Here is a 40,596-nt window from a genome sequence, read left to right on the forward strand (position 1 = left end):
CGGCCAGAACGGACGTTGGCTGCTTGATATTTTGCGACCGGTATCAACTCGTCAGTGGACGTAGGCAAGTTGGTCTTGCCGAACGATTGCAGATCATCTAGGAAAGCCGGAGATTCAATTCTTGTGAAGCCGACAGCCCGGAAATGTAACACCACCTTTTTTAATCTCCATACTTCGTGCGAAATTTGCTCGGCAAAATCGCAGGTCTTCGCGTCGCTAGAGTAACAACCAGCCGGACTTGATGGGACGAAACAAAAAAAGTGGGAGACAAGCGCAGGTTTTTGCGGATTTCGTTATTCACTTCAAGACCAGCAGATATTCACGACCGTTGCCTGAGCATGCACCTTCGGCGGTGTATCCATGTGTCAGCCAGCGGCAGTCGACCGTGCTGCCATCGTCTGCCTTGAGCGTCGATTGGACCTGTTTGACATGTTTCAGGTGCGGGTAGGTCGTTGCGGCTATTTGTTCCTTGCTTGGATCGCCCGTCCGCCATTCGCCACGATAGGTCTTGCCATCGAGGCTGACCTCGACGCGATGAGGTTCGATGAAACCGCGCGTTACGGTGCCGCTGACCTTCGCATTGGACCGGGGCGATTGCAGGGTGCCGGTGGACGAGCAAGCGCTCAACCCGAGTGCGATGCCGGCAGCGATCAGGATATTTTTCTTCATGGGATATTTCCTTTTTTTTCACAGTCGTTGGACAAAGAAGGGGCTGGAAGGTGCGTACCGGCTGCCGCGGCTCTGGCCTCGAGTAGTTTTACGATCTGGTGGTGCCCCTTCCCCCAGTGCATCGCGGCCAAAGCCACCGTTGAAGCTGTTCAACAGTAGGCCAGTTATAGATTCATTTCCAGTTGCACCAGTACCGTGCCGGTTTTTTCAAAGGCTATTTAAGAACAAATCGGGCAGTCGTTGTTTTGCCGTTGATGGTGACTTGAGCTACGGCCTTGGCACCCACTTCTGTTTTAAAAGTGCCATTGGCAACAAAGCTCTCACCTTTTGGCCGGAGTTCAACCTCTTGCTTCTGGTTGCCTGTCAGCAGAGTAATTTTTGCCGAGGCCTTGGAAACATCCATTGGCTTGTCGTGGTCACGCAGATGCAGACTCAGCGTATTGCTTGTAGCGACGAGTTCCAGATCCATGTGATTAGCCTCAACCACAATGCCGCCGTGAACTGGTTTGTGATCGCCGCCATGCTCGTGACCATCTGCTGCATAGGCAAGACTGGAGACGGACAAAGACAGCACAGCAAGAAAATGAATCGATTTCATCGTGTTTCCTTTCAGTAAAAAATCAAAGTGCTTCGGTATCACGGTCAGCGGTCAGGCTTTCCGCATCGTTTCGTCCGAACAGCCAGAACATGGCAGGCGTCAGGAAGGTGTCGAGCAAGGTTGAGCTGATCAGTCCGGAGAAAATCACCACTGCGACCGGATGCAAAATTTCCGTGCCCGGCCGCTCTGCCTCGAAAAGTAGCGGAGCCAGCGCGAAAGCAGTGACCAAAGCCGTCATCAATACCGGCGACAGCCGTTCCAGTGAGCCACGCACAATCATGGCGTGGTCGAAATTCTCTCCCTCCAGTCGCATCAGGTTGATGTAGTGGCTGACCTTGAGAATGCCGTTACGCACCGAAATACCGGCCAAGGTAATGAAGCCGACCAGGGCAGCGACCGATAACGGCTGCCCGGAGATCCACAGGCCGATTACCGCGCCGACCAGCGCCAGCGGGATGTTGCCCATGATCAGCACCGACAGCGTCACCGACTTGTAGCGGCTGAACAGCACCACAAACATCAGGACTAGCGAAATCACCGAGAGCAAGCCGATCAGTCGGGAGGCTTCCTCCTGCGCCTGGAACTGGCCACCCAAGGTAACGAAATAACCTTCAGGCAGCTTGCTTGCACCGACCGCTTGACGAATGTCGGCAACAACTTCCGATAGGGCCCGACCCTGGGCATTGGCCGACAACACGATTCGCCGCTTGCCGTCGTCACGGCTGATCTGGTTCGGCCCGTCGCTGTCTTCGATCGTGGCGATTCTGGACAGTGGAATCCGACCGATCGGCGTCTCAAGCATGATCTGTTCGAGTCCTTCAACCGAGCGCGCCGTTTCCGGCAGCCGCACGACCAGCGCAAAACGCCGACCGCCTTCGACGATCTGCGTCACCTTCTCGCCTTCGACGAGACTTTGCAGCGTCGTGAGGATTTGCGGGGTCGGCACGCCGTACTGCGCCGCTGCTGCGTAATCGACGCGAACCTTGATTTGCGGCGCCAATACCTGTTTCTCGATTTCCAGATCAGCCAGGCCGGGGATGCCGGCCAACCGGCTGCGTAGTACGTCGGCCTGGCCACGCAGGGTATCCAGGTCGTCGCCAAAAATCTTGATGGCGATCTGCGAACGAACACCGGAAAGCATGTGGTCGATGCGGTGCGAAATTGGCTGTCCGATGGCAATTGCCGCCGGCAGATTGATCAGGCGGGCACGGATGTCGGCCGAGATTTCGTCCATCGAACGGCTCAGTTCGCCGGCCGGTTTTAAACCGACATCGAGTTCGCTGACATGTACGCCTTCGGCGTGCTCGTCGAGTTCAGCCCGGCCACTGCGGCGCCCGACATGCACCACCTCCGGTACCTGCCTGACCAGCACCTCGGCCTGCTGTGCCAGCGCGGAGGATTCGGCCAGGGTGACGCCCGGGTTCAGACGAATGCCGATGAGCAGCGTTCCCTCATTGAACGGCGGCAGAAATGTTGTCGGAAAGAAGGGCACCGCAGCGGCGGCTACCAGCACGGCGACGGCACCGGCGGCCAGCGCGGCTTTGGGCCGATTCAACACCGCCTGCAAACCGCGCCGATAGCTCGCCTTCAGCCAGGCCAGGAGTTTCGTGTCGCCATGGTCGAGCGATTTCATGTGCGGTAGCAGGTAGAAGGAAAGTACCGGCGTGACCGTCACCGAAACGACCAGCGAGGCCAGCGTCGACACGATGAAGGCGATCCCGAGCGGTACGAACAGCCGTCCCTCCATGCCCGGCAAGGCAAACAGCGGCAGGAAGACGAGCACGATGATGATCGTTGCGTAGAGAATGGCTGACCGCACTTCCATCGTCGCCCGGGCGACCAGTTCGATGGGGTGGAGCCGATGGTCATGGTGCTTTGCCCGGTCTTCTTTCAGACGGCGCAAGACATTCTCGACGCCGACCACGGCATCGTCGACCAACCCGCCGATGGCGATGGCCAGGCCGCCCAAGGTCATGGTGTTGATCGACAGTCCGTAATACTTGAAGACCAGTGCCGTCATGAAAATCGACACCGGGATGGCGGTCAGCGCAATTACCGTCGGGCGCAGGGTACCCAGGAAGAAGAACAGAATGACCGCGACAAACACCGAGGCCCCAATCAGTTTTCCCTGCAGCGTGCCGATCGAGGCCTCGATGAAGCTGGCCTGGCGGAAGGTTACCTTGGGCTCATCCATGCCGGCTGGCAGGGATTTCTTCAGATCGGCGAGCGCCGCTTCGATGGACCGTGTCAGATGGATGGTGTCGGCCGTTGGCTGTTTTTGGATGCCAAGAATCACCGCCGGCTTGCCTTCAAAGCCAGCATCGCCACGTTTGATGGCTGGCGCAAAGGTTACGTCGGCAATTTGCCGCAATAAAACGGGTTGACCGTGGCGAGCCGTCAGCGCTAGGTTCTTGAGATCGTCCAGGCGTGAAGTTCGACCCAGATTGCGGATCAGGTATTCGCGACCGTTTAGCTCAAGAAAACCGCCCGAGGTGTTCGAAGAAAACCCCTTGAGTGCCCCGGTCAACTGATCATGAGTAATATCCAGTTCGGCCATGCGGGCGGTATTCGGTTGCACCTGGAACTGGCGTACTTCGCCGCCGATAGGAATGACCTGGGCTACACCGGGCACCGCCATGAGGCGGGGCCGCAGCACCCAGTCGGCAAATTCCCGGACCTGCATCGGCGAAATCCTGGCCGTGTCGATGGGAATGGCGACCTGCATGATTTCGCCCATGATCGAACTGATCGGCCCCATGCGCGGAATGACGCCATTTGGCAGGCCTTCCTCCATCGAACTCAGGCGCTCGGACACCATCTGACGTGCCCGGAAAATCTCCGTCGTCCAGTCGAAGGTGACATAGATGAAGGAGAGCCCCGAACTGGAGGTTGACCGTACGCTTTCGACGCCCGGCAGACCGTTCATCGTCGTTTCCAGCGGGAAGGTGATCAGTTGCTCGACCTCCTCGGCGGCCATGCCGCCGGCCTCGGTCATGATCGTCACGGTTGGTTTGTTGAGATCCGGGAAAACATCCACCGGCGTTCGGGTCAGGGTAAACGCCCCGTAGCCCATCAATACCAGGCTGGCGATGATCACTAGCAGCCGGTTGCTCAGGCTGTTGACGAGTAGCCACTTGAACATGTCTGCGCTCCCCTCAGCGGATCTGGTTGATCAGCGAGGCGCCACGCACGGTAACCCGATCACCCGATTGCAGACCGGCGGTCACAGCTACGTTGGCACCATCCAGCGGTTCGACGGTCACCACTCGTGGTTCGTAGCGTTCCGGTGCAGTCTTTACCCAGACGATGCTCTGGTTTGCCGGGTTCTTCATCAAAGCGGCGGTCGGGATGGAAATTCCCTGAACCGTACTGCGGCTTTGCACGAAAACCTTGAGCGGCTGGCCAACCGCCAATTCAGCGAGCGCGGCGCCTTCGCCGGTGAAAGTTAGCGGCAAAGCCTGATCACGCAGACTGCGGGCCAACCCGAGCAGGCGCAAGGGCAATTTCTGCTGGCCGACAGTAATAAACGCACCGGCAATATCGCTGGTCACCGTCAGGTCATAGGCCAAGGCTTCAACCATCAGGCGTTCCGGATTGACGATCTCGAACAGGGTTTCACGAGCCTCAACGACCTGTCCGGACACCACATTGGCTGAAGCGACAACACCAGCCACCGGGGCTCGCAACTGTTCGTTGGCGACGGCGGCTTCGGCTTCCTCAATCATTTTTCGCGGCACCGTATCCGAGAGTTCACGCAGGCGACGCAGACGACTTTCAGCCAGCGAGCGACTGTTTCCGCCAACCTCGGGGGTCACGTAGGCCAGCACCTCACCCTTGCCAACCTTCTGCCCGGGCAGCGGAAGCCCGCGAGGGCCAGGGGTCACGCGACCGGCAACGATAGCTTGCACTTTGCCACCGGCATTGGGGTCCATGACCACCTTGCCATTCAGTTCCATGGCCTTGGGTAGTTCGCCGCTTTCGACCGCCAGCGTACGCACGCCAATCTGGCGCTGGGCCGGCTTGGGCAGAAAAACGCTGCCATCGGGCTGGCGTTTCGGGCCGTTACCGGCCGCAGCAGGCGGCGCATCGCCGTGATCATGGCCTTCACCGGACCAAACCGGCGTTGTACTGACACTAAAAGCGAGACAGAGCGCAGAAAACAGGATGCGCGTTTTCATGCGGCACCTCCAGGATGCGGGTTACGGGAGGCGCGTATGCGGCGCACAAGCAGGCTAAGCAAGGCAAGTCCGGCGAGGGCTGCCCCTGCCCACAGGGCATATTCTTTCCAGCCGTGGAGATGGCCAGCCACAGCGGGGTCTTCATCATGAACATCGAGTTCACCGGTCAGAAGATCGCTGTCATTGCCAGCCACCAGTGTGAAAGTCAGGGGCTTGCTGCCAATCTGACGCAGCTTGGCCAAGGCCGCCGGATCAGACAGGGAATAGTCGCCATGATCCGCGTGGAACGGGGCAGCGATACTATGCCCATCGACATCGACGGTGAGCGAGGCATTGAGCACCGGCTCGGTGGTGCTTGCGCGGTCGATCAGGATCGACAGTTCGTCATGATGCAGGCGGCCGACCAGTTCAAAAGATTCTGAAACGGCTGTCACCACCGGCAAGGATTTTCCGGCTTGGGCAGCGGGGGACTCGCCGTGGTCGTGACCTTCTCCAGCCCAAACCGCAGCGCTGCTGGCGATCAGGATTGCCGCACACAGGGTGCTTAGGGTGTGTTTGATTTCCATCGGGGTATTCCTCATTTTTGTTCGGGCAGCAGGCCCATTACCTGACGCAGGGTGGAAATCGACGCAGCGAGGTCGATCCGGGCGCGCGTGCTTTGGCGCTCGGCTTCGACGGCTTCAAGCTCGATGCGCAGCCGGGTCGGCAGATCGGTTTCGCCCAGCCGGAAGGATTTCTCGAAGAAAGCGCGCGATTCACGGGCCAGTCGCGCCCGCTTGTCGGTCGCCGCCTGCCGGGCTTGCGCCGCCTCGACGAGCAGCCGGGCGGCGTCGAGATCGCTAACCAGGCGCTGGCGTTCGAGATGCAGCAGTCCCTCGGTTTCGATGGCTTCGGCGCGGGCGGCCCCGACCTTGGCCCGATTGCGGCTTTCCGAACCGAAGGGGAAACGCACGCCAACGGTGATGGTCTGTTGCCAAGCTTCACCGAAGGCATCACGCTGACGGGTGGTAGCCAGCAGCAGTTCCGGGTTGTTGCGTTTCTGGATTTTGGTCAGATCGGCGACGCGACGCGCCACTTCAGCCCGGTCGAACAACTCGCGAACCACAGGATGAGTGGCATCCAGCGTGGAAAAATCGGCAGGTACGGCGGGTGTTGGTTCGGCGGCATCGCCACTTCCGGCGACCGGCATGGCGCCGGTCAGGGCACGTAGATGCTGGCTTGTCGTCGCCAGCGTGCTGGCGGCGTCGGCCAGGGCGACTTCGGCGGAGGCGGCAGCACCGTCGGCCTGGTGTTGATCAGACCGGGCGAGATCGCCGGCCTTGACCCGTTTGGTGACATCCGAGGCGAGGCGTCGAGCGTTTTCCAGACGTTCGATTGCCAGTATCTGTTCGACACGGGCGCGCTGCCAGTCCCACCAGGCATCCCGCACGCTTGCGGCGGTGCGCAGTTGGGCGGCCGAGGCGCGACTGCCGACAGCCACCAACTCAGCTTCAGCCAGCGCGCCGCTTTGGCTGCGCTCGCCAGGGAGCCACAGGGGCAAGGTGACGCCGAGCGCGTATTCGCGATCACCCTGATTCTTCAATGGTTGATCGGTTTTGGCGGCGAGTTCCAGGCTCGGAGGCTCGGCCGTCCAGCTTTCGGCAACTTGCCGACGCGCCTCGGCAGCGTCGCGCCGCTGATCCAGGGATTGTGCTTCCGGTTGACGTTGCCAGGCGGCATCGAACGCCTGTTTCAGGGATAGTGCTGCGCCACCTGAATTGATGGGGTTTGCTTGCGCCCAGAGACTGCCGCTCGGGAGCATGACGAGCCCACACAGGCTGGCAAAAAGTGCCCGCGAGGCTAAAAATACGATTGTTGTTCGGGACATCCGATTCTCCAGTGATTAAACGACACACAAGGAATCGGCGAGGCGCAACTCGGGTTGAGTTGCTGTGCGCAGGACAGCTCAGGCTGCCACGGGCACGGAGAATAGACTTAGGGAGTGCTACCCGCCTCGCCGATCAGGCGAGGGAGTGCCAGTTGGGGCGTTCGGGCTGGATGAATGGTGGAGAGGTCGGCATCCCCGGTTGCCAGGGGATGGCAAACGAAATACCCGTAGTCAATGGCAAGCCGACGGCACCAAAAATGGCGACAACACAGCCGGCATGACAAGTACCGCAATCACTGTCGATGCCGCCGGTTAGCTTGGTGTCGGGAACACCATCGTGGTCGGCATCGGCCTGATGCTTGTGTTGGTGATGGCCGAAGTGCTGCGACGCAGCGTCCGCTTCGTGCTGACAATAGCCGGCCACCGCCGCCCAGGTGAACTGGAAAGGCAGGAAAACGAGCAAGAGAATGGCAAGCCAGCGGCGCATGCGGCGGATATTAACAGAGTCGTGAGTAATGGAATAAGCGGTAATGCACAAAGACAAATGCGAGCGTAATAAGGTTCAAACAATTGTCGTCGACCGCAACACGCGCAAACCGTTAGCCACGACGAGCAGGCTGGCCCCCATATCGGCGAATACAGCCATCCACATGGTGGCGTTGCCGAACACGGCAAAGCCGAGGACAACAGCCTTGATCCCTAGGGCCAGCGTGATGTTCTGCCTTGGCGTTAAACACGGGTTACCCACCGCGCCGCTCGCCTCCCGCCTCCCGCTTGATAAATCAGCGGGCGGCGGCGCCGTGGATAACCCTGCCGCCTCACCGATTTCGCGACAGCGTGACCGCCGTTTCACAAAAGCGTGACCGCGATTTCGCCGGGAGCGTGACCGTTTGAGGTATCATTAACCTTTACCCATGCAGCATCTCCGCATCGGTCACGCTTTGGCGAAATCACCGGTCACGTTCCGCGAAATGCGCAGCAAATCCTTGTGGCGGCTACGACAGGCTGCTTCAACCGCCTTTTGTACAAACGACTGAAGAGATTCTTTGTCTTCGCGTAGCGAATCAATTTTTTTCACAAGGCGATGTGGCAGACGCAATGTCATCACATGGCTTGTCGAACGGTCTTCGTTATCAGCTTCGTCGGGAATGCCGAAAATCTCATCATAATCATCGACGAGGTCACGAATCTCTAGCCACCGCTTAACTTGCTGCGTGTCGAGCGGAAGCAAAACATGTCCTCGAATAACGTCGTTTGTGCCCGAAAGTTCAGCGCCGTAAGGCGTGTGTCCACTCATGCCTTCGGCGACGAGAAAAAAGGCACCGCCACGGGTTTGATACAAAGATTCCCACATATGCAAATATTCATCCCGAGTTTTATCGTATGCGTAAAGCGAAAGAAGCGAAGCTGTATCTGTGTTGTACGTTTTGCCAGCAATTATCTTTTTGATGGGATCTGGCGCTGCACCGATCTTCGGCACAATTTGAGCGTCCCGCAGCCATTGTGCAGTTATTTGATTTGCATTCATTTGCGAAGTCCATTAAAAAGAATATAGACTAGATTCTAGTGTATTATACACGCGGTGTCAAGTGATTAAGTTAACAGCATCATGTTTTTCTTTGGTCGCTCTTGTGAAAGGTGCCGCGCAAGCTAAGCGCACTGCTTTTATGGCTTTTAGCTGGGGACTTGTAGCCGTCGATGCGCGGCTATACGAACATCGGCCAAGGCCGAGGTCTTATTCTCGGCCACAGCGGTCATCCAGGGCTTGCTAGGTGAGCGACTGCAATCCTTCACATTGCAGCCATTCGGTCGTCGCGAGTCCAAAATCAGTGGCCGTAAGCCGGTACGACTGCTTGTCAAAAATGGCTACTTAAGCTTTAAGCGAACCTGTTCCTCCGTCTTGCCCGGCAAAGTAAATTTGACGATGGCCTTGCTTTCCGTGGAAGTCTTGAATTTGCCTCTGGCCATCAAGGTATTTGTGCCACTAGCTGACAGGCTCGCTGTGGTTTTTTCTGTGCCGGTCAACAGTGTTAGTTCTCCTGTGCTCCCCTTGCTCTCGATGGTATTGCCCGAGTGATCGCTCAAATAGACCATAGCCATATCGGCAGACACGACAAGTTCAATACGATTGCCTGATTTTGCTTCGGCCATCACCCCACCTTGTTGTGGCTTGAGATCGCCATCGGCCAAAACCAGGTTGGAACACAGTGCAATCGAGGCGGCAAACAATAATCTTTTCATGATGTTTCCTTTTCAAGTAAATACCCAGGCTTCCGCCTGGGTGGGGGTAAAAATCAGAAGGTTTCTGTACTACGATCTTGCAGTAAGTCATGGAGTGGCTTCTCGCCGTATAGCCAGAACATCAGCGGCGTCAGCAAAGTATCAAGCAGTGTTGAGCTCACCAGTCCGCCAAAGATCACCACTGCCACCGGATGAAGAATTTCCTTGCCTGGTGCCTCAGCGGCAAACAGCAAGGGAACCAGGGCCAGTGCCGCAGTTAAAGCTGTCATGAGGACTGGCGTCAATCGTTCCAGCGAACCGCGAACGATCATGCGCTTGCCAAAAATTTCGCCCTCGAACTTGCACAAATTGATGTAATGGCTGACTTTCAGGATGCCGTTGCGAGTGGCAATGCCAGTGAGTGTGATGAAGCCAACCAGCGAGGCGACTGAGAGCGAGATTCCAGCTAGCCACATGGCGATCACGCTGCCAATCAACGCCATCGGAATGTTGCCCATGATCATTGCCGCCAGCCTTGCCGACTTGTAGCGGCTGTAGAGCACCATGAAAATCAGTGCGAGCGAGATCAGCGAAAGACCGCCGATCAGTCGCGTTGCCTGCTCTTGTGCCTCAAATTGCCCTTCAATACTGATGAAGTATCCCTCGGGTAAATGGACTGCTCCAACTGTTTCCCGAATCTTTCCAACAATCTTTGACATATCCGAACCGTCAGTATTGGCTGAAATCACAATCCGCCGTCGCCCGTTCTCCCGACCGATTTGATTTGGCCCATCAGATTCTTCAATACTAGCGATCTGTGACAGGGGAATATGGCCGTGCGGTGTCGGTATCAGGATATTGCCTAGACCTTGTGTGTCACGGGCACTGTCGGGCAGACGAATGACCAGCTTGAAGCGCTTGTTGCCATCAACGATCTGCGCCACCGTATCGCCCTCGGTCAGGGTTTCCAGCATTTTGAGAAGTGAGCCAGGCGAAACGCCATATTGCGCGGCCTTGCTATAATCGAGCCGTACCTTGATCTGTGGAATCATTACCAGCTTTTCGATCTGAAGGTCAGTCAACCCCGGTATGTTGGCAAGTTGTACCTGAAGGCTTGATGCTTGGCCACGCAAGGTATCCAGATCATCGCCGTAGATTTTCAGTGCGATCTGCGCGCGTACGCCGGACAGAAGATGATCAAGGCGATGAGAGATAGGCTGCCCCACGGTCGTGGTTGCCGGCAGTGAAGCGAGACTGGCACGAATATCGGCCATGACTGCCTCGCGACTACGTTCTGAAGGCTTCAGATCCACGTCAATTTCACTCGAATGCACGCCTTCAGCATGTTCGTCGAGTTCGGCGCGACCGGTACGGCGCCCCACGCTTTTGACTTCAGGGACCAAACTGATCAGCGACTCGGCCAAAGCACCCACTCGGTTTGATTCGATGAGCGAAGTGCCTGGATTGAGCATCATGCTTATCGTCAGCGTGCCCTCGTTGAAGGCGGGCAAAAACGCCTTGGGGAAAAACGGCACCGTTACCAGGCATAGCACCAGCGCCAGCACGGCCATCCCAAGCGCCAGCCTAGCTCGCCCGAACGAGGCTTCAAGGAGGCGTTTATCCCATCGTTTGAGCCAAAGCACGAGTCTCGAGTCACCGTGATCAATCTGCTTCATATTGGGCAAGAGGAAGTAGCACAATACCGGAGTGACGGTTAGCGCTACCAGCAAGCTCGACAGAATCGACGTGATGTAGGCGATCCCGAGCGGCGCAAACAGGCGGCCTTCAATCCCCGGCAGTGCAAACAGCGGCACAAAAACCAATACCACGACCAACGTGGCCACGACAACGCCAGAGCGCACCTCGTTGCAGGCTGAAGAGATAGTCTTGATCGTATCCAGCAGGCTTTTGGGTTTGTGCTGTTTCAGACGTCGCAACACATTTTCGACATCGACCAGTGCGTCATCGACTAGTTCGCCGATGGCAATGGCCAAGCCACCCAGCGTCATCACGTTGATCGACAAGCCCATGCCTTGGAATACCAAGGCCGTGACGGCCAGCGAAAGAGGGATGGCTGTCAGCGAGATCACAGTGGTACGAACATTCATCAGGAACAGAAACAGGATGATCGCCACCATGATGGCGCCATCGCGCAAGGCGGCTTTGACGTTGCCAATCGACGCCTCAATGAAATCGGCTTGCCGGAATAAGACTTCTGGTTTTGTAATTCCCAGCGGTAATGACTTTGAGAGACTCGTCAGTGCTTCTTCAATTTTGCCCGTCAGTATCACTGAATCAGCGCCGGGCTGTTTCTGAACGCTGACAATCACGGCCGGTTTGCTTGCAAAACCCGCATCACCGCGATTGAAGGACGCTGCAAATTTTACCTCAGCTAATTGCTTAAGTAGGATCGGTTGGCCCTTGGCATCACGAACTGCTATGTTTTGCAGGTCTTCCAGCCGGGTCGTTCGCCCAAGGTTGCGGATCAGGTATTCCCGGGCATTCTGTTCCAGGAACCCACCGCTGGTGTTGCTGGAGAATGATCGTAACGCGGTCTCAAGTTCATCGAATCCGACACCAAGCCGGGCCATCAGCGCAGTGTCGGGTTCAACACGAAATTGACGCACTTCTCCCCCGATCGGAATGACTTGAGCCACCCCAGGAATCGATAGCAACCGGGGTCGCAATACGAAATCGGAGTATTCACGCACCGCCATCGGACTCACTTTGGCGGGGTCCGCTGGCAAGGCAATCAACATGATTTCGCCCATGACCGATGAAACCGGCCCCATATTGGGGCTAACACCAACCGGTAGCTGCTCCTTGACCTCGTTCAAGCGTTCAGCAACCAATTGCCGGTTACGGTAGATATCCGACCCCCAGGCAAATTCGGCGTAGATGATCGACAAGCCGATACCCGATACCGAGCGTACCCGCGTCACTCCCGGCATCCCGTTGAGGGCCGTTTCCAGCGGAAAGGAGACCAGTTGCTCGACTTCTTCCGGTGCCATGCCGCCCGCTTCGGTCATGATGGTGACGGTTGGTTTATTAAGATCGGGGAATACATCCACCGGCATATTTTTGGCCGTGATCGCCCCATAAACCATGAGAATCACGGCAAAAACCAAAACAAACAGTCGATTATTCAGACTGCTGTTGACGATCCAGCTAAACATGATCGTCTCCCTAGCGGATCTGATTGATCAGCGTGGCGCTGCTGGTCACAATGCGCTGACCAGGGGTCAACCCTTGGGCCACCATGTTTGCACCGTCAATCGCCGTGACTTGCACTGCTACTGGGCGAAAGATTTCCGCGCGCTCATGTACCCAGACAATGTTTTCATTGGCACTGTTTTTAACGACGGCCGACGCAGGCAGCGGCGTTCCCTTTACGGTCTCCCTTTTCTTTGCGATGACCTTGACCGGCTGTCCGAGCACCAAAGGAATCTCTCCACCAGTTAGCCGGAAAAGCAATGGGATTGCGCCATCGCGCAAGGACGCAGCACCACCCAGATAATCGAGTTCGGTTGTAGACCCCGCCAGCGTGGCCCCCGTCAACGTATGGATCGAGCGAGGATCAAAGGCCAAGGCTTCAATCATCATGTGATGGGGGTCGATAATCTCAAAAAGAACATCCCTGGCTTCAATGACCTGGCCGTTGATCACGCTACTTGATGCAATGACACCGCTCACTGGCGCCCGCAAGGCTTCCGGGCTATTGCCGGTGGCCAGGGCATGACTACGCCCGCGCAGCACCGCAAGTTCGGTCTCGCCGGCATCAATATCCTTTTGGGGGACGGTACCGGAAAGCTCCTTCAAACGAGCCAACTGCTTTTCTGCCAACACCAGTTTGGCTTTGATATCGCCTTGTTCCGCTCGCGAATTCGTTCGTTCCATACTGCCAATGGCAGGCTGCACGTAGGCCAGCACATCGCCTTTCTGCACCCATGATCCGACGACAGGCAAGCCTTTCGGGGTAACTTCGATGCGCCCGGCCTGCATTGATTGCACTCGTCCGCCTGTGCCGGGATCCATCACGACGTGACCATTGAGTTCCTCAGTGCGCTGAACGGATTTTTCTTCCGCGAGGATAGTCCGGATTTCCAAGCGGTGCTGTGTCTCTTTCGGAACAAATACACGACCATCAGGTAGGCGCTGGGGCTTATCTGTTGAAGGGGCAATGGCGGCTTGAGTGGCACCATGATCTTCATCGCCGTGCGCCCAGGCCTGACCCAAAGACAACACCATCAGGCCAGTGATTAGAATTTTCCTGTACATACCTTGTTTCCCTTATTGAGAGGACTTAAATCGCTTCAGAAGAACGGCTGTCCCGACGATCAAGACGGCTAACGAGGCACTGATCCACCACCAGCCCGAGCGCGATGGCAGATTGCCAAGAACGGTAGCTTGAGAAGATTCCTCGACGATAAGGGTAGTTTCGATCAAGTCAGCGAGGTCACCGGCGGTTACCGTGAAGACCAGAGGGAAGTTTCCGGGCGTGGCGAACTGGGGCGCAGCAACCCGGTAAGTACCATGGCCCGCAGCACTGGCTACAGCTTTCCAGTCGCCGCTTTCGACTTCTACCTTGGCGTCGTTGACGGGCTGGTTATTGGCAAAGTGATCAACATAAATTGTCAGTAGCCCGTTTTGCGGGATGGCCACCAATTCGAACAGATCGGTGTGCGCCTCTGCGCGAGGTGCCGCATAGGTGACGCCAACCTGTTTTGTGCTTTCACCATGGTCTTCACCTCCATGGGCGAAGCTCAGAATGGGCAGCAGGAGTATTGAAAGGATCAGAAACTTTCGGGTCATGGTAAAACTCCCACAGCCTGGTTGTAACGGGAAATGGCGCGTGCTGCTTCAAGTTTCGCCCGGGCGAAAGCTAGCCTGGCACCGGTCAGATCAGCCTCAGCCTTGAGCCTCGCCGGCAAGTCAAATTGGCCTGCGCGAAATGCCTTGTCAACCCAGGCAAAACTTTGTTCCACCAGTTGCAACCGCTCCTCAAAAATAAGAATGGAGCCCTGGCTCTGCTCAAGCTCGAGCTGACTCGATGTAATCGTGGCATCCAGCTTGCGGCGGGTTTGCTCGGTCAAAAGCTGTGCTTCGATCAAGTCCGCATTGGCAGCGGTGATGCGTGGCTGGTTACGAGATTCCGAGCCAAAGGGGATTTTCAGGGCGACTTTGGCAAGATTCTGATAGGGCTCATTAAAATTAGCGCGCTCCCGTGTGAGAGTCAGCCCAATTTCTGGCGTGTTACGTGTATCGCCGCTGACTTGGCGTAATTTATCTTGTGCCGCCGTTGCGGTCGCCGCGTGGCTGGCTATTGCAGGGTGTCGGCTTTCTATGTCTATCTCGCGGGACACCAGAATTTCGGGCAGCTCGGGCAGCGGAGCACCTTTCGACAAGGCTCGGAATTGCGCAAGGGTGCGGGCCACTGCGGTTTGAGCCCGTACTACATCGGCTTTGGCGATTGCCACGCTGGAGCGGACCTGGTTCAGGTCAAGCGGCGTGAGAACGCCGGCCTTGAGTCGCCGAAGCACATCGGCCTCAAGCTGAGAGTCTTCTTTGAGCTTGCGTTCCGCCGCGTTTTGCTCGATTTCGGCCAAACGAGCTTCCCACCACGCTTCGCGCAGCTCCCCGGCCAGTTGCCAACGGGCATAGGAAAAACGTTGTGTACTCGCTTCGCGCTCGCTTCGGGCAACCGACTGAGCACGATCGCGTTGCCCCCAGAGCCAGATCGGCTGGCTGATTTCAGCCTCCCATTCGCGTAGGCCATTGTTGGTGTCGATTTGATCGCCGCGGTACGAAATAGTGAGTGTGGGAGGTTCAGGCACCCAAGCCTGGCTGGCTGAAAGTTGCGCGTCGTATTGCTCAGATCGGGCGGTTTGTGCTTGGTTTGACCATGCATGCTCCAAGACATCCTTGAACGTTGCAGCAGACAGTGGGGCAGAAAAGCCCAGTACCATGACCACCATGACAAACACTCGCCATTTATAACTTTGATCCGGCATGTACGCCTCCATGAATTCTGGCTGGAACTCCTGGCTCCTAAGGTCTGTATCATGACGTTGCGAAACTAACAGGACACTGACACGCAGATTACATTTCCGTAATCTTCCAAAGGGTGGCATTCGACAGGCGCAAAATAGAGGAAATTCAAAAGCTTGCCGAAGGAGAGCATCAATGAAAATTCTGGTCGTTGAGGATGAACCGAAGACAGGTAATTACCTGAAACAGGGTCTGCTGGAAGCCGGCTTCGTCGTCGATCTGGCACGGAATGGCGAGGATGGCCTGCACGACGCATTGACCATCGATTTTAACCTTGTAATTCTGGATGTGATGCTCCCGGGTATCGATGGCTTTGAGGTTTTGCACGGTATCCGTGCCGCCGGCAAAGAGATTCCCGTACTCTTTCTGACGGCGCGCGATCAAGTGGACGATCGGGTCCGCGGTCTTGAACTCGGCGCGGATGACTACCTTGTCAAACCGTTCGCCTTTGCCGAACTTCTGGCGCGAGTACGAACCTTGCTGCGCCGGGGTGGCAAGAGCAAAGAGTCCGAAGTCCTGAGAGCCGCCGATCTCGAACTTGACCTGATACGCCGCCGCGCGACCCGTTCCGGAAAACGTATTGATCTGACGGCCAAGGAGTTTTCATTGCTTGAGCTATTGCTACGTCGACAGGGCGAGGTACTTCCACGCTCTTTGATCGCCTCGCAGGTATGGGACATGAATTTCGATAGCGACACCAACGTGATCGAAGTAGCTGTGAAGCGCTTGCGCGCCAAGGTGGATGACAACTTTGAACCAAAACTTATTCGTACCGTCCGTGGCATGGGTTATGTTCTGGAGATTCCTGAATGCGTTTGACAGTTCGCAAATCGATCACCCTCAGGCTCACCCTACTTTTTGCGTCCGCCTCGAGCATCGTGCTGCTGTTGCTGGGTTTTCTGATAGCCGTATCGGTTGATCAGCACTTCGAAGCTCAGGATATGGAAGTGCTTTCAGGAAAACTGAAACTTACCCAACACGCACTTGAGAAAATTCGCTCCAAAGCTGAACTGGATCAACTACCACAGCTACTTGAAGATGCCCTGGTCGGACATCAAGGACTGGAACTTGTTGTTGTAGCACCCGATGAAACAATTCTTTATGCTACAAACGGAGCCGAGTTTCCAAAAACGCTACTGGATAGCCATGTCAATGCGGATAGCACAAGGCCAATAGTCTGGAGGACAAGCAGTAACCAGCCTCTCCGTGGAATTTCCGCGCTGTCTCCCACGGCGATCAAAGGGTCACCGTCCGCAATCGTAGCCGTGGCCACTAACATATCCCATCACGAGCACTTCATGAGTTCGTTCCGGGTGACTCTTTGGTCGTTCGTTATTCTGGCGGCTTTCGTAACCGGGGTTCTTGGCTGGATTGCAGCAAGACGAGGGCTTTCACCCTTGCAAGCGGTTAAACATAAAGCGGCGGATATTACGGCGCATCGTCTTGACTCCCGGCTTCCGGTGGATTCGGTACCCGTTGAGTTGCTTGGGCTGGTCGAAACCCTGAACGAAATGCTGACCCGGCTTGAGAATTCCTTTAAACAACTCTCGGATTTCTCATCCGACATCGCGCACGAATTGCGTACTCCCGTCAGCAATTTGCTGACGCAAACGCAGGTCACGCTTTCGAAGGACAGGAGTTCAGATGAGTATCGTGACGTCCTGGCATCCAACATTGAGGAATTCGAGCGGCTGTCGCGCATGATCTCGGACATGCTATTTCTTGCAAAATCCGAAAATAATCTGATCATCCCGCACCGAGAGCAACTCAACCTGCTCGACGAGGTGAATGGTTTGTTCCAGTTTTACGAGATACTGGCCGAGGATAAATCGATCTTCATGGCGAGTTCCGGAAGCGGTCGTGTCTCTGGCGACCGGTTGATGTTGCGCCGAGCCATCAGCAACCTGCTCTCGAATGCGTTGCGCCATACTCCTGCTGGTGGACGTATCGCCGTTCATGTCGATAACACGAGCGATTCGTTTGTAAAGTTGTCGGTGGTAAATACAGGGGCAGCCATTCCTGCCGAGCACGTGCCACGCCTGTTCGACCGATTCTACCGTGTCGATTGTTCCCGGCAACGTTTCAGCGAGGGGGTGGGGCTTGGCTTGGCGATAACCCGGTCCATCATGCGAGCGCACGGTGGGGATGCCTTCGTACGTTCGGATCAAACGAGCACTGTGTTCGAATTGATCGTTCCATGCCAGCCCATAGGAATGGTGCCGATTGACAACTAACAGGACATCTGTAGCGCCAGAGCCATTACACATTACATCGCGGAAAAGAAAGCTAGTTCATTCTTGCCAGAAAGGTTCATAAATTACAGAAATGTAATTTTTCAGTCAGCCTCATGTTGGTTTCCCCTGATTAAACTCCTCGCATCTGATAAACAAATGGAAAATATTATGAAATATCATCTCCGCTCACTCTTCCTTATCGCGTTTATGGGTTCCGCTTCAGTCTTGGCACAAACGCTCCCCAAAGTCGACATCTACAAAAGTCCGACTTGCGGCTGCTGTGGGAAGTGGATCGAGCACATGCAAAAGAGCGGTTTCATAGTCGAAATTCACGAAGTGAATAACATTCCCGCCTCCCGCAAAAAACTCGGCATGCCCGATCAATTCGGCTCCTGCCATACCTCAAGGATTGGCGATTATGTCGTTGAGGGGCATGTTCCGGCAACTGATATCCAGCGATTGCTCAAGGAAAAGCCCAAGGCATTGGGTCTGGCCGTTCCATCGATGCCACCCGGATCGCCCGGTATGGATATCCCGAATTCCCCACCGTACGATACCTTGCTGGTTCAATCTGATGGCACGACCCGCGTTTTTGCGAAACATTAATTTTCACCGGAGTACACCATGAAAACTTTAACTGCAAGCGCTTGTATTGTCCTTATCGCGACCATTTCTGCACCGGGCATTGCCGCTAGCAAACACGACGGTCATGGCGCCATGGCCCCTGGCATGAAGATGCAGGGCCAAGCACCGACCGAGGTAAAAATGGTTGAAGGTCTGGTCAAAAAAGTAGACAAGTCTGCCGGCAAAGTCACCCTTGCGCACGGTCCGCTGCCGAACCTGGGAATGGATTTTTCCATGACTATGGTATTTCGTGTCAAGGACACGGCCTGGCTGGAGCAGATGAAGACAGGAGACAAAATCCGTTTTTTGGCAGACAACGTCAATGGCGCAATAACGGTCGTCAAGTTTGAGCCCACAAAATAACGTCTACTTGGTGTGGCCGTTCATCAGCGACGCATTCTTATCGTTGTGTCGCTCGGGCAGATCCTTGATCTTCTGGCAAATCGTCGAGGCAGCCTGAATTGGCACTTGTACTTCACAGGGAGGTTAAATGCGAGGAAATTTTCGCACGAAGGTATTCATATTGATGTTGGCGCTGGGGATTGCAACCCCAATCCTGTCGCAGGAAGTTGCCATTGGCAGAACCGTCGACAGCCTGCTCGACTATGCCAGAAGCACTAATCCGGACTATGCATCGATGCGCTACGAAGCCGATGCGGCCATCGAGCGGGTCGTGCCCGCCGGCGCACTACCTGACCCAAGATTCAGAATGGAACTCCAGGACATCACCAAGTTTGGTGAGCAAAATGCCACCTTGAACCCGAGCCGGGTCGGCAGCACCAAATACACGGTGCTACAGGAAATACCGTGGTATGGAAAACGTGATCTGAAACGCGAGATTGCCGAACTGGAGGCCGAAGGGGCGCAAGGACGTGTGCGTGGAACCTGGACCGAAATTACCGCCAAGCTCAAGATAGCACATGCCCAACTGTATATTTTGCATCGCAACGAACAACTGACGCGCGAGATTCTCGACCTTATGGTGAGACTGGAAAAGATTGCCCAGATTCGATACGCCGGCGGGCTGGCGATGCAGCAGGACGCGATCCGTGCCCAGGTCGAGCAAACCGGCATGCGTAACGACCTGATCATGCTGGAGAATGAAGGCAACATGCTGCGGGCGCGCATCAATGCGCTGTTGGCCCGGCCATCCAGCGCACGTCTTGCCAATCCCGAGGTGTTACGCCCGATCCCAGCGCCAGCGAAGCTCGACTATGCGACGCTGGAAGACCGCGTACGTGGTCGCAATCCGCAACTTTTTACTGAAGAGGCGCGCATCAAGGCCGCTGAAAAGTCCCGCGAATTGACCTACAAGAACCGTTACCCGGATTTTGCGCTGGCCATTTCCCCGATCCAGTACCAGAACGCCGTCAAGGAGTGGGAAGTGATGGTCGAATTCAACATCCCGCTCCAGCAAACCTCGCGCCGCGCCATGGAACGTGAATCCGAATCGATGCTTTCGGCCGCCCGGTCGCGCAAGGAAGCTACATCGAACCAGATACTTGGCGAGCTTGCCGAAAATCTTTCCGGTATCGAAGCAGCGCGGCGTACCGAGAGTCTGACGACGAACAGTCTACTGCCCCAAGCCGAATTGACCTTCAACTCCGCCCTGGCCTCCTACGAGAATGGGAAAGTGGATTTCGCCACCCTGCTCGAAGCACAACAACAAATTCGCAAAGCACGCCAAATCCAGATCAAGGCACAGGCAGAAGCGCAGATTCGTCTTGCAGAAATCGAAAAACTATTAGGAGAAGATTTATGAAACTGGGGGCGGGATTGACGCTTGGCGTTATCGTTACTCTGATCGCTGGCGGTGGTGGGTACTGGCTGGGTAACAAGGGAACAACATTGCCTGGCGCAGGGAGTACGGCGGTTACAGCGGATACCCTCAAGACGACAGGCGAGAGCGTTAAAAAGGAGCGAAAACTTCTTTTTTACCGCAATCCGATGGGCCTGCCCGACACCTCGCCGACACCTAAAAAAGACCCGATGGGCATGGACTACATCGCCGTTTTCGAGGGTGAGGATGATGATGGAAACAGCGGAGAACCGGCATCGGCCAATCAGATCAGGATCAGTACGGAAAAAATTCAGAAACTCGGTGTGCGCAGTGAAGCCGCCGAGCTTCGCAACCTCGATAAAACGGTTCGCGCGGCAGGTCGAATCGAACCGGACGAGCGAAAAACCTACGCCATCTCGCCCAAATTCGAAGGTTACGTCGAACGTCTGCAGGTGAATGTCACCGGCCAGGCTGTTGGCAAGGGGCAAGCGCTGTTCGAAGTGTATAGCCCGGAGTTGGTCTCAGCGCAGCGCGAATACGCCATCGCCGCGCAGGGCGTCGATTCGCTCAAGGATGCGGGGGGTCAAGCCCAGGCCAGCATGAAGCAGCTCGCTGAATCGAGTCTGCTGCGATTAAAAAACTGGGACATTTCGGAAGCGCAGGTCAAGGCGCTGGCACAATCCGGCGAAGCGAAACGCACGCTAACCTTCCGCTCGCCGGTAACCGGCATCGTCACTGAGAAAAAAGCGCTGCAAGGCATGCGCTTCATGCCCGGCGAAGTCCTCTATCAGGTCGCCGACCTTTCATCGGTTTGGGTTGTCGCCGACGTCTTCGAGCAAGACATCGGTCTGGTCAAGCTGGGCGCCCAAGCCAAAGTCCGGATCAATGCCTACCCGGACAAGCTCTTCGAAGGCAAAGTCAGCTATGTTTACCCCACCCTCAACGCGGCAACCCGTACCGTACCGGTGCGCGTTGAACTCGCCAACCCCGGTCTACTCTTGAAGCCCGCCATGTTTGCTCAAGTGGAATTGCCGGTGTCAGCCAAGGGTAACGTGGTCACCGTACCGATTTCCGCCATCATTGACAGCGGAACCCGTCAAATTGTCCTGATCCAACAGGGTGAAGGTCGTTTCGAACCGCGCGAAGTGAAACTCGGCGCGCGTAGCGATAGCAACGTTGAAATTATCGAAGGGGTGAAAGAAGGCGAACGGGTAGTGGTCGCCGCCAACTTCCTGATCGACGCCGAGAGTAATCTCAAGGCGGCTGTTGGCGGTTTCGGCCACTCCGCTCATGGTGCGGCGCCCAAGGCGGGGACGGAGTCAGAGAAAGCCACACCAGCGGCCAAGGGGTCGAGTCATCACGCCGAAGGAACGGTGGACAGCGTTGACACAAAAGCGGGCACAGTCAATCTCAACCACGGCCCGGTCGACAGCCTCAAATGGCCGGCCATGACCATGGAGTTCAAGGCCGCCAACGTGACCCTGCTACAAGCGTTTAAACCGGGTGCCAAGGTGGTTGTCGAGTTCGTCGAGCGCCAGCCGGGCGAATGGGTAATCACCAGCGTCAAGCCGATGGCGATGGGCGCGGCTGCGCCAGCCCCTGTGGCCAATCCGCACGCCGGCCACTGAAGAATAAAGGGAAATTGACCATGCTGGCCAAAATCATCGACTGGTCGGGCAAAAACCGTTTCATGGTTCTGCTTGCCACCCTGTTCATCATTATCTGGGGGGTCTTCGCCGTCCTCAGAACACCGATTGACGCGCTGCCCGACCTCTCGGATGTTCAGGTCATCGTCTATACCGAGTATCCCGGCCAGGCGCCGCAGGTGGTCGAGGATCAAGTGACTTATCCCTTGACCACGGCCATGCTTTCGGTACCCAAATCGAAGGTGGTGCGCGGCTTCTCATTCTTCGGCGCGTCCTTCGTGTACATCATCTTCGAGGACGGTACCGACATTTACTGGGCGCGCTCGCGCGTGCTCGAATACCTGAATTTTGCCTCCAGCCGCATGCCAAAGGGCGTCACGCCCTCGCTCGGACCGGACGCCACCGGCGTCGGCTGGGTCTACCAGTACGCGCTGCTCGCCAAGGACAAGACGCTGGCTGAACTGCGCACCATCCAGGACTGGTACGTCCGCTATCAGCTGACCAAAGCGCACGGCGTCGCCGAAGTCGCATCGGTCGGTGGCTTCGTGCAGACCTACCAGGTCACCGTTGACCCGGTGAAGCTGCGTTCCTACGGAATTCCACTGATGAAGGTGGCGCAGGTGATCCGCGACTCGAACCGCGATGTCGGCGGGCGCGTCGTCGAGATGGCCGAAACCGAGTACATGGTGCGCGGAAAGGGCTACCTGCGCGGCGGAAGCGATCTCGAAATGCTGGTCGTCAAAAGCGAACGGGGGACGCCGGTGCTGATCCGCGACATCGCGCGCGTCGAGCTGGTGCCCGACGAGCGGCGCGGCTTGACCGAGTTAAACGGCGAAGGCGAGGTGGTGTCGGGAATCGCCATGGCGCGCTACGGCGCCAACGCGCTGGAAGTCATCCATAATCTGAAGGCCAAAATCGACGAAATCGGACCCGGCTTGCCCGAGGGCGTCACGGTGCATACGGTGTACGACCGTTCCGAGCTGATTCACCGCGCTATCGATACACTGAAGCGCACCTTGCTGGAAGAAGCGGTCATTGTCGCGCTGGTTTGTATCGCTTTCCTGATGCACGTGCGCAGCGCTCTGGTCGCCATCCTGATGCTACCGGTCGGTGTGCTCATCGCTTTCATCGCCATGCGCTCGCTGGGCATGAACTCCAATCTGATGAGCCTGGGCGGCATCGCCATCGCCATCGGTGCCATGGTCGACGCCGCCATCGTGATGATCGAGAACGCCCACAAACACCTGGAGCGTCTGCCCGAGGAGCACACCAAAGCCGAGCGTGCCGACGCCATGCTCGCCGCCTGCAAGGAAGTCGGCCCGGCGCTGTTCTTCTCGCTGCTCATCATCACTGTTTCCTTCCTCCCGGTGTTCGCCCTGGAAGGCCAGGAGGGGCGGCTGTTCTCGCCGCTGGCCTTCACCAAGACCTTCTCGATGGCCGGCGCGGCGCTGCTTTCGGTGACGCTGGTGCCGGTCCTGATGATGTTGTTTATCCGCGGCAAGGTCATGCCGGAAGCGCAGAACCCGGTGAATCGTTTTCTGATCTGGGCCTATCGGCCGATCATCGCCGGCGTCATGCGCTGGAAGAAGCTGACCATCGTGCTCGCCGTTCTGGCGTTGGGTGTCTCGGTCTACCCGGCTTCGCAACTCGGCTCCGAGTTCATGCCGACGCTCAACGAAGGCACACTGCTCTACATGCCGGCTTCACTGCCCGGTATGTCGATCACCAAGGCGGCCGAACTGATGCAGACGCAGAACAAGATCATCAAGAGCTTCCCCGAAGTCAGCTCGGTCTACGGCAAGGCCGGCCGCGCCAATACGGCGACCGACCCGGCGCCGACCGAGATGTTCGAGACAGTGATCAACCTGAAGCCGGAATCCGAATGGCGCCCAGGCCTGACCACCGACAAGTTGATCGCCGAACTCGACAAGGCGCTGCAATTCCCCGGCGTCGCCAACTCCTGGACTATGCCGATCAAGGCTCGTATAGATATGCTGTCTACCGGCATTCGCACGCCAATCGGCATCAAGGTCTTCGGCAAGGATCTTGGCGAGATGGAAAAAGTGGCCAAGGAAATCGAGGCCGTAGTCAAGGCCGTGCCCGGCACGACCAGTGCCTTCGCGGAACGGATCACCGGCGGCTTTTACCTGAACATCGAGCCGGACCGCGAGCAGTTGGCCCGCTACGGCCTGGCGGTCGGCGACCTGCAGGACGTGATCGGTACGGCGCTGGGCGGTGAAATGGTGACGACAACCGTCGAGGGCCGCGAACGCTTCGGCGTCACCGTGCGCTACCCGCGCGAACTGCGTTCCGATCCGCAGCAGATCGCACGCGAGGTGCTGATCCCGACCATGGACGGGGCGATGATTCCGCTCGGGCAACTGGCCAAGGTGGTCGTCGCCAAGGGGGCTCCATCCATCCGTACCGAGAACGCGCTGCTCTCCGCCTATATCTTCATCGACATCCGCGACCGCGATATCGGCAGCTACGTCGCCGACGCCAAAAAGGCCGTCGCCGAACAGGTGAGCTTCCCGCCAGGCTACTACGCCACCTGGAGCGGCCAGTTCGAGTACATGGAGCGGGCCATCGAGAAAATGAAGATCGTCATCCCGGTAACGTTGCTCTCGATCTTCCTGCTGCTTTACCTCAATTTCAAGCGCATTACCGAAACCTTGATCGTCATGCTCTCGGTGCCCTTCGCGCTGGTCGGCGGCATCTGGCTGATGTGGTGGCTCGGTTACAACCTCTCGGTGGCGGTGGCGGTCGGCTTCATCGCGCTGGCCGGGGTCGCCGCCGAAACCGGCGTGATCATGCTGATCTACCTCGATCACGCGTGGGAAGCGATCAAGGCGAAATGCCGCGCTGAAGGACGCACACCGAACGTCGGCGATCTCTATGAAGCGGTGATGGAAGGTGCAGTCGAGCGCGTGCGGCCGAAGATGATGACCGTGGTGGCGATCATGGCCGGCCTGCTACCGATCATGTGGGGCACCGGTACCGGTTCGGAAGTCATGAGCCGCATCGCCGCGCCGATGGTCGGCGGCATGGTGTCATCGACTGTGCTCACCCTCGCGGTCATACCGGCCATCTATGCGCTGGTTAAGCAATGGCGGATTAAACGTGGCATGGAGAAATAACTGCGCCCAGAAAAAAATGTCATTGCCAGGAATATGTAATCTTGCAGAAGTAATGTTCACGGCAGCGTCAGAAGTCACGGTATTGCCGAGTGTCAGCACCGTTGTTGGCTATTCTGGGGCCGGCTACAGTGACTAATCGGGTGATATTCACTACCGCTTACCGTTACCGTCAGATACGGAAAGGCGGTTTCCTCATCGCAAAAACACTCGCACCCGTCGATGTAAGGCTCAGTGTAAGGCTCAGTGCGGCAAGTAGTGCCAGTTATCATGGCAGACTCCTTGTGAGGTTGGATGGATTACGCCGGACAGTTCTTGTCAAACGGTGGGGCCATATTAGGAGCCGGAACACCTTCAGAACGATGACTTGAAAATTACGTTTCAGTCAGAATTTTTAGCCACCCAAACTGATAAGAGCAATTCACGCGGTCGGGCTCTCGGTTTGGTATCTGATCAAATCGCCGGAAAAAAGTTAATCCAATCCGGGAAATTTGGGAAGCTATCCCTCGCTAGCGGATAAATCTTCGGGCCTGGTGTGCCGTAAAAGTTAATGCACATGTCTTTACGAAGCCTCCATCCCGCTGATCTGCACGACCTCCCGGTGCTATTCGACAGCGTGGATCAAACCATGACTCGAGAATCCTTTCACCGCCACCCATCGCCATAAAATATCGCTCAACCTCCGCATCCAGTACGTGATAAATCCCGGATTCGGGGCAGGTTCGCCTCACCCAAGCGGTTGGCATTAACCCCGAAGTGTCAATTTTTGCTTTGACACACTGTGAATACATACCCGACAAACGCTTTCGCGAATGTGACGCGAATGTAATCTGTGGGTCATGTTGTTGACAGCAGTCTGCGGCTAGTGTGTTTACATCAAATCCATTCGGATAACAACTATTCCCCCGATTTCAAGCATTGGTGCCCAGTGCTTCGAAGATGAATTGTGAGTGATCGAACAAATAGGTGCTCCGGAAATACGAGCAACTAGAGACCTACTGCCCTGAGGAGTTGAGATGGAACACAAGCTTGAATCTGGCAACGGCACCACGAATTCCAAGGCCAATATTGCCTTGATCGTCTTCTTGCTGATCGGCGCTTTTTTCCTGATTACTGAACATTGGGCGCACCTCGCCGGGTGGTTACCCTACTTGCCGTATTTGCTCTTGCTGGCCTGTCCGTTGATGCATGTTTTCATGCACGGTGTCCACGGCCATGGAAATCACGCGCCGAGTGAGACCTCGAATGAATCCACACCCGAGAAGAAATAATGGATCACAACGCTGCTCCGGCCTACGGGCTTTGGTCGCTGGTCATCATCAATTCGCTGGTGTTCATCATCTTCGCCTTCAGCTTTACCAAACCCAGGACATCGCGTGACTGGCGTTCGTTCGGCGCCTTCTCGGCTTTTCTGGTGGCTCTATTTACCGAGATGTATGGCTTTCCACTAACGATTTACCTCTTTTCTGGCTGGCTTTCGCAACGATTTCCCGGCGTTGATTTTCTTTCACATGATGCCGGACACCTGCTGGAAGTCATGTTTGGCTTGAAGAGCAATCCCCATTTCGGCCCCTTTCACATTCTCAGCAATGTCCTGATCGGCCTCGGTTTCTGGCTGCTCGCTTCGGCATGGAAGGTTCTGTACGCGGCACAACGGACTCACCAACTGGCAGCAACTGGTGCCTATGCACGCGTGCGTCACCCACAATACATCGGCTTCATCATGATCATGACGGGGTTCTTGTTCCAGTGGCCGACCCTGATCACACTCGTTATGTTTCCGGTTCTGGTCTTCATGTACGTGCGTCTTGCACGGCGCGAAGAACAGGACGCACGAGCAGAATTCGGCGAGGCCTACAGCCACTATGAGGCCAATACACCCGCGTTCTTTCCAAAGTTTGGTGTGAAGTCTCATGCCTAATTCGGCGATGTCTCGCTTTGTGGCACACGCTGGCTTATGGTCTGCGCTCGCCTTTGTTTTCAATCTGACGTGGGAAATCGCTCATGTCAGGCTCTATACGATCTGGGCAGCAGCGAATGGTATGGGTGTGGCGTGGGCGCTATTCCACTGCACCCTGGGCGATGTGGTGATTGCGCTCGTTATGTTTGTACTGGCCGGCATGATGCTCGGGCGTGCGGATTGGCCGGTATCGCGTCCGTGGCCAGGCGGCGTCATCGTAGTGATCGGCGCGCTGGCTTTTACCGCCTGGAGCGAATGGTACAACGTCTATCGCGCAGGCAATTGGGCCTATACGGCCAGTATGCCGATGATTTTCGGGATTGGATTATCGCCGCTCATGCAGTGGCTGATCCTGCCACCGGTGATAGTAGCCATGTACCGAAGACTGGGGACAATGCTGTTCGGTCAGCACAAGGTGCAAAGTACAAATCCAACACAAGATTTTACGAGGAACCTGCCATGACAGCAGAAGGAAATGATACGCACGATGTGCATGCTCATCATCCGCACCCAGACTTCGCACCACCGGCGGCTAAGTCGGAAGCGAACAGCCCTCATTACACCTGCCCGATGCATCCGGAGGTCGTCACTGACTCGCCGGGCAGTTGCCCGAAGTGCGGCATGGCGCTGATTCCGATGCCCGGGCTCGCAGCGCGCGCCGCTGAATATACCTGCCCCATGCATCCGGAGATTCGCAGACCGCAGCCCGGCAGTTGCCCCAAATGCGGGATGGCGCTGGTACCGATCGCAGGTGCGGGAGAAGCGGACAACTCAGAATTGCGAGACCTAACGCACCGCTTATGGTTCGGTGTCGCGCTATCCGTTCCGCTCGTCGTTCTCGCCATGTCGCCGATGATTGGCATCCACGAACTGTTCGGCCTCAAGCCCCAGACACGCGGCTGGATCGAGTTCGCGCTAGGAACTCCGGTCGTGCTTTGGGTCGGCTGGCCGATCCTGAGCAAATTCTGGCTTTCTCTTATTCATCGCTCGCTCAACATGTACACGCTGATCGGGATCGGGGTAGGGCTGGCCTATGTGTTCAGCCTCGCCGCCGTGTTTTTCCCAAGTCTGTTTCCACCAGAATTCCGCGTGCACGACGGTGCGGTCGGCACCTATTTCGAGGCCGCAGCCGTAATCGTGACGCTGGTGATCCTCGGTGACGTTTTGCAATTACGGGCCATGGGGCAGACCAGCCAGGCGATTCAGAAATTGCTGACGCTCGCGCCCAATCTGGCCTGGCGTTTGCGCGACGACGGTACCGAGGAACAGGTCGCATTGGAGACAGTCATGGTTGGCAATCGGCTACGCGTGAAACCGGGAGAGAAAGTGCCGGTGGACGGAACGGTGCTTGAGGGAACCAGCCGTATCGACGAATCCATGATCACCGGCGAACCGGTGCCGGTGGCCAAGGCGGCCAACGACAAGGTGACCGGTGCCACCGTAAACGGCAATGGGGCATTGCTCATCCGCGCCGAGCGTGTGGGGGCAGACACGCTGCTGGCACGCATCGTTCATATGGTGGGCGAAGCACAACGCACGCGGGCGCCGATCCAGCGACTGGCGGATACCATTGCCGCCTACTTCGTTCAGATTGTCGTAACCATTGCTATCGTGACGGCGGGGGTATGGTGGTTCATTGGTCCGGACCCAAAATTCGCGTACGCGTTTGCGAACGCTATTGCCGTGCTGATCATCGCCTGTCCCTGTGCGGTCGGTCTCGCGACGCCGATATCAATGACGGTGGCCATGGGGCAAGGGGCCAGCGCTGGCATCCTCTTCCGCAATGCCGAGGCCATCGAACGAATGCGCGACATTGACACGCTGGTGGTGGACAAAACCGGAACACTCACTCTCGGCCACCCCGCGCTGACCGATTTTGCGACCGAGGGCATTCCGGAAAATGACGCACTCGCCTTGGTGGCTGGAGTGGAGCAGCTTTCCGAGCACCCGATTGGTTTGGCGATTGTCGAGGGGGCCAAGGCACGTAGCCTGACACCCGCTACGGCCACAGCATTCGAAGCAATCAATGGGCTCGGTGCGCTCGCCAACGTCGATGGCAAGCGTGTACTGGTCGGGAGCCGTGGCTTTCTTGAGCAGAACAAGGTTGATCCTGTTCACTGGGAAGAACGCGCGGAAGCCTGGCGTGCGGATGCCAAGACGGTGGTGTTTTTCGCCATTGACGGTGTAGCGGCAGGCATCGCCGGCGTGGCCGATCCAATCAAGGACAGTACGGCGGAAGCTATTACCGCGCTCAAGAATTCGGGAATTCGCGTCGTGATGCTCACGGGCGATTCGCGCAGCACGGCGGATGCTGTGGCCCGGCAACTCAAGATCGATGAAACGCTTGCCGAAGTGCTCCCTGAAGACAAGGCGGGGCATGTGAAGCGTTTGCAGGCTGAAGGCCGCAAGGTCGCCATGGCCGGTGACGGCATCAACGATGCACCGGCACTGGCGCAGGCCGACGTCGGGATCGCCATGGGCACCGGTACCGATGTAGCCATGGAAAGCGCTGGCGTGACGCTGGTGAAAGGCGATCTGCGCGGCATTGCGCGTGCGGTCATTCTGTCGCGCGCCACAATGCGTAATATCCGCCAGAACCTCACTTTCGCCTTCGGCTACAACGCCCTCGGTATCCCCGTGGCCGCTGGTGTGCTGTACCCGGCTTTTGGCTTGCTGCTATCGCCGATGTTTGCCGGAGCGGCGATGGCACTGAGTTCGGTGTCCGTCGTCACCAACGCATTGCGGCTCAATCGCATCAAGCTATGAAATGGTCGATACCCCGATATTAAAAGTATCTGAAACGCCATTACCCGCATCGACTTCTTTAAAACTGACACATGCGAGGTGGCTTTATTTTCTCTTCAATACTACACCTACGTGACTGTGCGGCTCCGATAACTCAAACGCTGCCCATAACTTGCGCAGATTCTGGTCTGAGTCGATTTCGATTGAGTTGCATGTGTTTAATCGCAGCAAGGCTTGCTTCTGTCCTGTCATTTTCGTGACCGTATTGTAATCCGGTGGACATGCTCCAGTCAGCATCTCGGTCGCAAACTGGAGGTGTTAAAACAACAGGAGTAAATCATGCGCACCAAGTTCCTCTTAATTCTTTCCAGCCTTGCCTTTATCACACTCTCGGCTTGCACATCCGCGCCATCGGTCGACGATATTCCAGCAAGCATCGCCACTGCCACAACGTCAGCAGACCACCAGCGAATTGCCGATTATTTTTCTCGGAAAGCGGCCAGCTATGACGCAGAAGCTGCAATGCATAAAAAAATGGCTCTCTCCTATGGGAGTCGTCCAAAGGGCGATTCGGCAGCAATGACGGCGCATTGCCATGCATTGGAGACACAATTCAGCAATGCTGCCAAGGAGGCGCGCGCGTTGGAACAAGCCCATCGCCAGTTGGCCAGCGGCACAGGTAAATAGGCAAATGAAGTAATGTCAAACTGTCGCTTGTCTGAAAATTGATGTTGCGTATACGTTTGACCACTGCAATTGCCTGACAACAATAGAAGGATTGAGTTGTTATCGGCATTTGAACGGATAGACGGCACAAGATTCGGCGAATGATCACTCCCCTTTCGGATCCAGTCGTCGCACTGCCAAACCAAATCTGTCTGAAATGTCATCCTAGAGTCATGCTGTCGACAGCAACCAAAGTTCAGACTGTGTATTGTCCAAGGTATTCGGACACGCAAGATTCCCTCGCTTTCAACCATTTGGAGAAATTAACATGAAACTGAAATCCATCCTCTCAACGAGCCTGTTTACCGCAATGGCCGTTCTTTCCATTAGTGCTCAAGCCGCGTCGGATACGGACAAAGCCGCAGAAGTCAAAGCACCTACGGAAAACGTAAAAACTGTCACGCCGGCCTCTCAGAAGAGGCATTCTCATGTCCAAGAAAAAACCGGGGTGCCGCAGTCAATGCCAGAAACTTCTCCGGACAAGTCAAGCGTTGCCATGGATATGAGCAAACACTATCACCCCCGGGACGGCAAGTAGCCTTGAGATTCACGAGCTACTGGCAGGGGGCTTGATGTTTCCACAATGGACAGCCGAAAACATGATGAACACGGTAACCGCTGCTCTTGTCGCCTGCTTGCTGAGGCCGTCGGCTGCAACCCGAAGACCATTCGCTTTGCTTATTGCCAGGCGGTGTTGTGGAAGCATTGGGTCGTTGAATGCAACCACGGTGGTCACGATTTGCCTGCAAAACCGGATAGCCGTGGCAAGTGGCACGATATCCAGCCAACGATCAGAGCCATCCTGATCAAAAACAAGTGAGTGGGTCGCCATGCAACCGGTCACGCCAAAGCAGAGTTTGCCTCTTCGGCAAGCAACCGGCGGCGAACACGGCGGGCATAATGCGGCGCCAATTGCGCCGACGACAGGTGGTTCCTTTGCAAACACACTGGCCCAGACGATTACCCAAGCAATTCCTCAGAACGGCAGTACGGCGCACGGCGATCACGGAGGTGCGTCGTCGCAAACTGGCCTCGGGAATTCCGGCACCGGATCGACACAATACTCGGGGACTTACGGTGCTACGGTCGGTGGACATCCAGGCCATAATTCACTAAAGAGCGTCGGGCATTTTGAGAAGCACGCGCTTCAGGAAGCCGTACTTGGATTGCGCTCTTATCGCCAGCAACTGATCGCCTCCAATCTTTATAACTGATGCACAATTTTCCTGAAACGCCACTGGAATTGAGTCGCCTGCTTGCCCGCAGACTGGGAACTGCCGCAACTACCCTCGGCTTTGCAGCCGGTGGTATTTCGTACCAGAGCGATACCCGCCGCGCCGAGCTGGCGACGTTGGAGCGCGCCGTGGCTGGCGCACGACATTTCGAGACGCCCGCCATGCAGATGGCTGCCAGTATCAACGCACCAAAGGAACATGGTGCGCTCAAGCGTCTGCTGGATCGAACCCGTTTTGTTGGTATTCGCGTATTCAGCCCGGATAGAGTGCTGATCTACGAGACCTGGACGGATGTGCCTGCGGCTCTGATCAATACGGTTCGATCCCGACAGCATGCTTGGCCCGGACGGGGGCAAAGCCATCAGAACTGGATCGAGGTAACCGGCGTGCGGCTGATTCAAGTTGTTTTGCCGTTGTTCGGAACGGACGCAACACTTGTGGGTTATCTGGAAGGCATCAGCCGCCTTGACGAGCAGACCCTGCAAAAACAAGGGGAGCAAGTCCGCAATGGAGCGCTGACGGCGGTCGTGTCCGTCCTGCTCACGGCATTTCTTCTCTATCCGTTGCTGTTGGCCATGCTTCGGCGCTCGGCCGGACTGTCCCGCCGCTTGCTGGATTCCAACCTCTCCCTGATGCGCTCCATCGGCAACGCCATCGCCAAGCGGGATTCAGACACCGATGCCCACAATTGCCGAGTGACGATTTATGCCCTCGACCTGGCCGAGGCCATGGGATTGCCGAAACTGAACATTTCATGATTGAGAACGAATGAGAGGGAGGAATGGCAGGAGTCCCTGAACTCAGTGTTCCTCGAGCGGACGCGCCCTCATCAACTCACAGTAACCATGGGGTGGCGCCGGCAGCGAATGCGCCCAATAGTGGAGTGAGTTTTTCTGAAGCGCTAGGACAAGCCGTAGCCCAAGCTAATGGACATGGTGCTCATGACGGTTCAGCGCCGAGTAGTGCGGGAGGCGCCCACGACGGTGGCCACGCTGGTGGCGCATTGAGTGCGTCGAGTAGCGAACCCCACCCGCAGCATTTCTCGATGGGTGGCGCGGCTCATAGAGGACCGACTCATTTTCAGGAAAAAGCCCTGGGATTGCGAGTCTACCGTCAGCAGTTGTTGGCCTCTAACATCGCCAACGCCGACACACCGGGCTATAAAGCCGTCGACATTGATTTTGCCGAAGCGGCACAAATGGCCATGACCAACCAAGGTAAGCCACTCGCCTTGGCCACTTCGGCATCAGGGCATATTGCGGCAAGCGCTCAAGGCCAAACCCCGCCTTACCCTTTGAAATATCACATTCCTTACCAGGCGAGTGCAGATGGAAATACCGTCGAAATGGATCTCGAAAGGAAAAAAATGGTAGAAAATTCGTTGATGCATCAGTTTTCACTGGATCGAGTCAGCGGCCACTTCAAGATGTTGATGGAGCTTTACCAAAGTCTGAAATGACGGAAATCCATATCCCCGAAACGCCGGGCCAACTACGCTGGTTGTTGTCGCGTAAGTTGAGCTTGTGGACTGTCGTAATCGGCATCTCGGCGGGCACCCTTGCGTACTGGCTGGAATCCTGGAGGACAGAAGATCAGGCGATTCAACACGCCATCGCCAGTGTTCGACACTTCGAGACGCCGGCCATGCAATTGACCATGAGTGCAACGTCAAACGAACACGCTTCTCTTGAGCAGTTACTCAATCGCGACCAGTTGATTGGAATTCGTGTGTTTAGTCGTGACAAGGAAATGCTATTTGAGCGCTGGGGCAGTATTCCCGAGGCGCTCATCACTGCGATAAGGAGGCAAACGCACCTCTGGCCGGGAGCCAATACTAGCCATAGTAACCGTGTCGAGGTGTCGGGAGAGCAGTTGATCCAGGTGGTTTTGCCGTTGCTCGCCAAAGATGGCAGCCTGGCGGGCTATGTGGAAGGGGTTAGCCGAGTCACACCAGAAGCACGACAAGGGCAACGTGAACAAGTCCGGAATACGTCAATAACCGCTGCAGCTTCGGTCTTGGCGGCCGCCGTATTGCTCTATCCCCTGATGCTGGCCATGTTACGTCGATCCCGCAGACTCGCACGGCGCCTGCTTGATGCCAACCTTTCCTTGATGCATTCGCTGGGTAACGCGATAGCAAAGCGCGATTCCGATACAGATGCACACAACTACCGGGTGACCTGTTATGCCGTCGCACTTGCCGAATCTCTGAATATCCCGGGCAAAACAATTTCTGATCTGGTGGTAGGAGCCTTCTTGCATGATGTGGGCAAAATCGGCATTCCTGACCACATTCTTCTCAAGCCCGGGAAATTGACTGCAGAGGAATTTGCAATCATGCAGACCCATACGCTGCTCGGGGTTGAAATTGTTGCCGACAACCCTTGGTTGACCGGGGCCACACAGACTATTCGCCATCACCACGAGCGCCATGATGGAACGGGGTACCCGGATGGTTTGTCGGGTGGGGAAATTCCTCTCGTTGCACGCATCTTTGCACTTGTCGATGTGTTCGACGCGCTGACTTCTGTCCGTCCCTACAAGCCTGCACTCTCATTAGCCGAGACCATTGCCATTATGGAACGGGAAGCCGGTAGTCATTTTGACCCGGAAATATATGCTTATTTCATGCTGTTGGCGCCGGCCTTGTATGAAAAAAACCAGACTTGGGGCCACGAGGATTGGGGTTTGGAACTCAGCACCGTGCTTGCCCGTTACTTCAACATGGAAAACGCCCCAGTGACGGGGCGTTGATCAAAGCAGATCGCCGGGTTTGAATGGCTTAGCCGCCGCGATGGTCTTTGTGCAGGATATTGTCCAAACGCATGACTTCGTCACCGTGCATCATGATTTTCTGACCATCCTTCGTTTCCATTACCGTATCTTTTTTCATGCGCACCGCACGACCGAGTTTGTCCTCCATCCCCATCTTGCCATCCTTGAAGATGTAGACCGTCGAGCCATCCTTCAACTCGATCGATTTTTCGACCTGTGCAGCATCAACAGCATAAGCGGATACACCAACCGTGCTCAGTGCGGCAATCATCAACATTTTCTTAAGCATTTCTATCTCCTTGAGAGTTGTGAACTTGCATTTCAGATACTAAAGATTGGAACCTGACAGTTCCCCGACGCAGCGATGATATTTGCGTCACCGACTTGCATTTCAGATACTAACGACTGGATCCTGACAGTTCCCCGACGCAGAGATGATATTTGCGTCACCGTTGCGTAATTTTTCACTCAGCCTCCGCTGTAAGACGGGTTCTCAGTGACATAAACTGTTACGCCATCCGCCCCAGGAATGACTTTGGAGAGGGGAAATGAGCTTGTGCCGAGCGTGTCGAACATCCAGGTGACGCTCTTGCCACCGACAATGATCCGAACGCTTTCAAGACGTGTGACATTCAAGTGCTTGGTGCCGCCGTCGATATTCACCACCCGTGCAGCGGTGCCGGACGTCGCGTAACCATAAGGAGCGAGTTGGTTGGCCGTTGGTTGGATCTTGGATTCCTGAACCTGTCTAAACCATCGAAGCTGCTGCAGATCGGGGGAGGCGTCATAGGACAGGTTATCGGCCAGCACCGCGGTGGCGCCAGTAAGGCTCAGCGCTGCAACTAGTGCCAGTTGGGTAAAGTTGGTTTTCATGGTTGTCTCCTTGTGAGGTTGGGTGGATTACGCCGGACAGTTCTTGTCAGACGGTGATGTCATCTTAGGCGCCCCTTACCAACAGCACGGTGACGGGGAAATTACATTTCAGTCAGACTTTTTGTAGCCGAATATGCCAAACAATTTGGTTCGAGCAATCCGGTTCTCGGCCGCCGATTGCTCACTATGGGAATCGTCTGCCATCCAGGTAGCCGTATGAACAGCGAGGTCACCGAGGAACACGGTGCACTCAATCGTCTGCTGGACCGTTCGCGATTTGTCGGAATTCGCGTGTTTGGCTCGGATCAGTCACTGACCTATGAAACGTGGGCCGATATTCCCTCAAATATTATTGACTCAGTCCGTTCCGGGCAACATCAACACAGTTGGCCAGATCAAGAGGAGATCCACCGAAACTGGATAAAGGTAGACGTAGAGCGCCTGATTCAAATCGTATTGCCCTTGGTCGGAAAGGATGGAAAGCTTGCAGGTTATCTGGAAGGGGTCAGTCGCCTCGACGAGAAATCACTTCGGGCGCAAAGGGATCAAGTCAGCAACACTGCTCTGACAGCGGTCATTGCTGTTTTAGTCACAGCGCTTCTACTTTATCCGTTGCTGATGGCCATGTTGCGTCAAGCCGTCGGATTGTCCAGTCGCCTGCTGAATTCCAACCTCTCCTTGATGCTTTCGCTCGGTAACGCTATTGCCAATCGGGATTCGGATACGGATAGCCACAATTATCGCGTCACTTTCTATGCGGTAGCCCTGGCCGAGGCCATGGGATTGCCGAAACAGGATATTTCAGCATTGATCACTGGCGCCTTCCTTCACGACGTGGGGAAGATCGGCATTCCCGATAGCATCATGTTGAAAGCGGGGAAACTAACCAACGAAAAATTCGATGTGATGAAAACCCATGTCCTCCTCGGCATCGAGATCGTCGAGGACAACCCGTGGCTGAAAGGTGCAGCGTTGACCATTCGATAACACCATGAACGTTTTGACGGAACAGGCTATCCCGAAAATCTTCGCGGAGATTCGATACCACTGAATGCCAAACTATTTGCGGTCGTTGATGTTTTTGACGCGCTGACGTCGGAACGTCCCTACAAAAAGCCAATGGCGTTAAACGAAGTCATGGTTATCATTGAATGCGAGTCTGGTTACCACTTTGACCCAACAATCGTTGCCGTTTTCCGGCGCCTGGCCCCCAGGCTCTATGCACAGACAAGCCAAACCGACAAAGTTGAACTGCATCGAAGAATGCATGAAACGCTAGCTCGCTATTTCTTGGCAAATCAGATGCTATCTTGACGGCCTTACAAACGCATCACATCATGTTGAGCAAATACTCTTGTCTGCCGGCCAGGCATGACCCTTCTGCCGTATTACTCTCTGTTTTCCAGTGACACTCAAGCGTGCTTCCGTCCTCCGCCCTCAGCGTTGAATTTACGACTCCAATGTGTCGCTGATGCGGGTATGAAGTCTCCGCCTTTTGCTCCTTTGTGGGCGAATCGACACGCCATTCGCCGCGATAAATTTTGTCGTTGAGTGTAATTTCAACACGACGAGACCCAAAAGCTTCTCTTGTGACCTTGCCGCTGATCATGGTATTAGGAGAACCACTTTGCAGATAGCCGGTAGCAGTGCAGGCGCTAAGCATTAGACCGCTTAAGGTGATGCAAATTAAATTACGTTCCATAACATTCCCTTTGAGAGAGCAGCCCCTGATTTTTTGAACCAAATGCCCTGGAAGATTAATTGAACCCTGCGGTGGCGTTTTCCGGTTGGGTCGCGGACTTTTTACTGAGAGGTGCTCTTGCTGCAAGCCGTGCACGCCAGGGGATACAGTCTGCGGTATGGAATCCGAGACGCGCTTTCCGGATTTAAGCGACCCAGTGAAGGGCCGCTGTGTAATCCAACCGGGAAATTAGCCGCCGCCACCATAATCCTTTTTCAGCAGACTATCGAGACGCATGACTTCGTCTCCGTGCATCAAGATCTTCTGGCCGTCCTTGGTTTCCATTACCGTATCTTTCTTCATCCGAACGGCGCGACCAAGTTTGTCTTCCATGGCCATTTTGCCGTCTTTGAAGAGGTAGACCGTCGAACCGTCTTTCAGATCGATCACCTGTTTCGCTTCGGCGCGGGCCGCATCACTGGCGAATGCAGTGACGGAAATGGCACTTATTGCAGCAACTATCAGCAATTTTTTCAGCATTTTTTTTCCTTGAGTTAATCGAACTTGCGTTACAAATACCGGCGTCAGGAATCTAACGCCTTACGAATCCGACGATGACTTATCATCATTGCCGGGCAATCGTTCTATTAGGGTCGATATCTAGGGTTCTCGGCGACATAAACCGTAACCCCTTCAGTCCCGGACACAATCTTGGAAAGCGGGAAAGCGTTGGTTCCCAAAGTGTCGAACATCCAGATGACACTCTTGCCGTCCACATTAACTTTGACGGTTTCGAGACGTGTGACATTCAGATATTTGGTACTGCGATCAACATTCACCGACCGTGCGGCTGTGCCGGTCGATGCGTAGCCATAGGGAGCGAGCTGGTTGGCCGTTGGTTGGCTCTTGGATTCCTGACCCTGTCTAATCCAGCGAAGCTGCTGCAGGTCGGGGGAAGCGTCATCTGCCAACACCGCGGTTGCGCCAGTAAGGCTCAGCGCGGCAAGTAGTGCCAGTTGTGTAAAATTGGTTTTCATGGTTGTCACCTTGTGTAGTTGGGGGGGGTTACGCCGGACAGTTCTTGTCAGACGGTGATGTCATCTTAGGCGCCCCTTACCAACAGCACGGTGACGGGGAAATTACATTTCAGTCAGACTTTTTGTAGCCGAATATGCCCAACAATTTGGTTCGAGCAATCCGGTTCTCGGCCGCCGATTGCTCACTATGGGGGGGCTGATAGGCCGATGGGCCAGCTTGAGAGAACACATCAAAATCCAGAAAGCCCTGTGGTCGGCTCATCACTTGTTGAGCTTGGAATCCGGATCGCACAGTCGATTGCCCCTCCGGACCAAGGCCTCCTCCTCGATCACGTGCTAGTGCGGGGAAATGCCCGTTGCAAGTTGGTAAAACCGTATGATTTTCAGAGTTCGGTAAGCGTCCCCACATTGCCAAGCGCATGCGCCGACGCGAAACTCTCTGTCGGCGCAGGCGGCGGTGTGCGGCGGTGCGGCCAGAGGGCTCTTCCCGTCACTTTGAGCAACTCGTTGACCACCGAATCCAGGCCGCCATCAAGCTAATCAAGCCGACCTAACGTACCCGCAGTGCGCATCTTTACCCGTCCGGCGGCATCCCGTTTGGACTTTGTGCGCTTTACGTAGCGGCGACATTACGAGACAGTTATCTCATAGGCTGCTATCCAGCAAGTAGCAGTCATTGGTCGTTTGGGAGTTTCTCGCTTATCATTGACTTATTGCTGCTTGAAGGCTGAAAACATGAATTTGAAGGAAGGTTTTTCCAAACCCGGCGTGCCTGCAGCACTCGGAGCCGCCCTATTGTTCGGCGCGGGAACACCGCTCTCGAAATGGCTGCTCGATGTGGTGAGTCCGTGGTTGTTGGCAGGCTTGCTCTATTTTGGCTCAGGGGTTGGACTGGCACTGTATCGTCGCATGATCTGCGCACCAGCCGTTCGCCTTCCTCGAAATGAAATGTCTTGGTTTGCCGCAGCAATTATGGCGGGCGGCATCTTCGCTCCTGTGTTGCTGATGATCGGCCTGACCAGCATGCCAGCGTCGGATGCCTCACTCTTGCTAAATGCCGAAGGCTTCTTTACCGCGCTGCTTGCATGGTTCGCTTTCAAGGAAAATTTCGACCGACGAATTGCTCTGGGGATGGTGGCCATCGTGGCAGGTGCGGTCGTCCTGAACTGGCCGGGAGAAGCACGGTTCGATGGGTTGTGGCCGCCGCTGGCTATCCTTGGTGCCTGCTTGGCTTGGGGTATAGACAACAATCTGACGCGCAAAATCTCGCTTACGGATGCAACGTGGATTGCCTCTGTGAAAGGTCTGGTATCCGGTGCTGTAAATTTGATACTAGCCTTCTCGCTAGGCGCTTCCATTCCAGCACTTCCCAACTTGGCTGGTGCAATGGTGGTGGGTTTTCTTGCCTATGGCGTGAGTTTAGCTCTATTCGTAGTTGGCTTGCGTCACCTTGGCACCGCACGCACAGGAGCTTACTTCTCGGTCGCGCCGTTCTTCGGCGCCTTACTGGCCTTGCTGATGGGTGAGCCCGTAACGGCGCCGCTACTTTTGGCAGGTGCCTTGATGGCGCTAGGTACCTGGTTGCATCTAACAGAACATCATGAACACATTCACGACAAGCATCACCAGCATGAGCATGACGATGCGGAGGCAGTTGGTAACAAACATCACCATGTGCACTGGCATCATCCGACGACGCATAAACATCCGCACTTTCCAGACTCTCACCACCGGCAGCACATTCACTGTTAGTGGCAGAAATTTGCGTGAGGCTAACAGTTCCGTTACCGCAACCTATAACCGATGCCGGAGATTAAGCAGTCAGTCGATTTTCATATGACAGCAGGCCGTATAGGGTCGCTATGTAAAGCTTTGTGCATAGCGGTCACTATGCATAGATATCAACTAGCGATAGATCGTGCAGTCCAGAACGGTTCGACTCATACCACACAAAGCGGTTCTTGGTGAAGTTGGTCGGAATTGTTCTAGCCATGGTTTTGGGAGTAGAGCTCCGTTGAGGCTTCACTTCTGGGGGCCGTCATGGGGGAAACCCGTTTATCTAGTCTTGCGCGCATCGACTGACTGACAAAGGGCCCATCGCACCAGCACCGGACTTCGCGGCGCCATATTCGCAACGCAGGCCGGATTTACAGCAAGCACCGGGATGCGGATACCGGCGCTAAAGCCTTGCAATGCTGCCGTTTAATTTTTCACATTGACGGACCGCTGAGGGTCGATAGGGTGAGTAGCGTTTTTCGGTAAGCCGCCGCTCAGATTCGCTGACTCCGATTTTTCAACCGAAAAGGCCGAACGGCGGCAATGCGCCAAGGTGCAGTCGTCCAAGCAGCATGCCTTGGATGGCAGCTCAGGCCGATGAGCGGGCCGACCGACTTCAGGACAGAAAGGCAGGTATCTGATCAGTTAGCTGCCGTTCGTGCAGCCTGATCCTTCGGGACTGCTACGGCCGGTTGTGGCCGAATCGAGGCAGTTTAGATAGACGTCAACTGTATCGGATCTACGATACCGCGTTGCCAAGTGACTTACGTAGTGGTAATGGGCCGGAGGG

General features: G+C 55.8%; 38 protein-coding genes and 1 pseudogene. 20 read left to right on the plus strand and 19 right to left on the minus strand.

All coding sequences use genetic code 11. The annotated features are described in order from the left end of the window. Positions 1–297 precede the first annotated feature (297 nt). The 14 genes from PROAA_RS14300 to PROAA_RS14365 form a co-directional block, all read right to left on the minus strand. Complete coding sequence (locus PROAA_RS14300) at positions 298–669, minus strand: hypothetical protein (protein WP_186411981.1); 372 nt, start codon at positions 667–669, stop codon at positions 298–300. Positions 670–883: 214 nt separating this feature from the next. Next, positions 884–1,267, minus strand: a complete 384-nt coding sequence (locus tag PROAA_RS14305; protein WP_186411982.1) for a hypothetical protein — start codon at positions 1,265–1,267, stop codon at positions 884–886. Between the two features lie 22 nt (positions 1,268–1,289). Next, the gene (locus PROAA_RS14310) at positions 1,290–4,409 is read right to left on the minus strand and encodes an efflux RND transporter permease subunit (protein ID WP_186411983.1); all 3,120 of its coding nucleotides are present in this window, start codon (positions 4,407–4,409) and stop codon (positions 1,290–1,292) included. Between the two features lie 13 nt (positions 4,410–4,422). Then, positions 4,423–5,445 (minus strand): efflux RND transporter periplasmic adaptor subunit, encoded by a 1,023-nt coding sequence (locus PROAA_RS14315; protein WP_186411984.1) that lies wholly within the window; start codon positions 5,443–5,445, stop codon positions 4,423–4,425. After that, a complete protein-coding gene (locus PROAA_RS14320; protein WP_186411985.1) occupies positions 5,442–6,011 on the minus strand; it encodes a hypothetical protein in 570 nt (189 codons plus the stop codon). The genes PROAA_RS14315 and PROAA_RS14320 overlap by 4 nt, the downstream gene beginning before the upstream one ends. Before the next feature lie 11 nt (positions 6,012–6,022). After that, positions 6,023–7,312, minus strand: coding sequence for a TolC family protein (locus PROAA_RS14325; RefSeq protein WP_186411986.1), 1,290 nt, complete (start codon positions 7,310–7,312; stop codon positions 6,023–6,025). 133 nt (positions 7,313–7,445) lie between these two features. Next, a complete protein-coding gene (gene czcI, locus PROAA_RS14330) occupies positions 7,446–7,799 on the minus strand; it encodes a cation efflux protein, CzcI family (protein ID WP_186411987.1) in 354 nt (117 codons plus the stop codon). Positions 7,800–7,874: 75 nt separating this feature from the next. Continuing rightward, on the minus strand, positions 7,875–8,060 hold the full coding sequence (locus PROAA_RS14335) for a hypothetical protein (protein ID WP_186412019.1): 186 nt from the start codon (positions 8,058–8,060) through the stop codon (positions 7,875–7,877). 186 nt (positions 8,061–8,246) lie between these two features. Beyond that, on the minus strand, positions 8,247–8,840 hold the full coding sequence (locus tag PROAA_RS14340) for a YlcI/YnfO family protein (protein WP_186411988.1): 594 nt from the start codon (positions 8,838–8,840) through the stop codon (positions 8,247–8,249). A 338-nt stretch (positions 8,841–9,178) separates the two neighbouring features. Beyond that, a complete protein-coding gene (locus tag PROAA_RS14345; RefSeq protein WP_186411989.1) occupies positions 9,179–9,553 on the minus strand; it encodes a hypothetical protein in 375 nt (124 codons plus the stop codon). A 53-nt stretch (positions 9,554–9,606) separates the two neighbouring features. Beyond that, entirely contained in the window at positions 9,607–12,708 is a 3,102-nt protein-coding gene (locus PROAA_RS14350) for an efflux RND transporter permease subunit (protein WP_186411990.1), read from the minus strand. 10 nt (positions 12,709–12,718) lie between these two features. After that, positions 12,719–13,810 carry an efflux RND transporter periplasmic adaptor subunit gene (locus PROAA_RS14355; RefSeq protein WP_186411991.1) on the minus strand — a complete coding sequence of 364 codons (1,092 nt, stop codon included), beginning with the start codon at positions 13,808–13,810 and terminating at the stop codon, positions 12,719–12,721. A gap of 12 nt (positions 13,811–13,822) precedes the next feature. Beyond that, positions 13,823–14,344 carry a hypothetical protein gene (locus PROAA_RS14360; protein WP_186411992.1) on the minus strand — a complete coding sequence of 174 codons (522 nt, stop codon included), beginning with the start codon at positions 14,342–14,344 and terminating at the stop codon, positions 13,823–13,825. Continuing rightward, positions 14,341–15,543 carry a TolC family protein gene (locus PROAA_RS14365; RefSeq protein ID WP_186411993.1) on the minus strand — a complete coding sequence of 401 codons (1,203 nt, stop codon included), beginning with the start codon at positions 15,541–15,543 and terminating at the stop codon, positions 14,341–14,343. Before PROAA_RS14365 ends, PROAA_RS14360 begins: the two co-directional genes overlap by 4 nt. Positions 15,544–15,715: 172 nt before the next feature. On the opposite strand from PROAA_RS14365, the gene PROAA_RS14370 reads away from it, so the two are divergent. The 18 genes from PROAA_RS14370 to PROAA_RS14455 all read left to right on the plus strand — a co-directional run bounded on the left by PROAA_RS14370 (position 15,716) and on the right by PROAA_RS14455 (position 34,418). Then, the gene (locus PROAA_RS14370) at positions 15,716–16,399 is read left to right on the plus strand and encodes a heavy metal response regulator transcription factor (RefSeq protein WP_186411994.1); all 684 of its coding nucleotides are present in this window, start codon (positions 15,716–15,718) and stop codon (positions 16,397–16,399) included. Then, on the plus strand, positions 16,390–17,814 hold the full coding sequence (locus tag PROAA_RS14375) for a heavy metal sensor histidine kinase (RefSeq protein WP_186411995.1): 1,425 nt from the start codon (positions 16,390–16,392) through the stop codon (positions 17,812–17,814). The genes PROAA_RS14370 and PROAA_RS14375 overlap by 10 nt, the downstream gene beginning before the upstream one ends. 156 nt (positions 17,815–17,970) lie before the next feature. Continuing rightward, complete coding sequence (locus PROAA_RS14380) at positions 17,971–18,420, plus strand: DUF411 domain-containing protein (protein WP_245664292.1); 450 nt, start codon at positions 17,971–17,973, stop codon at positions 18,418–18,420. Between the two features lie 18 nt (positions 18,421–18,438). Continuing rightward, positions 18,439–18,801: a copper-binding protein gene (locus tag PROAA_RS14385; protein WP_186411996.1), complete on the plus strand. Its 363-nt coding sequence runs from the start codon at positions 18,439–18,441 to the stop codon at positions 18,799–18,801. Between the two features lie 127 nt (positions 18,802–18,928). Next, on the plus strand, positions 18,929–20,200 hold the full coding sequence (locus PROAA_RS14390; RefSeq protein WP_186411997.1) for a TolC family protein: 1,272 nt from the start codon (positions 18,929–18,931) through the stop codon (positions 20,198–20,200). After that, positions 20,197–21,846, plus strand: coding sequence for an efflux RND transporter periplasmic adaptor subunit (locus PROAA_RS14395; protein WP_186411998.1), 1,650 nt, complete (start codon positions 20,197–20,199; stop codon positions 21,844–21,846). Before PROAA_RS14390 ends, PROAA_RS14395 begins: the two co-directional genes overlap by 4 nt. Positions 21,847–21,866: 20 nt before the next feature. Next, on the plus strand, positions 21,867–25,001 hold the full coding sequence (locus PROAA_RS14400; RefSeq protein WP_186411999.1) for an efflux RND transporter permease subunit: 3,135 nt from the start codon (positions 21,867–21,869) through the stop codon (positions 24,999–25,001). Between the two features lie 1,013 nt (positions 25,002–26,014). After that, on the plus strand, positions 26,015–26,269 hold the full coding sequence (locus tag PROAA_RS14405; RefSeq protein ID WP_186412000.1) for a DUF2933 domain-containing protein: 255 nt from the start codon (positions 26,015–26,017) through the stop codon (positions 26,267–26,269). After that, entirely contained in the window at positions 26,269–26,919 is a 651-nt protein-coding gene (locus PROAA_RS14410; protein ID WP_186412001.1) for a methyltransferase family protein, read from the plus strand. The genes PROAA_RS14405 and PROAA_RS14410 overlap by 1 nt, the downstream gene beginning before the upstream one ends. Beyond that, positions 26,912–27,421 (plus strand): hypothetical protein, encoded by a 510-nt coding sequence (locus PROAA_RS14415; RefSeq protein ID WP_186412002.1) that lies wholly within the window; start codon positions 26,912–26,914, stop codon positions 27,419–27,421. Before PROAA_RS14410 ends, PROAA_RS14415 begins: the two co-directional genes overlap by 8 nt. Next, on the plus strand, positions 27,418–29,724 hold the full coding sequence (locus PROAA_RS14420) for a copper-transporting P-type ATPase (protein WP_222102287.1): 2,307 nt from the start codon (positions 27,418–27,420) through the stop codon (positions 29,722–29,724). Before PROAA_RS14415 ends, PROAA_RS14420 begins: the two co-directional genes overlap by 4 nt. A 318-nt stretch (positions 29,725–30,042) precedes the next feature. Beyond that, positions 30,043–30,390: a hypothetical protein gene (locus tag PROAA_RS14425; RefSeq protein WP_186412003.1), complete on the plus strand. Its 348-nt coding sequence runs from the start codon at positions 30,043–30,045 to the stop codon at positions 30,388–30,390. 307 nt (positions 30,391–30,697) lie between these two features. After that, entirely contained in the window at positions 30,698–30,967 is a 270-nt protein-coding gene (locus PROAA_RS14430; RefSeq protein ID WP_186412004.1) for a hypothetical protein, read from the plus strand. Positions 30,968–31,012: 45 nt separating this feature from the next. Continuing rightward, entirely contained in the window at positions 31,013–31,249 is a 237-nt protein-coding gene (locus PROAA_RS14435) for a hypothetical protein (RefSeq protein ID WP_186412005.1), read from the plus strand. Between the two features lie 10 nt (positions 31,250–31,259). After that, the gene (locus tag PROAA_RS14440; protein ID WP_186412006.1) at positions 31,260–31,643 is read left to right on the plus strand and encodes a hypothetical protein; all 384 of its coding nucleotides are present in this window, start codon (positions 31,260–31,262) and stop codon (positions 31,641–31,643) included. Beyond that, positions 31,643–32,422 (plus strand): hypothetical protein, encoded by a 780-nt coding sequence (locus PROAA_RS14445; protein ID WP_186412007.1) that lies wholly within the window; start codon positions 31,643–31,645, stop codon positions 32,420–32,422. Before PROAA_RS14440 ends, PROAA_RS14445 begins: the two co-directional genes overlap by 1 nt. A gap of 125 nt (positions 32,423–32,547) precedes the next feature. Then, positions 32,548–33,123, plus strand: coding sequence for a flagellar basal body rod protein FlgB (gene flgB / locus PROAA_RS14450; RefSeq protein ID WP_245664293.1), 576 nt, complete (start codon positions 32,548–32,550; stop codon positions 33,121–33,123). After that, a complete protein-coding gene (locus PROAA_RS14455) occupies positions 33,120–34,418 on the plus strand; it encodes an HD domain-containing phosphohydrolase (RefSeq protein WP_186412009.1) in 1,299 nt (432 codons plus the stop codon). The genes flgB and PROAA_RS14455 overlap by 4 nt, the downstream gene beginning before the upstream one ends. Positions 34,419–34,446: 28 nt before the next feature. Here PROAA_RS14455 and copK (PROAA_RS14460) read toward each other — a convergent pair whose 3' ends face one another. Together copK (PROAA_RS14460) and PROAA_RS14465 are read right to left on the minus strand one after the other, a co-directional pair. Continuing rightward, positions 34,447–34,728, minus strand: a complete 282-nt coding sequence (gene copK, locus PROAA_RS14460; RefSeq protein WP_186412010.1) for a periplasmic Cu(I)/Cu(II)-binding protein CopK — start codon at positions 34,726–34,728, stop codon at positions 34,447–34,449. Positions 34,729–34,907: 179 nt separating this feature from the next. Next, positions 34,908–35,312 carry a CzcE family metal-binding protein gene (locus tag PROAA_RS14465; RefSeq protein ID WP_186412011.1) on the minus strand — a complete coding sequence of 135 codons (405 nt, stop codon included), beginning with the start codon at positions 35,310–35,312 and terminating at the stop codon, positions 34,908–34,910. 291 nt (positions 35,313–35,603) lie between these two features. Between PROAA_RS14465 and PROAA_RS14470 the strand changes: the two are divergent. Further along, positions 35,604–36,626: pseudogene (locus PROAA_RS14470) on the plus strand (HD-GYP domain-containing protein). A gap of 16 nt (positions 36,627–36,642) precedes the next feature. On the opposite strand, the gene PROAA_RS14480 reads toward PROAA_RS14470, so the two are convergent. From PROAA_RS14480 to PROAA_RS14490, 3 genes are all read right to left on the minus strand, one after another. Further along, positions 36,643–37,014 (minus strand): hypothetical protein, encoded by a 372-nt coding sequence (locus PROAA_RS14480; protein WP_186412013.1) that lies wholly within the window; start codon positions 37,012–37,014, stop codon positions 36,643–36,645. Positions 37,015–37,242: 228 nt separating this feature from the next. After that, entirely contained in the window at positions 37,243–37,533 is a 291-nt protein-coding gene (copK, locus tag PROAA_RS14485; protein WP_186412014.1) for a periplasmic Cu(I)/Cu(II)-binding protein CopK, read from the minus strand. Positions 37,534–37,640: 107 nt separating this feature from the next. Continuing rightward, the gene (locus PROAA_RS14490) at positions 37,641–38,030 is read right to left on the minus strand and encodes a CzcE family metal-binding protein (RefSeq protein ID WP_186412015.1); all 390 of its coding nucleotides are present in this window, start codon (positions 38,028–38,030) and stop codon (positions 37,641–37,643) included. Positions 38,031–38,765: 735 nt separating this feature from the next. Between PROAA_RS14490 and PROAA_RS14495 the strand changes: the two genes are divergently transcribed. Then, on the plus strand, positions 38,766–39,782 hold the full coding sequence (locus PROAA_RS14495) for a DMT family transporter (RefSeq protein WP_186412016.1): 1,017 nt from the start codon (positions 38,766–38,768) through the stop codon (positions 39,780–39,782). The last annotated feature ends 814 nt before the right edge of the window (positions 39,783–40,596 follow it).

The organism is Candidatus Propionivibrio aalborgensis (genome assembly GCF_900089945.1).
GTDB classification, from domain to species: domain Bacteria; phylum Pseudomonadota; class Gammaproteobacteria; order Burkholderiales; family Rhodocyclaceae; genus Propionivibrio; species Propionivibrio aalborgensis.

Bases quoted from the DNA above. Each gene is read 5' to 3' on its own strand.
- PROAA_RS14400 (WP_186411999.1), top strand. From the start codon at position 21,867: ATGCTGGCCAAAATCATCGACTGGTCGGGCAAAAACCGTTTCATGGTT.
- PROAA_RS14380 (WP_245664292.1), top strand. From the start codon at position 17,971: ATGGAAAATATTATGAAATATCATCTCCGCTCACTCTTCCTTATCGCG.
- PROAA_RS14435 (WP_186412005.1), top strand. From the start codon at position 31,013: ATGGACAGCCGAAAACATGATGAACACGGTAACCGCTGCTCTTGTCGC.
- PROAA_RS14360 (WP_186411992.1), bottom strand. From the start codon at position 14,344: ATGACCCGAAAGTTTCTGATCCTTTCAATACTCCTGCTGCCCATTCTG.
- PROAA_RS14425 (WP_186412003.1), top strand. From the start codon at position 30,043: ATGCGCACCAAGTTCCTCTTAATTCTTTCCAGCCTTGCCTTTATCACA.
- PROAA_RS14370 (WP_186411994.1), top strand. From the start codon at position 15,716: ATGAAAATTCTGGTCGTTGAGGATGAACCGAAGACAGGTAATTACCTG.
- PROAA_RS14345 (WP_186411989.1), bottom strand. From the start codon at position 9,553: ATGAAAAGATTATTGTTTGCCGCCTCGATTGCACTGTGTTCCAACCTG.
- PROAA_RS14420 (WP_222102287.1), top strand. From the start codon at position 27,418: ATGACAGCAGAAGGAAATGATACGCACGATGTGCATGCTCATCATCCG.
- PROAA_RS14315 (WP_186411984.1), bottom strand. From the start codon at position 5,445: ATGAAAACGCGCATCCTGTTTTCTGCGCTCTGTCTCGCTTTTAGTGTC.
- PROAA_RS14325 (WP_186411986.1), bottom strand. From the start codon at position 7,312: ATGTCCCGAACAACAATCGTATTTTTAGCCTCGCGGGCACTTTTTGCC.
- PROAA_RS14300 (WP_186411981.1), bottom strand. From the start codon at position 669: ATGAAGAAAAATATCCTGATCGCTGCCGGCATCGCACTCGGGTTGAGC.
- copK (WP_186412010.1), bottom strand. From the start codon at position 34,728: ATGCTTAAGAAAATGTTGATGATTGCCGCACTGAGCACGGTTGGTGTA.
- PROAA_RS14455 (WP_186412009.1), top strand. From the start codon at position 33,120: ATGACGGAAATCCATATCCCCGAAACGCCGGGCCAACTACGCTGGTTG.
- PROAA_RS14310 (WP_186411983.1), bottom strand. From the start codon at position 4,409: ATGTTCAAGTGGCTACTCGTCAACAGCCTGAGCAACCGGCTGCTAGTG.
- PROAA_RS14320 (WP_186411985.1), bottom strand. From the start codon at position 6,011: ATGGAAATCAAACACACCCTAAGCACCCTGTGTGCGGCAATCCTGATC.
- czcI (WP_186411987.1), bottom strand. From the start codon at position 7,799: ATGCGCCGCTGGCTTGCCATTCTCTTGCTCGTTTTCCTGCCTTTCCAG.
- PROAA_RS14410 (WP_186412001.1), top strand. From the start codon at position 26,269: ATGGATCACAACGCTGCTCCGGCCTACGGGCTTTGGTCGCTGGTCATC.
- PROAA_RS14495 (WP_186412016.1), top strand. From the start codon at position 38,766: ATGAATTTGAAGGAAGGTTTTTCCAAACCCGGCGTGCCTGCAGCACTC.
- PROAA_RS14465 (WP_186412011.1), bottom strand. From the start codon at position 35,312: ATGAAAACCAACTTTACCCAACTGGCACTAGTTGCAGCGCTGAGCCTT.
- PROAA_RS14340 (WP_186411988.1), bottom strand. From the start codon at position 8,840: ATGAATGCAAATCAAATAACTGCACAATGGCTGCGGGACGCTCAAATT.
- PROAA_RS14375 (WP_186411995.1), top strand. From the start codon at position 16,390: ATGCGTTTGACAGTTCGCAAATCGATCACCCTCAGGCTCACCCTACTT.
- PROAA_RS14390 (WP_186411997.1), top strand. From the start codon at position 18,929: ATGCGAGGAAATTTTCGCACGAAGGTATTCATATTGATGTTGGCGCTG.
- PROAA_RS14445 (WP_186412007.1), top strand. From the start codon at position 31,643: ATGCACAATTTTCCTGAAACGCCACTGGAATTGAGTCGCCTGCTTGCC.
- PROAA_RS14355 (WP_186411991.1), bottom strand. From the start codon at position 13,810: ATGTACAGGAAAATTCTAATCACTGGCCTGATGGTGTTGTCTTTGGGT.
- PROAA_RS14350 (WP_186411990.1), bottom strand. From the start codon at position 12,708: ATGTTTAGCTGGATCGTCAACAGCAGTCTGAATAATCGACTGTTTGTT.
- PROAA_RS14385 (WP_186411996.1), top strand. From the start codon at position 18,439: ATGAAAACTTTAACTGCAAGCGCTTGTATTGTCCTTATCGCGACCATT.
- PROAA_RS14405 (WP_186412000.1), top strand. From the start codon at position 26,015: ATGGAACACAAGCTTGAATCTGGCAACGGCACCACGAATTCCAAGGCC.
- PROAA_RS14395 (WP_186411998.1), top strand. From the start codon at position 20,197: ATGAAACTGGGGGCGGGATTGACGCTTGGCGTTATCGTTACTCTGATC.
- PROAA_RS14480 (WP_186412013.1), bottom strand. From the start codon at position 37,014: ATGGAACGTAATTTAATTTGCATCACCTTAAGCGGTCTAATGCTTAGC.
- PROAA_RS14415 (WP_186412002.1), top strand. From the start codon at position 26,912: ATGCCTAATTCGGCGATGTCTCGCTTTGTGGCACACGCTGGCTTATGG.
- PROAA_RS14430 (WP_186412004.1), top strand. From the start codon at position 30,698: ATGAAACTGAAATCCATCCTCTCAACGAGCCTGTTTACCGCAATGGCC.
- PROAA_RS14365 (WP_186411993.1), bottom strand. From the start codon at position 15,543: ATGCCGGATCAAAGTTATAAATGGCGAGTGTTTGTCATGGTGGTCATG.
- copK (WP_186412014.1), bottom strand. From the start codon at position 37,533: ATGCTGAAAAAATTGCTGATAGTTGCTGCAATAAGTGCCATTTCCGTC.
- PROAA_RS14490 (WP_186412015.1), bottom strand. From the start codon at position 38,030: ATGAAAACCAATTTTACACAACTGGCACTACTTGCCGCGCTGAGCCTT.
- PROAA_RS14305 (WP_186411982.1), bottom strand. From the start codon at position 1,267: ATGAAATCGATTCATTTTCTTGCTGTGCTGTCTTTGTCCGTCTCCAGT.
- PROAA_RS14440 (WP_186412006.1), top strand. From the start codon at position 31,260: ATGCAACCGGTCACGCCAAAGCAGAGTTTGCCTCTTCGGCAAGCAACC.